Source organism: Hydrogenophaga sedimenti (assembly GCF_051857515.1).
Taxonomy (GTDB): domain Bacteria; phylum Pseudomonadota; class Gammaproteobacteria; order Burkholderiales; family Burkholderiaceae_C; genus Hydrogenophaga.
On sequence record NZ_JBPZHA010000003.1, the window covers coordinates 1 to 52,082 of the forward strand.

At 67.5% G+C, this 52,082-nt stretch carries 58 protein-coding genes and 1 tRNA gene (1 of these 59 running past the window's edge); 27 read left to right on the top strand and 32 right to left on the bottom strand.

Going from position 1 to position 52,082, the window contains the following annotated elements; genetic code table 11:
• Positions 1 to 171: 171 nt before the first annotated feature.
• Positions 172 to 579, bottom strand: a complete 408-nt coding sequence (locus ACS5NL_RS05050) for a hypothetical protein (RefSeq protein ID WP_439352559.1) — start codon at positions 577 to 579, stop codon at positions 172 to 174.
• A 695-nt stretch (positions 580 to 1,274) separates the two neighbouring features.
• Here ACS5NL_RS05050 and ACS5NL_RS05055 point away from each other — a divergent pair.
• From ACS5NL_RS05055 to ACS5NL_RS05070, 4 genes are all read left to right on the top strand, one after another.
• The gene (locus ACS5NL_RS05055; RefSeq protein WP_439352560.1) at positions 1,275 to 2,084 is read left to right on the top strand and encodes a hypothetical protein; all 810 of its coding nucleotides are present in this window, start codon (positions 1,275 to 1,277) and stop codon (positions 2,082 to 2,084) included.
• Between the two features lie 99 nt (positions 2,085 to 2,183).
• Positions 2,184 to 3,326: a sensor histidine kinase gene (locus ACS5NL_RS05060; protein ID WP_439352561.1), complete on the top strand. Its 1,143-nt coding sequence runs from the start codon at positions 2,184 to 2,186 to the stop codon at positions 3,324 to 3,326.
• Positions 3,323 to 3,706 (top strand): response regulator, encoded by a 384-nt coding sequence (locus ACS5NL_RS05065; RefSeq protein ID WP_439352562.1) that lies wholly within the window; start codon positions 3,323 to 3,325, stop codon positions 3,704 to 3,706. The genes ACS5NL_RS05060 and ACS5NL_RS05065 overlap by 4 nt, the downstream gene beginning before the upstream one ends.
• A gap of 14 nt (positions 3,707 to 3,720) precedes the next feature.
• A complete protein-coding gene (locus tag ACS5NL_RS05070) occupies positions 3,721 to 6,342 on the top strand; it encodes a PAS domain S-box protein (RefSeq protein WP_439352563.1) in 2,622 nt (873 codons plus the stop codon).
• Here the strand turns inward: ACS5NL_RS05070 and hemW are convergent, their stop codons facing one another.
• From hemW to ACS5NL_RS05095, 5 genes are all read right to left on the bottom strand, one after another.
• Positions 6,343 to 7,554, bottom strand: a complete 1,212-nt coding sequence (gene hemW / locus ACS5NL_RS05075) for a radical SAM family heme chaperone HemW (protein ID WP_439352564.1) — start codon at positions 7,552 to 7,554, stop codon at positions 6,343 to 6,345.
• A gap of 85 nt (positions 7,555 to 7,639) precedes the next feature.
• Positions 7,640 to 8,242 carry an RdgB/HAM1 family non-canonical purine NTP pyrophosphatase gene (gene rdgB, locus ACS5NL_RS05080; protein ID WP_439352565.1) on the bottom strand — a complete coding sequence of 201 codons (603 nt, stop codon included), beginning with the start codon at positions 8,240 to 8,242 and terminating at the stop codon, positions 7,640 to 7,642.
• Positions 8,239 to 8,967 carry a ribonuclease PH gene (gene rph, locus ACS5NL_RS05085; RefSeq protein WP_439352566.1) on the bottom strand — a complete coding sequence of 243 codons (729 nt, stop codon included), beginning with the start codon at positions 8,965 to 8,967 and terminating at the stop codon, positions 8,239 to 8,241. The genes rdgB and rph overlap by 4 nt, the downstream gene beginning before the upstream one ends.
• A 9-nt stretch (positions 8,968 to 8,976) precedes the next feature.
• Complete coding sequence (locus tag ACS5NL_RS05090) at positions 8,977 to 9,876, bottom strand: PP2C family protein-serine/threonine phosphatase (protein ID WP_439352567.1); 900 nt, start codon at positions 9,874 to 9,876, stop codon at positions 8,977 to 8,979.
• Positions 9,873 to 10,880, bottom strand: coding sequence for a serine/threonine protein kinase (locus tag ACS5NL_RS05095; RefSeq protein ID WP_439352568.1), 1,008 nt, complete (start codon positions 10,878 to 10,880; stop codon positions 9,873 to 9,875). Before ACS5NL_RS05095 ends, ACS5NL_RS05090 begins: the two co-directional genes overlap by 4 nt.
• Positions 10,881 to 10,941: 61 nt before the next feature.
• Here ACS5NL_RS05095 and ACS5NL_RS05100 point away from each other — a divergent pair, with 61 nt between their 5' ends.
• From ACS5NL_RS05100 to rpoZ, 3 genes are read left to right on the top strand one after another with little or no spacing between them, the layout of a single operon-like run.
• Positions 10,942 to 11,862 carry a YicC/YloC family endoribonuclease gene (locus ACS5NL_RS05100; RefSeq protein WP_439352569.1) on the top strand — a complete coding sequence of 307 codons (921 nt, stop codon included), beginning with the start codon at positions 10,942 to 10,944 and terminating at the stop codon, positions 11,860 to 11,862.
• A gap of 4 nt (positions 11,863 to 11,866) precedes the next feature.
• A complete protein-coding gene (gmk, locus tag ACS5NL_RS05105; RefSeq protein ID WP_439352570.1) occupies positions 11,867 to 12,487 on the top strand; it encodes a guanylate kinase in 621 nt (206 codons plus the stop codon).
• Between the two features lie 29 nt (positions 12,488 to 12,516).
• On the top strand, positions 12,517 to 12,720 hold the full coding sequence (gene rpoZ / locus ACS5NL_RS05110; protein WP_066158523.1) for a DNA-directed RNA polymerase subunit omega: 204 nt from the start codon (positions 12,517 to 12,519) through the stop codon (positions 12,718 to 12,720).
• 73 nt (positions 12,721 to 12,793) lie between these two features.
• Here the strand turns inward: rpoZ and nadA are convergent, their stop codons facing one another.
• Together nadA and nadC are read right to left on the bottom strand one after the other, a co-directional pair.
• A complete protein-coding gene (nadA, locus tag ACS5NL_RS05115) occupies positions 12,794 to 13,897 on the bottom strand; it encodes a quinolinate synthase NadA (protein ID WP_439352571.1) in 1,104 nt (367 codons plus the stop codon).
• An 8-nt stretch (positions 13,898 to 13,905) separates the two neighbouring features.
• Complete coding sequence (nadC, locus tag ACS5NL_RS05120) at positions 13,906 to 14,769, bottom strand: carboxylating nicotinate-nucleotide diphosphorylase (RefSeq protein ID WP_439352572.1); 864 nt, start codon at positions 14,767 to 14,769, stop codon at positions 13,906 to 13,908.
• 81 nt (positions 14,770 to 14,850) lie between these two features.
• On the opposite strand from nadC, the gene panB reads away from it, so the two are divergent.
• The 3 genes from panB to panC are packed head-to-tail and all read left to right on the top strand — an operon-like array spanning position 14,851 to position 17,470.
• Positions 14,851 to 15,741: a 3-methyl-2-oxobutanoate hydroxymethyltransferase gene (gene panB, locus ACS5NL_RS05125; protein ID WP_439352573.1), complete on the top strand. Its 891-nt coding sequence runs from the start codon at positions 14,851 to 14,853 to the stop codon at positions 15,739 to 15,741.
• Complete coding sequence (locus ACS5NL_RS05130) at positions 15,738 to 16,559, top strand: hypothetical protein (RefSeq protein WP_439352574.1); 822 nt, start codon at positions 15,738 to 15,740, stop codon at positions 16,557 to 16,559. Before panB ends, ACS5NL_RS05130 begins: the two co-directional genes overlap by 4 nt.
• Before the next feature lie 44 nt (positions 16,560 to 16,603).
• Positions 16,604 to 17,470 (top strand): pantoate--beta-alanine ligase, encoded by an 867-nt coding sequence (panC, locus tag ACS5NL_RS05135; protein WP_439352575.1) that lies wholly within the window; start codon positions 16,604 to 16,606, stop codon positions 17,468 to 17,470.
• A gap of 123 nt (positions 17,471 to 17,593) precedes the next feature.
• On the opposite strand, the gene ACS5NL_RS05140 is transcribed toward panC, so the two are convergent.
• From ACS5NL_RS05140 to ACS5NL_RS05155, 4 genes are all read right to left on the bottom strand, one after another.
• The gene (locus ACS5NL_RS05140) at positions 17,594 to 18,616 is read right to left on the bottom strand and encodes an NAD(P)H-dependent glycerol-3-phosphate dehydrogenase (protein ID WP_439352576.1); all 1,023 of its coding nucleotides are present in this window, start codon (positions 18,614 to 18,616) and stop codon (positions 17,594 to 17,596) included.
• Between the two features lie 21 nt (positions 18,617 to 18,637).
• Complete coding sequence (gene secB, locus ACS5NL_RS05145; RefSeq protein ID WP_439352577.1) at positions 18,638 to 19,081, bottom strand: protein-export chaperone SecB; 444 nt, start codon at positions 19,079 to 19,081, stop codon at positions 18,638 to 18,640.
• A gap of 96 nt (positions 19,082 to 19,177) precedes the next feature.
• Complete coding sequence (gene grxC / locus ACS5NL_RS05150; protein WP_439352578.1) at positions 19,178 to 19,435, bottom strand: glutaredoxin 3; 258 nt, start codon at positions 19,433 to 19,435, stop codon at positions 19,178 to 19,180.
• Between the two features lie 27 nt (positions 19,436 to 19,462).
• Positions 19,463 to 19,873 (bottom strand): rhodanese-like domain-containing protein, encoded by a 411-nt coding sequence (locus ACS5NL_RS05155; RefSeq protein ID WP_439352959.1) that lies wholly within the window; start codon positions 19,871 to 19,873, stop codon positions 19,463 to 19,465.
• Between the two features lie 111 nt (positions 19,874 to 19,984).
• Between ACS5NL_RS05155 and gpmA the strand changes: the two genes are divergently transcribed.
• From gpmA to ACS5NL_RS05170, 3 genes are all read left to right on the top strand, one after another.
• Positions 19,985 to 20,728 carry a 2,3-diphosphoglycerate-dependent phosphoglycerate mutase gene (gene gpmA / locus ACS5NL_RS05160; RefSeq protein ID WP_439352579.1) on the top strand — a complete coding sequence of 248 codons (744 nt, stop codon included), beginning with the start codon at positions 19,985 to 19,987 and terminating at the stop codon, positions 20,726 to 20,728.
• Between the two features lie 116 nt (positions 20,729 to 20,844).
• Positions 20,845 to 22,326 (top strand): S41 family peptidase, encoded by a 1,482-nt coding sequence (locus tag ACS5NL_RS05165; protein WP_439352960.1) that lies wholly within the window; start codon positions 20,845 to 20,847, stop codon positions 22,324 to 22,326.
• Positions 22,327 to 22,340: 14 nt separating this feature from the next.
• Positions 22,341 to 23,096, top strand: coding sequence for a HesA/MoeB/ThiF family protein (locus ACS5NL_RS05170; protein WP_439352580.1), 756 nt, complete (start codon positions 22,341 to 22,343; stop codon positions 23,094 to 23,096).
• Here ACS5NL_RS05170 and ACS5NL_RS05175 read toward each other — a convergent pair.
• From ACS5NL_RS05175 to ACS5NL_RS05190, 4 genes are all read right to left on the bottom strand, one after another.
• Positions 23,081 to 23,638, bottom strand: coding sequence for a thermonuclease family protein (locus ACS5NL_RS05175; protein ID WP_439352581.1), 558 nt, complete (start codon positions 23,636 to 23,638; stop codon positions 23,081 to 23,083). The genes ACS5NL_RS05170 and ACS5NL_RS05175 overlap by 16 nt on opposite strands.
• 80 nt (positions 23,639 to 23,718) lie before the next feature.
• Positions 23,719 to 24,381: a YitT family protein gene (locus tag ACS5NL_RS05180; RefSeq protein WP_439352582.1), complete on the bottom strand. Its 663-nt coding sequence runs from the start codon at positions 24,379 to 24,381 to the stop codon at positions 23,719 to 23,721.
• 64 nt (positions 24,382 to 24,445) lie between these two features.
• Positions 24,446 to 25,003 carry a hypothetical protein gene (locus ACS5NL_RS05185; protein WP_439352583.1) on the bottom strand — a complete coding sequence of 186 codons (558 nt, stop codon included), beginning with the start codon at positions 25,001 to 25,003 and terminating at the stop codon, positions 24,446 to 24,448.
• 16 nt (positions 25,004 to 25,019) lie between these two features.
• Complete coding sequence (locus ACS5NL_RS05190) at positions 25,020 to 26,234, bottom strand: 6-phosphofructokinase (protein ID WP_439352584.1); 1,215 nt, start codon at positions 26,232 to 26,234, stop codon at positions 25,020 to 25,022.
• Between the two features lie 76 nt (positions 26,235 to 26,310).
• Here ACS5NL_RS05190 and ACS5NL_RS05195 point away from each other — a divergent pair, with 76 nt between their 5' ends.
• The gene (locus ACS5NL_RS05195; RefSeq protein ID WP_439352585.1) at positions 26,311 to 27,372 is read left to right on the top strand and encodes a histone deacetylase family protein; all 1,062 of its coding nucleotides are present in this window, start codon (positions 26,311 to 26,313) and stop codon (positions 27,370 to 27,372) included.
• A 7-nt stretch (positions 27,373 to 27,379) separates the two neighbouring features.
• Here ACS5NL_RS05195 and ACS5NL_RS05200 read toward each other — a convergent pair whose 3' ends face one another.
• Genes ACS5NL_RS05200 through ACS5NL_RS05210 form a run of 3 tightly spaced genes read right to left on the bottom strand, consistent with a single transcriptional unit; the run spans position 27,380 to position 28,960 of the window.
• Entirely contained in the window at positions 27,380 to 27,934 is a 555-nt protein-coding gene (locus ACS5NL_RS05200) for a DUF3455 domain-containing protein (protein ID WP_439352586.1), read from the bottom strand.
• 34 nt (positions 27,935 to 27,968) lie between these two features.
• The gene (locus tag ACS5NL_RS05205) at positions 27,969 to 28,361 is read right to left on the bottom strand and encodes a c-type cytochrome (protein ID WP_439352587.1); all 393 of its coding nucleotides are present in this window, start codon (positions 28,359 to 28,361) and stop codon (positions 27,969 to 27,971) included.
• On the bottom strand, positions 28,361 to 28,960 hold the full coding sequence (locus tag ACS5NL_RS05210; protein WP_439352588.1) for a ferritin-like domain-containing protein: 600 nt from the start codon (positions 28,958 to 28,960) through the stop codon (positions 28,361 to 28,363). Before ACS5NL_RS05210 ends, ACS5NL_RS05205 begins: the two co-directional genes overlap by 1 nt.
• 209 nt (positions 28,961 to 29,169) lie before the next feature.
• Between ACS5NL_RS05210 and ACS5NL_RS05215 the strand changes: the two genes are divergently transcribed.
• From ACS5NL_RS05215 to ACS5NL_RS05235, 5 genes are read left to right on the top strand one after another with little or no spacing between them, the layout of a single operon-like run.
• Positions 29,170 to 30,120, top strand: a complete 951-nt coding sequence (locus tag ACS5NL_RS05215) for a DUF3034 family protein (RefSeq protein ID WP_439352589.1) — start codon at positions 29,170 to 29,172, stop codon at positions 30,118 to 30,120.
• A 38-nt stretch (positions 30,121 to 30,158) separates the two neighbouring features.
• Positions 30,159 to 30,641 carry a group I truncated hemoglobin gene (locus ACS5NL_RS05220; protein ID WP_439352590.1) on the top strand — a complete coding sequence of 161 codons (483 nt, stop codon included), beginning with the start codon at positions 30,159 to 30,161 and terminating at the stop codon, positions 30,639 to 30,641.
• An 11-nt stretch (positions 30,642 to 30,652) separates the two neighbouring features.
• Entirely contained in the window at positions 30,653 to 31,321 is a 669-nt protein-coding gene (locus ACS5NL_RS05225; protein ID WP_439352591.1) for a cupredoxin domain-containing protein, read from the top strand.
• A 17-nt stretch (positions 31,322 to 31,338) separates the two neighbouring features.
• A complete protein-coding gene (locus tag ACS5NL_RS05230) occupies positions 31,339 to 31,905 on the top strand; it encodes a sigma-70 family RNA polymerase sigma factor (RefSeq protein ID WP_439352592.1) in 567 nt (188 codons plus the stop codon).
• Between the two features lie 10 nt (positions 31,906 to 31,915).
• The gene (locus ACS5NL_RS05235) at positions 31,916 to 32,695 is read left to right on the top strand and encodes an anti-sigma factor (RefSeq protein WP_439352593.1); all 780 of its coding nucleotides are present in this window, start codon (positions 31,916 to 31,918) and stop codon (positions 32,693 to 32,695) included.
• 115 nt (positions 32,696 to 32,810) lie between these two features.
• Here the strand turns inward: ACS5NL_RS05235 and queF are convergent, their stop codons facing one another.
• From queF to ACS5NL_RS05255, 4 genes are read right to left on the bottom strand one after another with little or no spacing between them, the layout of a single operon-like run.
• Positions 32,811 to 33,653, bottom strand: coding sequence for an NADPH-dependent 7-cyano-7-deazaguanine reductase QueF (queF, locus tag ACS5NL_RS05240; protein ID WP_439352594.1), 843 nt, complete (start codon positions 33,651 to 33,653; stop codon positions 32,811 to 32,813).
• Positions 33,654 to 33,663: 10 nt separating this feature from the next.
• The gene (locus tag ACS5NL_RS05245; RefSeq protein ID WP_439352595.1) at positions 33,664 to 34,545 is read right to left on the bottom strand and encodes a 2OG-Fe(II) oxygenase; all 882 of its coding nucleotides are present in this window, start codon (positions 34,543 to 34,545) and stop codon (positions 33,664 to 33,666) included.
• Between the two features lie 21 nt (positions 34,546 to 34,566).
• On the bottom strand, positions 34,567 to 35,343 hold the full coding sequence (yaaA, locus tag ACS5NL_RS05250; protein WP_439352596.1) for a peroxide stress protein YaaA: 777 nt from the start codon (positions 35,341 to 35,343) through the stop codon (positions 34,567 to 34,569).
• A 6-nt stretch (positions 35,344 to 35,349) separates the two neighbouring features.
• The gene (locus tag ACS5NL_RS05255) at positions 35,350 to 36,150 is read right to left on the bottom strand and encodes a curli production assembly/transport component CsgG (RefSeq protein ID WP_439352597.1); all 801 of its coding nucleotides are present in this window, start codon (positions 36,148 to 36,150) and stop codon (positions 35,350 to 35,352) included.
• Positions 36,151 to 36,228: 78 nt separating this feature from the next.
• Here ACS5NL_RS05255 and ACS5NL_RS05260 point away from each other — a divergent pair, with 78 nt between their 5' ends.
• A complete protein-coding gene (locus ACS5NL_RS05260) occupies positions 36,229 to 36,942 on the top strand; it encodes a pseudouridine synthase (protein WP_439352598.1) in 714 nt (237 codons plus the stop codon).
• A gap of 3 nt (positions 36,943 to 36,945) precedes the next feature.
• Here the strand turns inward: ACS5NL_RS05260 and ACS5NL_RS05265 are convergent, their stop codons facing one another.
• From ACS5NL_RS05265 to ACS5NL_RS05275, 3 genes are all read right to left on the bottom strand, one after another.
• Positions 36,946 to 37,536: a DUF3501 family protein gene (locus ACS5NL_RS05265; RefSeq protein WP_439352599.1), complete on the bottom strand. Its 591-nt coding sequence runs from the start codon at positions 37,534 to 37,536 to the stop codon at positions 36,946 to 36,948.
• Between the two features lie 9 nt (positions 37,537 to 37,545).
• Positions 37,546 to 38,895, bottom strand: coding sequence for a (Fe-S)-binding protein (locus ACS5NL_RS05270; RefSeq protein WP_439352600.1), 1,350 nt, complete (start codon positions 38,893 to 38,895; stop codon positions 37,546 to 37,548).
• A 114-nt stretch (positions 38,896 to 39,009) separates the two neighbouring features.
• Entirely contained in the window at positions 39,010 to 39,432 is a 423-nt protein-coding gene (locus ACS5NL_RS05275) for a rubrerythrin family protein (protein WP_439352601.1), read from the bottom strand.
• A 252-nt stretch (positions 39,433 to 39,684) separates the two neighbouring features.
• On the opposite strand from ACS5NL_RS05275, the gene ACS5NL_RS05280 reads away from it, so the two are divergent.
• The 4 genes from ACS5NL_RS05280 (at position 39,685) to ACS5NL_RS05295 (ending at position 45,391) form a co-directional block, all read left to right on the top strand.
• Entirely contained in the window at positions 39,685 to 40,296 is a 612-nt protein-coding gene (locus ACS5NL_RS05280; RefSeq protein WP_439352602.1) for a VOC family protein, read from the top strand.
• Positions 40,297 to 40,500: 204 nt separating this feature from the next.
• The gene (locus tag ACS5NL_RS05285) at positions 40,501 to 42,219 is read left to right on the top strand and encodes an FAD-dependent monooxygenase (protein ID WP_439352603.1); all 1,719 of its coding nucleotides are present in this window, start codon (positions 40,501 to 40,503) and stop codon (positions 42,217 to 42,219) included.
• Between the two features lie 18 nt (positions 42,220 to 42,237).
• Entirely contained in the window at positions 42,238 to 42,426 is a 189-nt protein-coding gene (locus tag ACS5NL_RS05290; protein WP_439352604.1) for a DUF2783 domain-containing protein, read from the top strand.
• Positions 42,427 to 42,496: 70 nt separating this feature from the next.
• Entirely contained in the window at positions 42,497 to 45,391 is a 2,895-nt protein-coding gene (locus ACS5NL_RS05295) for a valine--tRNA ligase (RefSeq protein WP_439352605.1), read from the top strand.
• Here ACS5NL_RS05295 and ACS5NL_RS05300 read toward each other — a convergent pair whose 3' ends face one another.
• From ACS5NL_RS05300 to cysM, 4 genes are all read right to left on the bottom strand, one after another.
• A complete protein-coding gene (locus tag ACS5NL_RS05300; protein ID WP_439352606.1) occupies positions 45,392 to 46,444 on the bottom strand; it encodes an NAD(P)-dependent oxidoreductase in 1,053 nt (350 codons plus the stop codon).
• A 52-nt stretch (positions 46,445 to 46,496) separates the two neighbouring features.
• Positions 46,497 to 46,724, bottom strand: coding sequence for a sulfurtransferase TusA family protein (locus ACS5NL_RS05305; RefSeq protein ID WP_439352607.1), 228 nt, complete (start codon positions 46,722 to 46,724; stop codon positions 46,497 to 46,499).
• Between the two features lie 79 nt (positions 46,725 to 46,803).
• Positions 46,804 to 47,331 carry an NUDIX hydrolase gene (locus tag ACS5NL_RS05310; RefSeq protein WP_439352608.1) on the bottom strand — a complete coding sequence of 176 codons (528 nt, stop codon included), beginning with the start codon at positions 47,329 to 47,331 and terminating at the stop codon, positions 46,804 to 46,806.
• 14 nt (positions 47,332 to 47,345) lie between these two features.
• Positions 47,346 to 48,248, bottom strand: a complete 903-nt coding sequence (cysM, locus tag ACS5NL_RS05315) for a cysteine synthase CysM (protein ID WP_439352609.1) — start codon at positions 48,246 to 48,248, stop codon at positions 47,346 to 47,348.
• Between the two features lie 41 nt (positions 48,249 to 48,289).
• Between cysM and ACS5NL_RS05320 the strand changes: the two genes are divergently transcribed.
• Positions 48,290 to 48,376, top strand: a tRNA-Leu gene (locus tag ACS5NL_RS05320).
• Positions 48,377 to 48,379: 3 nt separating this feature from the next.
• On the opposite strand, the gene ACS5NL_RS05325 is transcribed toward ACS5NL_RS05320, so the two are convergent.
• Positions 48,380 to 49,123, bottom strand: coding sequence for a glycoside hydrolase family 24 protein (locus tag ACS5NL_RS05325; RefSeq protein WP_439352610.1), 744 nt, complete (start codon positions 49,121 to 49,123; stop codon positions 48,380 to 48,382).
• 48 nt (positions 49,124 to 49,171) lie between these two features.
• On the opposite strand from ACS5NL_RS05325, the gene ACS5NL_RS05330 reads away from it, so the two are divergent.
• Positions 49,172 to 50,179, top strand: coding sequence for a calcium/sodium antiporter (locus tag ACS5NL_RS05330; protein WP_439352611.1), 1,008 nt, complete (start codon positions 49,172 to 49,174; stop codon positions 50,177 to 50,179).
• On the opposite strand, the gene ACS5NL_RS05335 is transcribed toward ACS5NL_RS05330, so the two are convergent.
• Complete coding sequence (locus ACS5NL_RS05335; protein ID WP_439352612.1) at positions 50,165 to 51,109, bottom strand: SDR family oxidoreductase; 945 nt, start codon at positions 51,107 to 51,109, stop codon at positions 50,165 to 50,167. The genes ACS5NL_RS05330 and ACS5NL_RS05335 overlap by 15 nt on opposite strands.
• A gap of 96 nt (positions 51,110 to 51,205) precedes the next feature.
• On the opposite strand from ACS5NL_RS05335, the gene ACS5NL_RS05340 reads away from it, so the two are divergent.
• A protein-coding gene (locus tag ACS5NL_RS05340) for a CDP-6-deoxy-delta-3,4-glucoseen reductase (RefSeq protein WP_439352613.1) crosses the window boundary here: on the top strand, positions 51,206 to 52,082 show its 5' portion. 152 nt of this gene lie beyond the right edge of the window; only the first 877 of its 1,029 coding nucleotides appear in the window; the start codon lies at positions 51,206 to 51,208; its stop codon lies off the right edge, out of view.

Genomic DNA, 52,082 nt, shown 5'->3' on the forward strand with positions numbered 1-52,082 from the left:
GAACCCATCGGCTACATCCCGCCGGCCGAGGCTGAGGCAAACTACTGGCGGCAACTCGCCAATCAGGCCGCAACAACGGCCTGACTTAAACCAACCAGCCTCCACGATTCCCGGGGCGGTTCACAATAGTTTCCCCCGTCACATCAAAGAGCACGATAAGTCCGGGCTCGTTCATGGCAACGTGAGCTGAGAAAGCAACTCGTAGGTGACATCGGTATTGGTGGCAGAGGTCACCGCTAGGCGGGCGGCTTGGTAGCCAATAACTGCGTCCTTATCCAGGTCGTACTGCAATTGCTGCGTGAACGCAGGACGGACCATGTCGTTGCTGTACTCGCGGTAGAGGATGGAGATAGTCTTGCCAGACCTTCCCGTGTACACAAGCTCTTTTCGGAACTCATTGTTCTGCGTGCCAGACGGCTCGTTTTTGACTGTGCACGTTAGCCCCTCGACAATCTTGCGTTTGATGGTCGAGTCGTCGGGACTGCGCCAGAGTAGCCACAGCACTCCCGCCTTGGTGAGCTTGTACATGACCACGATTTCGTCTTCATCGTTGAGCTTTCCTCTTTCGTACTCCAGCACGGAAGATCGGAACTCGCCAAAGTATCGCGATCCTTCACCATCAAGGTGCGTGACAACGTAACGTCCTGATCCAAGGTCTATGCGGTACTGATCTTCTCCGCTGTCACTCGACCAAGTCACTGCAGATGACCCGCTGACTGTCACGTAGTCCTTTACGTTGAAAGACCGCAAGCTGACCATTGGCATCCCCACGGCCGCTGTGACTTTGGTCCCCAATGCCGGCACGTGGAACGTGCTTGGTAGGGCCCCTGCGACTTGGAGACCCAGCAGAGACGCTGTTGTGTATCGGTCTGGTGCGGTGCCGCGATGGCGTGCACAACCAGACAAGGCGACCGTTGCCGCGAATAGCCCTAAGCAATCTCGTCTACGCATGTATTCCTCCTCTTGAAGGAATCATAGTCTCGACTGAAGCCCCAGCTGGGTCCGATGGTCCCAAGTCCCGATCGCCGTGGTTTCTCCAATACGTAGAAGCGTTGGCCCCGACGGAACTAGCAAGGCGTTCATCCCAATAGCCAACCCATCGCGCTACCCATCACTCCTTCAGCGACGTAGTGCAGTCAAATGACACCACATGAACCAAGAACTGAATGAATCACGTTGAAGGCCAAGCCTGCCGTGGCACCGAAAGACACCAGATGGCGCCCAACATAAGTGGTCACCGTCTCCGCAAGGGCACCAGAAACAAAGCGACTCCCATGTCGCTTTTTTTGTTTCCGGCCTTGCTTCTCACATCATTTCAGGAGGAAAACCAGATGAAAAAATCGGTCGCCTTGCTGCTCATCGCGGCATCGTCGGGGTTCATGGCACACGCCCAGACCATCGGAAGCGTCGTGAGCGGCAGCCTGGAAATGATGGACACCAGCAATTCCTCGGTCTATGCCAAGGTCCCGCTTCCCGAAGGCAGCTGGGAGTTGTTCGACTCGGCCACCAGAACCAGCAACGGCGGCGGCCGGGGCGAGCTGCGCGATGTCCGCCTGATGCAGTTCTCCGGCGAGCCCGGCAGCCAGAAGCTGCTCCATGCCATCGAGATCACGATGAAGGTCAACAGTCTCAAACTGAACTGGCTGGATGAACCCTGCAAAGTCGATCCGGTTCTGGCGAAGAATGATTTCGGCACCAGCATGTTCAAACAGAAGTGCCTGACCCTGCGCTCCGAGCTTTTCCTCCAGAACAACAACAAGACGACCCTCAAGGCCCTGGAGATGCTGGCCGGCCGCAAGGTCACCCACGACTACAACGCACTGGTACTGACCTACTCCCGGTACGGGGACTTCGGCCAGTTCCTGGTCGTGCGGGAGTACTTTTTTCCGTCGGCCTACGGCCTCGAGAATCCCAAGGTCGCCATCGCGAACGATTCGCCCTGGCATCCTGTCCGGTTCGCGGAGGTTCCGCAACGCAAGGCGTTCGCAGACGCGGTGTTCGCATACGGTGAAAAGACCGCCCCGGCCTTTGACCTGGCCTACATGCGGAAAGACCCGCCGGCGGTGCCGGCCTTCAAGCCCTGAGCACTGCCCCGGGGGGCCTGCCGATTCAAGCGGCCCGGTGAGTTGCCGATATGCGGAATACAAGGTCGATCCGGCACTTTTGCCGGCGGCCGTCCGCACATGCCCACCGCCTCCACCAATGCTCCGAACCCGCTGCTGGTCCTGCTGGACTTCGTGGCGAGCCCGTTGCTGCTGTTCAACGCGGAAGGCGGGGTGGTCTTCGCCAACCAGGCGGCCAAGGCCATGCGCTGCCGGCCCAGCCTGCTGCTGGGCAGCGACCCCAACGTGCGCGCACTGGCCAAGGACATCGCGGCCGGAAAAATCACGGCCAGCACCGAACTGAGGATCGAGGCGATGTCCGACGACGGCATTGCCCGTCTGGTCTGCCGCAGTGCCCCCAAGCCGATCGCCGGCCTGGTGGCGATGGCGGTGTCGGCCGCTGAAGTCGAGCAGCCCGACACCGGCGAGCGCACGCCCGACCCGGCCGACCAGCGCCTGTCGCTGCAGCAGATCATGGAGCTGCTCAAGGCCGACCTGCTGCCGCCGATCCAGCAGGTGCTCGACCAGCCCGCCGCCCCCGTCGGCCTGTCCGCCGGCCTGGAGCAGTTGCGCGAGCGGCTGGAGCGGCTGGTCGATCTGGTCAACGTCTTCGGCGAGGACGTGCTGATCGGCGAAGAGCGCATGATCGTGCCCGACCTCGTCCGCGGCATCTGCCAGGAGCTCACCCCGATGGCGCAGGCCAAGGGCGTCTCTTTTGTGATCGAGGGTGTGCGGGACGACCTGCCGCCGGTCTATGGCAGCCGCCGCCTGATGCGGCGCGCCCTGCGCGAGTGCCTGCACAACGCGCTCGAACACGCCCGCGAAGGCGTGCGCACTAGCGAGACCGTCGCCGTCGGGGTGAACTTCCGCGGCTCGGGCCAGTACCTGCTGGTCAACATCCACAACATCGGCACGCTCTCGGCCGCCGCGCTCTCGCGCCACGCTGCCGCGATCTTCCGTCCCTCGTCCGAAGGCGCGCCCACCGAGGTCGACGCCAGGGAAGGCCTGCACATCGGCCTGCCCCTGACACAACGCATCCTGCAGATGCACGGTGGCCAGTTGCGCATCGAGCAGGACAGCGCCCAGGAGCTGGATGTGATGCTGGAGCTGCCCACCGGCGCCCCCCTTCGCAGCACGCAACACCTTGACATGCTGCAGGCGCAGATCTACGCCGAAGACCTGTCGAAACTGATGGCCAGAACCCGCAAACGGAGCCCTGCATGACCACCCGCATCCTCATCGTCGATGACCAGCCCGACATCCGCAAGCTCATCCGCCTCACATTGCAGCACCTGGACGACATCGAGGTGCATGAGGCCGACAACGGCGGCGACGGCTGGCGCCTGGCGCAGGACATCAAGCCCGACCTGATGCTGCTGGACGTGATGATGCCCGGCGAGCTCGACGGCTACCAGGTCTGCACCAAGGTCAAGAACGACCCGCTGCTGGCCGGCCAGACCAAGGTGATCCTGCTGACGGCCCGCGCCCAGGTGGAAGACCAGGAACAGGGCCGCAAGGCCGGCAGCGACGCCTACCTGACCAAGGCGTTCAGTCCGCTCAAGCTGCTGGATCTGGTGGACAACATGCTCGGCCGCACGGTCTGAGCGCCACGGCCTGCATGTCCATGCATCGCTTGCGGCCCACGCTCAGGCACTGGCTGTCGGCGCGCTCCCTGCGCACCCAGCTGCTGATGATCACGGTCGGCCTGAGCCTGGCCGGCCTGCTCATCGTGATGCCGCTGTCGTTGCAGCGCCAGCAGCGGCAGACCGAAACCGAAAGCCGCGAGTGGGCCGGTGCGCTGGCCATCCTCGCGGCGCACGCCAGCAGCGTGCCGCTGGCGGAAAACGACTTTGCCACCCTCGATGGCGCCCTGCAGGAAATCGTCGCACTGCCGGGCGTGCAGAGCGTGCAGGTGGTCCGGTCCGGCGGCGTGCCGGTGCTGCTGGTCAAGCGGCTGGACGGGGACCGGATCGTCTCGGTGCGCCAGCGCCACGCGCCACCGAAAGCGCCGCCGTCGGAGGGCCTGGTGGTCGGCGCAGACGAGCTGCTGGCCAGCGCGAGCCTGGAGGCGACCAACCGGGGCAGCGTCGGGCGGGCCGTCGACTTCGCCCAGTTCGAGCGCGACGGCTGGGTCGAAGTGAGTTTCAGCTTTGCCGGGCGCATGGCGGTCGACCGGCGGGAGTGGCTGGTCACCTCCACCGGCACCCTGATGCTGGTGCTGCTCGGCCTGGCCTTGTTCACGCTGTTCCTGCGCCGCACCATCCAGCCGATCCGCGCCCTGGCCGAGTACGCCAGCACCCTGGCGCGATCGCCGGGCGAGACATTGCGCCAGCGCTGGGGAAGCCAGGAGGTGCGCGAGCTGGGCCGGGCGCTGAACTGGTCGTCGCAGGAACTGGCGCGCCGCATCAGCGAGACCCAGCAACGCCTCTCGCGCATGCACGCGATCCTGGACACCGCGGCCGACGCGATCATCGGCGTGGACGCGGAGGGCCGCATCGTCAGCGCCAACCCGGCGGCGGAGCGCATGTTCGGGCTGGAGCTGGCGGTGCTGATGGGCGGCTCGCTGGCCGACTATCTGCAGAACATGGACGCGGCCCGGCTGCGCCAGACCATGGCCGACGGCATGCTGATCCACAGCACGCAAAGCCGCATCGGCCGCGTGGAAATCGACGCCAACCGCCACGGCGGCACGCGCTTCCCGGTCGAGGTGCTGATCGGCGAGATCGCCGACGACCAGGACATCCGCTACACCTGCATCGTGCGCGACCTGACCGACATGAAGCTGGCCGAGGAGTACCTCACGCTCTACGGCCGCGTGCTCGACTGCACGCCCAACGGCATCTCGGTCAGCGACGCGCGGCGCTACCCGCAGCCCATCGTGCACGTCAACCCGGCGTTCACCCGCATCACCGGCTACGCGGCGCGCGAGATCCTGGGCCGCGACGCCAGCCTGCTCGAAGGTCCGCTGACCGACAAGGACGATCTGGCGATGCTCTCGCACACGGTCCAGAACGGCAGCGAGATCAAGGTCACGCTGATGAACTACCGCAAGGACGGTTCGCTGTTCCACAACAAGCTGTCGGTCTCGCCGGTGCGCGACGCCAGCGGCGAAATCACGCACTACATCAATGTGATCGAGGACGTGAGCGCCCAGGTCGAGGTCAAGCAGCGCCTGATCAAACGCACGGCGCGGCTGAACGCCACCTTCGATCTCAGCCCCGACGGCTTCGCGGTGTTCGACGCCAAGCAGGAGCTGATCTCCAGCAATCCGGCCTTCCGCGCGATGGTCGGCGAGGTGCCGGCCTGGAGTTCCCTGGATCGCTTCGATGCCTGGTTCAGCAACCTCTGCGAGGAGCCGGAAGACTACCGTCCGATCGTCGGCTCGCTCCACAACAGCGCCAAGCAAACCATCGTGCTGGCCCGCCCCTCGCGCAAGGTGCTCGAGCGCGTCATCCGCCGCAACCTCGGCGACAGCGGGGAGACCTTTGTCTACTTCCGGGACATCACCCACCAGTTCGAGGTCGACCGCATGAAGAGCGAGTTCCTCGCCACGGCCGCCCACGAACTGCGCACCCCGCTGGCCAGCATCCTGGGTTTCACCGAGCTGATGCTGCACCGCAAGTACACCGAAGAGCGGCAGAAAGACCTGCTGCAGACCGTGCACCGGCAGGGCACGCTGCTCAACAACCTGATCCAGGAACTGCTCGACCTCTCGCGCATCGAGGCGCGCCAGGGCAAGGACTTCCGCATCGTTCCGACGCCGCTGGCCGCCATCGTGCGGGCCTCGGTGCAGGGCATCACCCACCAGGAACTCGGCAGGGAAGTGGCGATGGGCGATCTGCCCGATGTGCAGGCCATGGCGGACGCCAGCAAGATCGAACAGGCGCTCACCAACCTGCTGAGCAATGCGTTCAAGTACTCCCCGCACGGCGGCCAGGTCTCGCTGGACGTGCGCCTGATCGAACACGGTGGCGAGGAGCAGGTCGTGATCGAGGTGCGTGACCAGGGCATCGGCATGACACCGGAGCAGCTCTCGCGGGCCTTCGAGCGGTTCTACCGCGCCGATGCGTCGGGCAACATCCCGGGCACCGGCCTGGGCCTGAACCTGGTCAAGGAAATCGCCGAGATCCACGGTGGCGGCGTCGAACTCGCCAGCCAGCCGGGCGTTGGCACCACGGCCAGCCTGCGGCTCAAGCTGGCCACCGCGATCGCCGACGCCGGCGAAGCCCTGCCCGCCTGATCAGCCGGGCAGGAACAGCGACTGCAGGTCGCTCAGGAAGTCGAAGCCGCGCTCGGTCGGCCGCACCCAGACGCCCTCCTGTGCCAGCCAGCCCTTCTGCAGTCCCTCGCGCAAGGCGGCGTCGATGGCCGAGAGCGGCAACCCGGTGCGCGCGCCGAAGTCGGTCAGGCTGAAGCCTTCGCGCAAGCGCAGCGCATTGAGCATGTACTCGAACGGCAGATCGCGCCGCGCCACCTCTTCCACGCTCACCACCGCGTCGCCCGCCAGCGCCTTGTCCATGTAAAGGCGCGGTTCGCGCGCCCGCACCTGCCGCACCACACGGTGCGCAAAACTCAGCTTGCTGTGCGCGCCGGCACCGATGCCCAGGTAATCACCGAACTGCCAGTAGTTCTGGTTGTGGCGGCTGCGATGGCCACGCCGCGCATAGGCCGAGACCTCGTAACGTTCCAGCCCCGCTTCACCGGTCAGCTCGGTGATGCGGTCGAGCATCGCGTAGGCCTCGTCGTCCTCGGGCACCACCGGCGGGAACTTGGCGAACACCGTGTTGGGCTCGATGGTCAGGTGGTAGATCGAGATGTGCGGCGGCTGGAAGCCCAGCGCGGTGCGGATGTCGGTCTCGCACTGCACCAGTGTCTGCCCCGGCAGCGCATACATGATGTCCAGGTTGAAGGTGTCGAACGCACCCGCGGCCTCTTCCACCGCGGCCAGCGCCTGGGCCCGGTCGTGCACCCGGCCCAGGGCCTTGAGGTGCGCGTCGTGAAAACTCTGCACGCCGATCGACAGCCGCGTCACGCCCGCCTGGCGGAACGCCTTGAAGCGGTCCTTTTCAAAGGTGCCGGGGTTGGCTTCGAGCGTGATCTCGGCGTCGGCGTCGAGCCGCACCAGCGCCCGCACATCGCCCAGCAGCCGGTCGATGGCGTCGGGGGAGAACAGGCTGGGCGTGCCGCCGCCGATGAACACCGTGTGGACTGGCCGGCCCCAGATCAGCGGCAGCGCTGCCTGCAGGTCGGCCCGCAGCGCATCCAGGTACGGCTGCTCGGGCAGCGCCTGGCCCGGCGCCGAGGTCGCGCTCCATTCGTGCGAGTTGAAGTCGCAGTACGGGCACTTCTTCAGGCACCAGGGCAGGTGGATGTAGAGCGACAGCGGCGGCAGGCCCTGCAACTGCAGGGTGCCGGGGCGCATCCAGTGTTGGAGTTGCTCTGAGGAATTCATGGGCAGGGCACCGCCGAACCGGCTTTGCCGGGCGGCAGGTGCCGCCCCCGGGAGGGGGTGACGCCGAAGGCGGCGCGGGGGTGATTCATGTCAACCAACGTTCGCGCATCAACGCCAGCATTTGCTGAGCCGCCTTGCCGCGGTGGCTGTTGGCGTTCTTCACCTCGGTCGGCAGCTGCGCGAAGGTCTTGCCGAAGGGTGGCAGCAGCAGCACCGGGTCGAAACCGAAGCCCCGGTCACCGATGCGCTCCTGCGTGATCAGCCCCGCCGCACGGCCCGTGGCCACCAGCGGCTCCGGGTCGTCGGCGCTGCGCAGCGCCACCAGCGTGCTCACCAGCGCGGCGCGGCGGTCGGTGATGCCCTGCATCTGCTCCAGCAAGGCGCGCACGTTGTTGTCGTCGCTCTTTTCATAGCCGAACTGGGTGGCGTAGAAGGCCGTGTCCACGCCCGGCAGACCGCCAAAGGCCTCGACGCACAGACCCGCATCATCGGCCAGTGCCGGCAGGCCACTGACCTGGGACGCATGCCGCGCCTTGGCCAGCGCGTTCTCGATGAAGGTCTTGTGCGGCTCCGGCGCCTCGGGAATGCCCAGATCCGCCTGGCGCACCAGTTCCACGCCCAGCGGCGCGAACAGCGCCTGCAGTTCGGCCAGCTTGCCCTTGTTGTTCGAGGCGAGGACCAGCTTCATTCGCCGAGCGATTTCTTCTGCGCCACGATCAGCTCGGCAATGCCCTTGTCGGCCAGTGCCAGCAGTGCATCCATTTCCTTGCGCGTGAAGGCCACGCCTTCGGCCGTGCCCTGCACCTCCACGTAGTGGCCGGCGCCGGTCATCACCACGTTCATGTCGGTATCACACGCCGAGTCTTCGACGTACTCCAGATCCAGCAGCGGCTGGCCGTCCAGGATGCCGACCGAGATCGCGGCCACATGGTCCTTGATCGGCGAGGCGGTCAGCTTGCCTTCGGCGATCAGCTTGTTCACCGCGTCCTGCGCAGCGACGAAGGCACCGGTGATGCTGGCGGTGCGCGTGCCGCCATCGGCCTGCAGCACATCGCAGTCGAGCGAAATCGTGCGCTCGCCCAGGGCCTTGAGGTCGAACACCGCGCGCAACGAACGGCCGATCAGGCGCTGGATCTCCTGCGTGCGTCCGCTCTGCTTGCCCTTGGCGGCTTCGCGGCTGCTGCGCGTGTGGGTGGCGCGCGGCAGCATGCCGTATTCGGCCGTGACCCAGCCTTCGCCGCTGCCCTTTTTGTGCGGCGGCACCTTCTCTTCCACCGACGCGGTGCACAGCACCTTGGTGTGGCCGAACTCGATCAGCACCGAGCCTTCGGCGTGCATGGTGTAGCCGCGGGTGATGCGCACAGGGCGCAGCGAATCGTTGGCCCGCTGACCGGGCCGGCTGGAAATGCTCATGGGGAAACCTCAGGAATTGCGTTCAGCGGTACGCCGGATCGCTTCATTGATCTCGGCGATCGAACGTTCGATCGCCTCGTCGTCCATGTCCTCGATCGTCGGATCGGGCACACCGGACTGGATGGTGGACGCGAACACGCCCTCTTCGATCTCCTCGGTGGAGATGCGGGTGGACTGGAATTCGCCCGGCGTCTCCCATTCCATTGCCAGCACCGTCACGTTGTCGCAGCGCGGGCCACCGCGCTTGAGCGCCATCTCGACCAGTTCGGGCACCGCATGCTCCAGCGGCTGGGAAGCCATTTCGGCGGCGATCTCGAAGTCCTTGACCGTGCCCCAGAGGCCGTCCGAGCACAGCAGCACCCGGTCGCCCTGCTGCAGCTGCACCGGGCCGGACAGGTCGAACACCGGCTTGGCCGGCGACCCCAGGCAGGTGAACAGGATGTTGCGGTTGATGTGCGCGGTCGCACGGCCCAGATGTGCCTGCTGCTCCATGTAGGAGTGGTCGCGCGTGCGGGTCAGCAACTCACCGTTGCGGATCAGGTACAGCCGCGAATCGCCGCAGTGCACCCAGTGCATGTTGCCGCGCTCCATCACCGCCGCCACCAGCGTCGTGCGCGGTGTGTCGAGCATGCCTTTCTCGGCGGCGTAGCGGATGATCTGGTGGTGCGCCGCCATCAGGGCGCTGGAGAGGAACTCCGGCACTTCCTTGACCGTGGGATTGGCGGCCTTCTGGAAATACGCCGACAGGGTCTGCAGCGCCAGCTGCGCAGCCATGGCGCCTTCGGGGTGTCCGCCCATGCCGTCGGCCAGCACAAACAGCCCCGACTCGCGCGTGTAGGCGTAGCCCATCCGGTCTTCGTTGCGCTCCCGACCGCCCTGACGGCTGATCTGGTAGACCGAGAACTTCATTTGAACTTGGTCCCGGCCACAGTGGACTTGCGGGGTGACTTCTTGTTGTCGGAGACGATGTTGTCGAACTGCAAGCGCATCTTCTCGGCCACCGTCAGCTTGGTGTAGCTGCGCTCCGTCTCACGGCTGAGTTCCTTCTGCAGAGCAAACACCGATTGCGGGCGCGAGAGCGGATCAAGCGACATGCACCATTCGACCACCTCGATGAGGTTGTCGGAATAGACGCCGCGCAGACGGGAGAGCGCGAGCGACAGACGGTCTTTTTCGAGCCGCTGCGGTGCGTCGTTGGGCGGATAGCCCTGCATGCTGGCGTAGATGCAGGCACCAATGGCGTAGATGTCGGTCCAGGGCCCCATCGACGAATCGCGGCGGTACATCTCGGGCGCGGCAAAGCCGGGCGTGTACATCGGCCGGATGAAGTTGCCTTCCTTGGACAGCACTTCGCGCGCGGCGCCGAAGTCGATCAGCACGGCACGGTTGTCGTCGGTGATGAAGATGTTGGCGGGCTTGATGTCCAGGTGCAGCATCTTGTGCTGGTGCACGATGCGCAGGCCGCGCAGCACCTCGTCGTACAGCGAGCGGATGGTCGACTCGCGGAACACCTTCTGCTTTTTCAGCTCGCGCGCCGTGATGATGAATTCCTGCAGGGACGAGCCCTCCAGGTAGTTCATCACCATGTAGACGGTTTCGTTCTCGCGGAAGAAATTGAGCACGCTCACCACCGACTGGTGCGAGATCTGCGCCAGCGCGCGGCCTTCCTCGAAGAAGCTCTTGAGACCCAGCCGGTAGAGGGAGAGTTTTTCGGGCTGCACCTGCGGCAGCAACTCACCGGGAGCGCGCGTCGCCAGCGACGATGGCAGGTATTCCTTGATGGCGACCTGCTGACCTTCGGTGTCCACCGCGAGGTAAACGACACCGAACCCGCCCGCTGCCAGCTTGCGAACGATCCGGTAACCACCGATGACGGTGTCCGGCGGCAAGGAAGCAGGTTTGACCTTTGACATAATTGGAGGAGAGTCCGGACGCCTTGTTATGGACCATTCACACGGATCGGATCCCAGTCTCATGGCAGTTTACAGCATGACCGGTTACGCGACGGCCCAGCATGGCGGCGGGCCCGCGGACGAGGCCGGACGGGAAACCGGACCGGTTCTGGGCATGGAAATCCGGTCGGTCAACAGCCGGTTTCTCGACCTGACCTTCAAGATGTCGGACGACCTGCGCGGCACCGAGCCGGCGCTGCGCGATCTGCTGGGCGCCCGCCTCAAGCGCGGCAAGGTCGAAATCCGGGCCTGGATCGAGGGCAAATCGGACGGCGGCCTGCGGGCTCCGTCGCCGGCCGAACTCCAGCGCCTGGTCGGCCTGCAGGACAACATCCTGGCCTGGCACCCCAAGGCCGCCCCTTTGTCGGTCGCCGAGCTGCTGCAACTGACGTCCCGCCAGCAGGCGCTGCCCAGCGGCCTGCACGAGAACCTCTTGTCGCTGGCCCAGACGGTGCTTGACGGTTTCGTCGGCGCACGCGAACGCGAAGGCAAGCGCCTGGCCGACATGCTGCTGGACCGCCTCAAGCAGCTGCGCCAGCTCGCCCGCGAGGCGCAACCCCTGATTCCCGAGCTGGTCGCCCAGCAGCGCCAGCGCTTCATCGACCGCTGGAATGAAGCCCTGGGCGCGGGCCAGAGCCTCGGCACGCCCACGCTGTCGGCCGACGCGGTCCAGGAGCGCGCCCTGTCCGAGGCCACGGCCTTTGCGATCCGCATCGACGTGGCCGAAGAGCTGACGCGACTGGACTCCCACCTCGAAGAGATCGAGCGCCTGATCAAGAAGGGCGGCGACGTCGGCAAGCGGCTGGATTTCCTGATCCAGGAACTGCACCGCGAGGCCAACACCCTGGGCTCCAAGTCGTCCAGCCTGGAGCTGACCCGCATCTCGGTGGACATGAAGGTGCTGATCGAACAGATGCGCGAACAGGTCCAGAACCTGGAATGAACTGATGGAATACCCCGGAAACCTGTTTGTCGTCGCGGCCCCCAGCGGGGCCGGCAAGTCCAGCCTGGTCAAGGCGCTGATGGAACTGGACCAGCGCGTCTCGCCCTCGATTTCCCACACCACCCGCCCACCGCGTGGACAGGAAGTGCACGGCCGCGAGTACTACTTTGTCAGCCACGAGACCTTCAACCAGATGGTGGCGCAGGACGCCTTCCTCGAATGGGCCCATGTGCACGGCAACCGATACGGCACCTCCAAGCAGGCCATCGAGCAGCGCATCGCCCAGGGCGTCGACGTGGTGCTGGAGATCGACTTCCAGGGTGCGATCCAGGTCAAACGCATCTTCCCCAACGCCGTGCTGGTCTTCATCCTGCCGCCGAGCTGGGAAGAGCTGCGCTCCCGCCTGGAGCGGCGCGCCGAGGACAGCGCCGAGGTCATCGAAGTGCGGCTCAAGAATGCTGCCCATGAGATGGCACACGCCAAGGAATTCGATTTCGTTATAATCAACGAGTTGTTCGAGCGCGCCTTGTTCGACCTCAAGGCCATTGTCCACTCGCAGCGACTGCGCTACACCGCGCAGCGCATCACCCGCAGCGAGACCTTCCAGGCGCTCAACATCTCCTGATTCCCCTGCTTTCCTACCGAGGCCCGCACATGGCACGCATCACCGTCGAAGACTGTCTGGAAAAAATCCCCAACCGCTTTCAGCTCGTGCTGGCCGCGACCTACCGTGCGCGCATGCTGAGCCAGGGCCACGCCCCGAAGATCGAAAGCAAGAACAAGCCGGGCGTGACCGCCTTGCGCGAGATTGCCGAAGGCAAGGTCGGCCTGGAAATGCTCAAGAAGGTCCCGACCTGATCTTTCTGGTCCGGCCCCGATGAAAAAAGCCCGCTGAGTCAGCGGGCTTTTTCTTTGGTCCGGAGAAAGCCGCTCAGGCCGCGCCGATGTGAGGCACCAGCGCGCCGGCATCCTGACCGGCCTTGTGCGCCGCCGTGAACGCCAGCATGCGGTCGATCGGCTGGCGTGCGCGCGGGATCAAGGCCGGATCGACATGAATCTGGTGCAGGCCCTTTTCCAGCACCTCGGCCACGCCGGCCAGGCCGTTCATGGCCATCCAGGGGCAGTGCGCGCAGCTCTTGCAGGTGGCGCTGTTGCCGGCGGTGGGCGCTTCGATGAACACCTTGCCCGGGTTCTGCTGGCGCAGCATGTGCATCATGCCGTTGTCGGTGGCGACGATGAACTCGGTCGCATCCAGCTCGCGCGCGGCCTTGAGGATGGCCGAGGTCGAACCCACGGCATCGGCCAGCTTCACCACCTCGGCCGGGCTTTCGGGGTGCACCAGCACCTTGGCCTTGGGGTGTTCCTTCTTGAGTGCTTCCAGCTCGAAGGACTTGAACTCGTCGTGCACGATGCACGAGCCGTTCCACATCAGCATGTCGGCGCCGGTTTCGCGCTGGATGTAGCCACCCAGGTGCTTGTCGGGCGCCCAGAGGATCTTGTGGCCCTTGTCCTTGAGCGCTTTCACGATGTCCAGCGCGCAACTGGAGGTGACGAGCCAGTCCGACCGGGCCTTCACGGCGGCGCTGGTGTTGGCATAGACGACCACGGTACGGTCGGGATGCTGGTCGCAGAAGGCGCTGAAGTCGTCGATCGGGCAGCCCAGGTCCAGCGAGCAATTCGCGTCCAGGTCGGGCATCAGCACCGTCTTCTCGGGCGACAGGATCTTGGCCGTTTCGCCCATGAAGCGCACACCCGACACCACCAGGGTGGTCGCCGCATGGTCGCGACCGAAGCGCGCCATTTCCAGAGAATCGCTGACGATGCCGCCCGTTTCGACCGCCAGGTCCTGCAGGTCCGGGTGCACGTAGTAGTGCGAGACCATGACGGCGTTGCGCTCCTTGAGCAGGCGGCGGATGCGCTCCTTGAGCTCGGCGCGCTGCTTCGGGCCGGGCTCGACCGGCACCCTCGCCCAGGCGTGTCTGGTCGGGCAGGCCGGCTGTTCGTATTCGACGTCGATGATGGCGTTGGCGGTCATGTCGGTCCTCAGAGGGTTTCGAAGCGCATGGAAAAGTCGGTGGCCTTGACGTCTTTGGTCAGCGCACCGATGGAAATGCGGTCCACGCCGGTTTCGGCCAGCGAACGCACCGTGGCCAGGTTCACGCCCCCCGAAATCTCCAGGATCGCCCGGCCGGCGTTGCGACGCACTGCTTCCTGCAGCGTCGGAATGTCCATGTTGTCCAGCAACACCATGGTCGCTCCGCAGGCCAGGGCCTCGTCCAGCTGAGCCAGGTGTTCCACCTCGATCTCGACGAAGCGGGCCTGCGGCGCGGTCTCTTGCACCCGTTTGAGCACCGCCGCCACGCCCCCCGCAGCGGCGATGTGGTTTTCCTTGATCAGCACCGCGTCGTAGAGCCCGATGCGGTGGTTCACACCCCCACCGGTCTTGACCGCGTACTTCTGCGCCAGCCGCAGGCCGGGAATGGTCTTGCGGGTATCGACGATGGCGGCGCGGGTGCCCTTGGCGGCGTCGACAAACACGGCCGTCTTGGTGGCGACCGCGGAAAGCAGTTGCAGGAAGTTGAGTGCCGTGCGTTCGGCGGTCAGCAGTGCCTGGGCGTTACCGTCGATGTGCAGCACCACCTGATCGGCGGCGCAATGTCCCCCCTCTTCCACGTGCCAGGTCAGCGTCGCCGACGGGTCACAGGCCAGCACGGCCGCCTCGACCCAGGGCCGGCCGCAGATGACGGCGTTTTCGCGCGCCAGGATGCGCGCGCGAGCGCGGCGATCACCTGGCACAAGCGCAGCGGTCAGGTCCCCGCTGCCAACGTCTTCGGCCAGCGCGCGCGCCACGTCGCCGCGCGCCAGTCCGGCCAGGTCCGCAGCGGTGAATTCGGAGAGGTGTTTCATGGGCAGAAGCATAACGGGTGGGGGAAGGCGGGATGGACTATAGTCCGCCCCAAATCGACCACCCGCTGAGGGGACATCACCATGAGCCAGACCCACGCCCAGGCACCCGCCACCGGCACCCCGTACGGCACGCTGCCGTCCGCTTCTCCGCTGCCTCAGCGCAAACCGGTGAGCCTGCCGCGGCTGCAGGAAATGCGTGACCGTGGCGAGAAGATCACCATGCTCACCGCCTACGACGCGACCTTCGCGGCGGTCGCGGACGCAGCGGGCATCGAATGCATCCTGGTCGGCGATTCGCTGGGCATGGTCTGCCAGGGCCTCTCCAGCACCGTCGGCGTCACGCTGGACACCATGCGCTACCACACCGAAAGCGTGGTGCGAGGCCTGCTACGGGTGCAAGCCACCGCCTGGGTCATCGGCGACCTGCCGTTCGGCAGCTACCACGAGAGCAAGGAACAGGCGCTGCGCAGCGCGGCCGAACTGATGCGGGCCGGCGCCCACATGGTCAAGCTCGAGGGCGGCGGCTGGACAGCCGACACGGTGCGCTTCCTGGTCGAACGCGGTATTCCGGTCTGCGCCCACCTAGGTCTGACGCCACAGACGGTGCATGCCCTTGGCGGTTACCGCGTGCAGGGCCGCGGTGATGCGGCTGCGTTGCAGCTGCGGCAGCACGCCATCGAACTGCAGGACGCCGGCGCCACCATGCTGGTGCTGGAGATGGTGCCGGCCGCGCTGTCGGCCGAAATCACGCAGGAACTCAAGACCTGCCACACCATCGGCATCGGCGCCGGCAAGGGCACGGCCGGCCAGGTGCTGGTGATGCACGACATGCTGGGCATCAACCTGGGCAAGAACCCGAAGTTCGTGCGCAACTTCATGGACGGTGCGGCCAGCGTGCGCGACGCCATGGCCGCCTACGTCGCCGCTGTCAAGGACGGCAGCTTCCCGGACGACCAACTGCACGCCTGGTGAAGCTGCGCCGGTCACAGCGACTGCTGCGCACGCGGGACGAAGCGGTCAACGAACTGCGCGGCGACCTGCAGACGCACTCCTGGCCGCGCGCGCAGATGACCCTGCTGGTCTCGCTGACCGGAGGGGCCGGGCTGCTGGCCTCGTTCCTGATGCTGCATGCGGGCGTCGAACGCATGGCGCTGCGCTACCCGCTGGCGCTGACCGCGGCCTATGGCGCCTTCCTGCTGCTGCTCTGGCTCTGGCTGCGCACCAAGGCGGACGACTGGACCGATGTCCCCGACGCAGGCCTGGACTTGCCGATTCCTTCGGGGCGCGGCGCCGGGTCCTGGACCTCGGGCGGGGGCGGCAACTTCGGTGGTGGAGGCGCGAGCGCAAACTTTGACCCGCCGGTGCCACTGCAGGCGTTTGCCCCCGGCCGGTCCGCCTCCGTGTCCAGCGATGTCGGCGGCGGCCTCTCGGACGGGCTGGCCGACGGGCTCGATTCCATCGGCGACGCGGCCGACGCCGACGAGCTCGTGATTCCCCTGCTGGTGATCGCGCTGGCCGTGGGCCTGGCGCTGTCGTCCTTCTATGTGATCTACAGCGCCCCGACGCTGTTTGCCGAGCTGCTGCTCGATGGTGCGCTGTCGGCCTCGCTCTACAAGCGCCTGCGCGGCATCGAGCGGCGCCACTGGGTGTCGACCGCGCTGCGCCGCACCGCCCTGCCGTTCGTCCTCACCGCGCTGTTCCTGGCCGCCGTCGGCTGGAGCCTGCAGGCGGCTGCACCAGGCGCCCGCTCGGTCGGCGAAGCCATCCACCAGGTCTCTGTCAACCCCTGAGGGCTGGCGATAATCCCCTGACCGATCCAACCTTGCTTTCCCGCATGAAGCTCGTCCACACCATCGCCGATCTGCGCGCCGCACTGGCGCCCCACCAGTCGCCCGCCTTCGTGCCCACGATGGGCAACCTGCACGACGGGCACCTCGATCTGGTGCGCCAGGCCCAGCCGCTGGGCGATGTGACCGTGTCCAGCATCTTCGTCAACCGCCTGCAGTTTGCGCCGCACGAAGACTTCGACACCTACCCGCGCACCCTGCAGGCCGACTGCGCGCGACTGGAGCAGGCCGGCTGCGACATCGTGTTTGCACCCTCGGAAAAAGAGCTCTATCCCGAGCCGCAGGTCTACAAGGTGCAACCGCCTTCGGACCTGGCCGACATCCTCGAAGGCCATTTCCGACCCGGGTTCTTCATCGGGGTCTGCACCGTGGTGATGAAGCTGTTCCAGTGCGTGTTCTCCGACGCCAAGGGACCCCGCTACGCCCTGTTCGGCAAGAAGGACTACCAGCAGCAGATGGTGCTGCGCCGCATGGTGCAGCAGTTCGCGATGCCGATCGAGATCATCGCGGGCGAGACGCAGCGCGCCGCCGACGGCCTGGCGCTGAGTTCGCGCAACGGCTACCTGAGCGAGGCCGAGCGTGCCGAAGCGGTGCAGCTGTCGCTGGCGCTGCGCGCTCTGGCCCGTGACGCGCTGGCCGCCGCCGGATCTCTGCCGGACAAGCGCGAAGCGCTGGAAGCCAACGCCATGCGTGCACTGGCGCTGCGCGGCTGGGGTCCGGACTACCTGACCGTGCGCCGCCGCGCCGACCTGCAGCCGCCGCGCGCCGAAGACGCGCTGACGCCGCAGTCGCTGGTGGTGCTGGGCGCGGCGCGCCTGGGCGGCACGCGCCTCATCGACAATTTCGAGATCTGACCCACCCCCGCGCCGGGCTTCGCCCGTCACCCCCTCAAGGGGGCGATGCGAGCGGCCCGGCGAAGCAGGTTCCGCCGCATCCTGCGGAGAACAATCGTGCGCGCCGGACGCTGCCTTCGACGGCTAGAGACTCTCTTCTTTGGGATCGCGGCCCATCAGGGCGGCCACCGCTTGCGCGGGTGCCAGGCGTCCGTCCAGCAGGGCCACCACGCCTTCGCTGATCGGCATGTCCACGCCGAGCAGGCGGGCGCGCTGCACCACGGTGCGGGCACTGTAGACCCCTTCGGCCACGTGGCCCAGTGAATCGACCGCCTGCGACAGGCTCAGGCCCTGCGCCAGCAACTGGCCGACCTTGCGGTTGCGCGAGAGGTCGCCGGTGGCGGTCAGCACCAGATCGCCCAGGCCGGACAGACCCATGAAGGTTTCGGCGCGGGCGCCCAGCGCCAGCCCCAGCCGGGTCATCTCCGCCAGACCGCGCGTGATCAGCGCGGCGCGGGCGTTCAGGCCCAGCGCCAGGCCGTCGCACAGGCCGGTGGCGATCGCCAGCACGTTCTTCACCGCACCACCCACCTCGACCCCGATGGCGTCTTCGTTGGCGTAGACGCGCAGCGTCGGCCCGTGGAACGCCGCCACGAGCGCTTCGCGCACGCTGGCATGCGCGCTGGCCGCCACCAGGGCCGTCGGCTGGCCACGCGCGACTTCCAGCGCAAAGCTCGGGCCGCTGAGCACGCCCGCCTTCAGCGCCGGCGCCACGGCAGCCTGGATCTCGTGTCCGAGCAAACCGGTGGTGGCCCCTTCACCCAGCGGAGCTTCGAAACCCTTGCACAGCCAGGCCACCGGCGCGGTGTGCGAGGCCAGTCGCTGGAGCATGCCGCGCAGCCCCGCCATGGGCGTGGCCACCACCACCAGGTCGGCCCGCGCCAGCACTTCGGCCGGCCAGGACGCCTCGTCCCCGGACAACTGCAGGCCTGGCGGCAAGGCAGCGCCGGACAGATAGCGGGTGTTTTCTCGCGTGGCGCGCATGGCCGCCACCTGTGCACCGTCGCGCGCCCACAGGGTCACCCGGTGGGGTTCACCGGGCAGGCGGGCAGCGGCAATGGCCAGCGCGGTGCCCCAGGCACCGGCGCCGAGAACGACGATATCCATCGTCGGCGAACGCGTCGGGGCTTACTGCGTAACAGCGCCGGCGGCCTGCGCCTGCTGCTGTTCGTACATGGCCTGGAAGTTGATTTCGGCCAGGTGCACCGGGGGGAAACCGGCGCGCTGGATCAGGTCGGCCACATTGCCGCGCAGGTACGGGTAGACGATCTGCGGGCAGGCGATGCCCATGATCGGACCCATCTGGTCTTCGGGCAGGTGGCGGATCTCGAAGATGCCGGCCTGCTTGGCTTCGACCAGGAACACGGTCTTGTCCTGGATCTTGGTCTGCACCGTGGCGGTCACGGCGATTTCGTACACACCGTCCGCGACCGGAGCGGCTTCCACACCCAGCTGGATGTCGACCGAGGGCTGCTCCTGTTCCAGCAGGATGGCCGGGGAATTGGGCTGCTCCAGGGACGCCTCCTTGAGATAGACGCGCTGGATCTGGAAGATGGGGTCTTGGTCGGCCATAAGAGCTTTCGGATGGAATCGGGAATGAACAGGGCCCGCCCGGGGGGTGTCCCGCAGCGGGCCCAACGAAGGATTATCTCAGCAGCGCCAGCGCGCTCAAGCCTGCAGCAGCGGCACCAGACCGCCTTGGCGGTCCAGCGCGTGCAGGTCGTCGCAACCACCGACGTGGGTCTCGCCAACAAAGATCTGCGGCACGCTGGTGCGGCCGGTGATCTTCGCCATCTGCGCCCGCAGATCGGGCTTGCCGTCGACCACGATTTCTTCGTAGTCGGTCACGCCGCGCTGCTGCAGCAAGGCCTTGGCACGACTGCAGTAGGGGCAATAGTCGCTGGAATAGATCTTCACGTGTGCCATGTCGGGTTCCTGCTCAGCACCGGCCGCTCAGGCCTTCTCCACCGGCAGGCTGGCCGCGCGCCAGGCGCCCATGCCGCCCGTCAGCGATCGGGCGTTTTCATAGCCCAGGCCCTTGGCGATCGCGACGGCGCGCTTGGAGCGCGCGCCGGATGCACAGACCAGCACCAGCGGCAGGGTCTTGTTCTTGACCGTGCCTGCCAGCTTGGCTTCCAGCTCGCCCAGCGGCACGTTCTTCGCGCCGGTCACGTGCCCCGCCGCGAATTCTTCGGCGCTGCACACATCCACCACCACCGCCTTCTCGCGGTTGATCAGCTGCACCGCTTCAGCGGGATTCACCCCGGCCGCGCCGCCGCCGGTCGTCAGGGTCGGCCACAGCAACATCCCGCCCGAGGCCAGGGCCACGGCAAACAGCATCCAGTTGTCCAGAAAAAAACTCACAAAGCGCCTTTCAGATCGGTCAAGCATGGGATTTTAGAATGTGGGGCTGTCCGGCGATGGCCGACGGCCCCCGAATGCCCCTTTTCCCCTGACCCAACGCCCTCTTTGCCCATGTACAAGCTCGTCCTGATCCGCCACGGCGAATCCACCTGGAACCTCGAAAACCGCTTCACCGGCTGGACCGACGTGGAACTGACCCCCACCGGGGTGTCGCAGGCCATGTCCGCCGGCAAGCTGCTCAAGGCCGAAGGCTACGAATTCGACGTGGCCTACACCTCGGTGCTCAAGCGCGCCATCCACACCCTGAACTACTGCCTGGACGAGATGGACCGCAGCTGGCTGCCGGTGATCAAGGACTGGCGCCTGAACGAGCGCCACTACGGCGGCCTGCAGGGCCTGAACAAGGGCGACATGGCCAAGCAGTACGGCGACGAGCAGGTGCTGATCTGGCGCCGCAGCTACGACACCCCGCCGCCGGCCCTCGAAGCCAATGATCCGCGCGGCCAGCGCCAGGACCTGCGGTACGCCAAGCTCCAGCCCGAGCAGGTGCCGCTGACCGAGTGCCTCAAGGACACGGTGGCCCGCGTGCTGCCAATGTGGAACGAGGTGCTGGCCCCGGCCATCCAGGGTGGCCAGCGCATCGTGATCGCCGCCCACGGCAATTCGATCCGCGCCCTGGTCAAGTACCTGGACAACATCGGCGACAACGACATCGTGGGCGTGAACATCCCCAACGGCATTCCGCTGGTCTACGAACTGGATGCCGATCTCAAGCCGATCAAGTCGTATTACCTCGGCGACGCCGAGGCCGCCGCCAAGGCCGCGGCCGCCGTCGCCGCTCAGGGCAAACGCTGAGCCGCCGGTAAGGAACCGAATCGCGGGGCCATGCTCCAAGGTGTATATTGGCCCGCAGGCCCGTGGCAGAACGCCCGGGCCAGCGCATTTTTCGGGGTATTTGGATGGGCAAGCAAGTGAATCAGAAGCTGAAAATCGCCGGCTGGGTGGCCGCGGGTGCCTTGGCGGGCTCGCTGACCACGGTGCAGCTTCAGGCGGTGGCGCGCGGTGCGCTCGCTCCCCTGCCGCTGGAAGAGCTGCAGCAGCTCGCCGCAGTGTTCGGCATGGTCAAGACCGACTATGTCGAGCCGGTGGACGAGAAGAAGCTCATTTCCGAGGCGATTTCGGGCATGGTCTCCAGCCTCGACCCGCACTCCCAGTACTTCGACAAGAAGTCGTTCAAGGAATTCCGCGAGGGCACCAGTGGCCGTTTCGTCGGTGTGGGCATTGAAATCACGATGGAAGACGGCCTGGTCAAGGTCGTCTCCCCGATCGAGGATTCGCCCGCCTTCCGCGCCGGCCTGAAGTCGGGCGACCTGATCACCAAGATCGACGACACCGCCGTCAAGGGCCTGTCGATCAACGACGCGGTCAAGCTCATGCGCGGCGAGCCGCGCACCAAGGTGCTGCTGAGCATCTTCCGCAAGGACGAGAACCGCAGCTTCCCGGTCACGATCACCCGCGAAGAGATCAAGACGCAGAGCGTGAAGGCCAAGATGGTCGAGCCCGGCTACGCCTGGGTCCGCGTCTCGCAGTTCCAGGACCGCACGGTCGAGGACTTCGCCAAGAAGGTCGAAGACCTCTACAAGGCCGACCCGAAGATCAAGGGTCTGGTGCTGGACCTGCGCAATGATCCGGGCGGCCTGCTGGACGCGGCCGTGGCCCTGTCGGCGGCCTTCCTGCCCGAGAACGTCACCGTCGTCTCGACCAACGGCCAGCTGGCCGACAGCAAGTTCACCTACACCGCAGCACCACAGCACTACCTGCGCCGTGGCGGCCCGGATCCGGTGGCCCGCCTGAGCAAGGTGACCAATGGCGCTCTCAAGAACGTGCCACTGGTGGTGCTGGTCAACGAAGGCTCGGCATCGGCCAGCGAGATCGTGGCCGGCGCCCTGCAGGACCACAAGCGCGGCATCATCCTGGGCAGCCAGACCTTCGGCAAGGGCTCGGTGCAGACCGTGCGCCCGCTCGGCCCCGACACCGGCCTGAAGCTCACCACAGCCCGCTACTACACGCCGGGCGGCAAGTCGATCCAGGCCAAGGGCATCGTGCCCGACGTGATGGTCGACGAGACGCCCGAAGGCAACCTGTTTGCCGCGCTGCGCACCCGCGAAGCCGATCTGACCAAGCACCTGACCAACGGCAACGAAGCCAAGCCGGGTGATGCGCCCATGACCGACGCCCAGCGCGCGGCCGAACAGCAGCGCGACAAGGACCGCGAGGAGGCCCGCAAGCGCCTGGAAGAAGAGTCGAAGAAGAACCCGGGCCAGCGGCTGGTGCCCGAGTTCGGCAGCGACAAGGACTTCCAGCTGCAGCAGGCGATCAACAAGCTCAAGGGCCGTCCGGTGCTGGTCAGCAAGACCCAGACCGAGCGCCCCGAAGAGAAGAAAGAAAACTGATCCCGGCCTGCGCCTTGGACGACCAGCAGCTCCTGCGCTATTCGCGCCACATCCTGCTCAACGAGCTCGGCATCGAGGGGCAGGAGAAGCTGCTGGCTTCGCACGCGCTGGTGATCGGCGCCGGTGGCCTCGGCTCACCGGTGGCGCTCTACCTGGGCAGTGCCGGCGTCGGCCGCATCACGGTGGTCGACCACGATGAGGTCGATGCCACCAACCTGCAGCGCCAGATCGCACACAACCTCGACCGGCTGGGCACACCCAAGGCCGAGTCGGTGCGCCACGCGATCGCCGCCATCAACCCCGACCCGCAGGTCACGGCCCTGGTGCAGCGCGCCGACGACGCGCTGCTGGACCAGCTGCTGCCCGGTGTGGATGTGGTGATCGACTGCTGCGACAACTTCGCCACCCGTCACATGGTCAACCGCGCCTGCGTGCGCCACGGCGTGCCGCTGGTCTCGGGCGCGGCGATCCGCATGGACGGTCAGCTGGCGGTCTACGACCCGCGCGACGAGGCCTCGCCGTGTTACGCCTGTGTCTTCCCCGAAGACGCCGGCGTGGAAGAAACGCGCTGCGCCACCATGGGCGTGTTCGCACCGCTGGTCGGCATCGTCGGCACCATGCAGGCGGCCGAAGCGCTCAAGATCCTCAGCGGACTGGGCTCGCGCCTGACCGGCCAGCTGCTGATGATCGACGGCCGCGACCTGGCCTTCAACACCATCGCCCTGCCCCGCCAGCCGCACTGCGCGGTCTGCGCTCAGCGCGGCGGCTGATCCTTCGCCTCCGGTCGCTCCGGCATCGGGCACGGACCGTTCCGCTTTCGGAACGCCCTCGGCTCCTCGACCACCGCCGCCGCGAAGATGCCCTTGCGCTCCTTGCGTGCCAGGGTCTCCTCGATGGCAAACGGCCCGTCGCTGTGCCGCCAGTGGTAGGACCAGGCGAAGCCCTCCCGCACCAGCCAGGCCGCGACGTCGTCATCGCGCACCGTGAGCCGCACCAGCGCCCGGCCATAGTCGTCGCGGCGCCGCTCGGTCACCGTCACCGTCTGCTCCAGCACCCGCCGCGCCAGCGCCTCCCGCGCGGCCAGGCCACCTTCCTGACAGCTCTCCGGCGCATCCACACCATCCAGTCGCAGCTTGCGGTAGGTCCCACCCGCCAGCGGCTTGACCCACAAGGTATCGCCATCCGACACCCGCGTCACCCGCGCGTCGTAGGCCTCGTCAAACCGGGGAAAGAAGGGAGCAGGAGCAGACTGCGCGAGCGCAGCCGAAGCGCCCAACAGCAGAAGCAGCGGCGCGAGAAAAGTCCAGAGCATCCGTGGAACCGGCTCCGCCGGGCCACAGGGTGCGTCCCCCCTCCGGGGGGAAGCCGCAAAGCGGCGCAGGGGGGTCATCTCTACACCGCCATGTACCGGCCCGGCCGGTGGTTGATCGCCAGCGTCATGTTCAGCACCACCGCACCCAGCACCGACCAGGCGATCTGCGCCGGCGCGCGCAGCGCGAACGCGGTCAGCACGATGGCGCAGTCCAGCCCCATCTGCAGGTGGCCGGCGCGCCAGCCGAATTTCTCCTGCAGGTACAGCACCAGCACGTTGAAACCGCCCAGGCTGGCCCGGTGGCGGAACAGCATCAGCATGCCCGCCCCCACCAGCAGACCACCCGCCACGGCCGCGAACCCGGGTTCCAGCGCACCGATCGAAATCCACCGTGGGATCAGGAGGGCCCAGAGCGAGAGCAGTCCGACGGCCATGAAGGTCTTGACGGCGAACGGCGCGCCCATGCGGCGCCAGGCCAGCCAGTAGAACGGCAGGTTGATCACGAAGAACCAGAGGCTGAAGCTCACCCCGGTGGCGTAGTGCAGCAGGAACGCCAGGCCGGCGGTCCCGCCGCTGAGCAGACCGACATGGCCGAACAGCACCACACCCAGCCCCACGAACAGGGTGCCGGTCAGCAGCGCCTGCAGGTCTTCGTGGGGCCGGTGGCGGGAGGGAGCGGCCCCGGCCGGGCGCGGCGGCGCGGCGGCGGAAGCAGAAGGCATGGCGGGAGACGGGGAGCTCATGGTGATCGTGAAAACAAAAGGCGCCCAGTGTCGCGCAGCGGGTGGGACGCCCGCTTGACGCAGGTCAGCGCCGTCCCCAGTTCTCGGGCGGTTCCAGGTGTTGGCCCAGATCCACCACCGGCACCGGATCGAGGATGGCATCGGCCCGCTGGGCCAGCAGCGATCGCTCCAGCGCCGCCACCGAGGCCTTCGCCCGCGGGTCGGTCACCCAGGCCCGCTCGTCGCGCTCCAGCCGCAGCGCATGCTCCCGGCGCAGCAGCGCCCTGGGTTGCTGCACCTGCAACCGGTAGAAGCGCCGCATCTGGTAGTGCAGCTGCAAGGTGTCGTCGTCCAGCGGCCAGTGGTCGTGCAGCAGGTAGGAGCCGTACATGGCGCCCAGCGCCGCGCTGGCCAGGATCTGGAAGCGCCCGTCCAGCAGCACAAAGCTGTTCGACTCCTCGTACGGGCAGTCGTAGGAGGTGATCAGCAGAAAGCCGTGGCGGCAGCGGTACTGCGCCTCCACCACGTAGCCCGGCAACTGCGTGCCGGTCGGCCGGCCCTCGAAGCGCAGCGCCGAGGTTTCCGGCCAGGTGTCGTATTCGCCGGGATGGGGGTCGAGCGAGAAGCCCTGGATCAGCTGCATGGACGCCGGCGATCCCTCAGCGGTGGAGCACCTTGGGCACCGGGTTGAAGCGCAGGCGGAAAGCGTCGGGCATGTCCGAGCCCAGCAGCGGCCGCAGGTAGAGGCGGAAGGCGTCGGTCACGTCGGTGCCGCTGGCGGTGATGAACTCGTCTTCCATCACCCGCGTCTTGCCGGCCACGGCCTCCAGCGGCAGCAGCTCGTAGTCGGCCGAGTAGAAGCCGGTGCGCTTGATCGCCACCGAGCCGTCCACGCTGCCCCACATCGCGAACTGCACCGCCTTCTCGCCCACCTCGCGCGCCTCGCGCTGGTCGACGTCGCTGACGCAGCCGATGAAGCTGCGCTGCAGGTAGCCGAAGGTGTCGCCGCGCACGCGCTTGATGCCCAGGTTGCGCTTGATCTCTTCGCACAGCAGGTCGGCCAGCGCGCCGCTGCCCGAGAGCTGCACGTTGCCGTGCGCGTCCTTCTCGATGTCTTTCGCCAGTTGCGTGATGATGGGCTGGCCCGAGGCGTCGTGGATGCCTTCGCTGACCGCGATCACACAGCGGCCATGGCGTTCGTACATGGCCTTCACGTCGGCCAGGAACTTCGGGATCTCGAACACGCGCTCGGGCACATAGATCAGGTGCGGGCCGTCGTCCGGAAACTTCTTGCCCAGCGCCGACGCGGCGGTGAGAAAGCCGGCGTGCCGCCCCATCACCACCCCCACGTACACGCCCGGCAAGGCCGCGTTGTCGAGGTTCGCACCCGCAAAGGCCTGCGCCACGAAGCGCGCCGCCGAGGGGAAGCCCGGCGTGTGGTCGTTGCCCACCAGATCGTTGTCGATGGTCTTGGGAATGTGGATGCTGCGCAGCGGGTAGCCGGCCTTGTGCGCCTCTTCGCTGACGATGCGCACCGTGTCGGAAGAGTCGTTGCCGCCGATGTAGAAGAAGTGCTCGATCTCGTGCGCTTTCAGCACCTTGAAGATTTCCTGGCAGTACTTCAGGTCGGGCTTGTCGCGCGTGGAGCCCAGCGCCGAGGCCGGCGTGCGGGCCACGGCTTCGAGGTTGTGGCTGGTCTCCTGCGTGAGGTCGACGAAGTTCTCGTCCACGATGCCGCGCACACCGTGGCGCGCACCGTAGATGCGCTGCACGTTCTGGAAGCGCCGCGCCTCCAGCGCCACGCCCACCAGCGACTGGTTGATCACGGCGGTGGGACCGCCACCCTGGGCAACGAGGATTTTTCCGGATGACATGTGGACCTCTGCGAATCGGTGCAAGTGTGCCCGCGCAATATAGCCTTCGGCGCCGCAGAGTGCGACACTGGCGTTCATGAAAACCTTTCACAACCCTGAACATGCGCGGCACCAGGGACGCGAAGAGATGTTTCGTGGCCGCATGGTGCCTTGCCATGAGGTGCCGGCCCGGCTGGACTACGTGCTGGCCGAGCTCAAACGGCGCTCGCAGGGCGGGCTGTTTCTGCCCGCCGTGAGCGACGCCGATCTGGACGCCGCGATCGGCCGTGTGCACGACGCGCGCTACACCCAGTTCCTCGCGGGAGCGTGGGACGAGTGGGTCGCGATGGACCCGGCGAATGCCCAGCGCGACGCCCTGCCCTCGGTCTGGCCGCTGGGCAACCGGCACGCCTTCCGCACCGACGTGCTGCCGCAGAACTTCGCGGCGCGGCTGGGTCTGTTTTCCTACGACTCGGGCTCGCCGCTGATGGCCGGCACCTGGGTCGCTGCTCGTGCCGGTGCGGCCTGCGCGGTGGCCGCGGCGCGCGAGGTGCATGGTGGCGTGCGGGCGGCGTTCGCGCTGACGCGGCCGCCGGGCCACCACGCCGGGCCGGACTTCTTCGGCGGCTACTGCTTTCTCAACAACGGCGCCATCGCGGCACAGGCGCTGCGCGACCTGGGCCATGCGAAGGTCGCCGTGCTGGACATCGACTACCACCACGGCAACGGCACCCAGACCATCTTCTACGAGCGGTCCGACGTGTTCACGGTCTCGATCCACGGCGACCCGGCGACCGAGTACCCGTTTTTCCTGGGCCACGCCGACGAGCGCGGCGCGGGCGCCGGCGAGGGCTTCAACCTCAACCTGACGCTGCCGCGCGGCACCGGCTTCCCGGCCTGGTGCGAAGCGCTGGACCGGGCCATCGAGGCGGTGGAGGACTACGGCGCCGACGCGCTGGTCGTGCCCATGGGCATGGACACCTTCAAGGGCGACCCGATCTCCGGCTTCACACTGGAGAGCGGCGACTACGACACCGTCGGCCGCCTGCTGGCCGCCGCCAGCCTGCCCACCGTGTTCACCTTCGAAGGCGGCTACGCGGTGGACGAGGTCGGCGTCAACGCCGTCAACCTGCTCGAAGCCTACTGCCGCTCGATCTGATCGCCGGTCACACCGGCCTCCAGAAGATGTAGTCCGCGCTGTAGCTCACCACGCGCTTGCTACCCATGGTGGCCGCGTCGCAGGGTGCGGCCGGCGCCACGCCACCGCGGGTCGCCACGCGCTGGATGTGGCTCACGCCCTGCGCCATGCCGCTGCCCATGGCCGGGTTGGCCTTGACCAGCTGCAGCGGGATGTTGGCGCCGCCGTTGGGCGCGACCGCCAGTTGCGCGCCCGTGAGCTTCGAGCCGTCATTGAGTTCCCAGGTGGCCGGCGGGCCGTAGTACTTGCCCAGCCGTTCGCCCCGGCGGCCCTTCAGGCCGGCATCGGGGCCAACGAAGACCCACTCGTACTGGCCGGCCATGTCTTTCTTGGCGCGGCATTCGTAGGTGATGTCACCCGCCGCGGCGGTTTCAAAAGCGACGCGGTGGCCGGCCGGCACCTGCACGGCGGCGGGCAGGTCGGTCTGCGAAAACGGTGCCATCGACGGGCCGCTGGCGCAGGCGCCGAGCGTAAGGGCGACGGCGCCGCCCAGGGCGGTGGTGAGGGACAGGCGGGAAGACATGGATCTGCTCCAGTGAAAAGAAAGAAGAAGGCACTCAGCGGGCCGGCTGGCCCGTGGCGAGCGATTGCAGGAAGGCCACGACGTCGCGCCGGTCGTCGGCCTCGGCCAGGCGGTAGCCCATGGCCTGGCCCGGCACCAGCGCTTCGGGGTCGGTGAGCCAGGCCATCAGCTTCCCGGGCGTCCACACATGGGTCGCGCGGGACAGGGCGGGCGAATAGGCGAAGTCCGCCTGCTTGCCCGCCACGCGACCGACCACCGTGCCCAGCGCCGGGCCGACGCGGTTCTCGTCCAGGCTGTGGCAGCCGCCGCAGCGCGACTCGAACAGCTGGCGACCGCGCGGGACGTCGGCGGTCTGGGCCAGCGCCACCGGCAGCACACCCGCCAGCAGCGACAGCCCCAGGCCGGCACGGAGCAAGGCCGCGCGCATCAGGCACCGAAGCTCAGGGCGCCACCGGGCAGCGGACGGCCCAGCGCGCTGGTCAGCACGGTGAAGTGCATGGTTTCGTCGGCCGCCAGCCGCGCGGCCACCTTGGCCAGGTCCTTGTTGCCCAGCGAGGGGATCACGCCGAGGTAGGCGTTGGTGGCGCCCAGCTCCAGCCGCGCGGCCAGGTCCAGCACATCGGCCTGGTTGCGCAGGGTGTCGGCCTTGAGCGCCTTGGCGTAGTCGTCCAGTTTCTTCTCGGCGACCGGCGTGCCGCCCAGTTTCTGGATGGTGGCGATCAGCGCGTCGCGGTGCGCCTTGTGGTGGCCCTGGAAGCTCACGGCCACGTCGAGCACCGGCTTCTGCAGCAGGCCGCTGCCGGCGCCGAGCTGGTAGGCGTTGATGGCCTCGTGCTCCAGGCCGAGCGCGACGTTGAGGATGGACACGTCCTTGGCGACATCGCCGGACATGCCCTGCGCCAGCGCGTCCTTGCCGGCCAGCAGCGCGACGGCCACCGCAGACAGGGCACCGCTGCGCTGCATGAAGCTGCGGCGGGAAGCGGGCGGGCCAACGAGTTCGGAAGCGGGAACAAACAGGTTCGACATGGTGGGGTCCTTGGTGGGTTATGGGAACTGAGCCGGTCACGCCATCGCGGCACCGACGTTCCAGATACGCGGCCCGACCGGCCCGCGGATTCAGATGGCCCCACAAAGTCCAGGGACATGCACGCCGCTGAATCCGGATCGCGAGCGGCTGCGTAAAGGATGTGTCGGGTCGCTGCGCCCGGCACCGATCCACCCCACCAGGCCCCAACATGCCCCACGCACCACTCCTCCACCGACACCGCATCCCGACCGCGGCCCTGCTCGCCCTGGGCACCGCCGCCCTGCTGGCCCATGCGCCCGCCCACGCCGACACCGGCAAGTTGCTGCTCACCGGCGGCGTGAGCACCATCGACGGTGCGGCCGGCGGCGGCCTCTCACCCTGGGCCCTGATCGGCAGCCAGGCCACGGCCGGCGAGACCGGCGTCTCGACCTACCTCAGCCACGCCCGCACGCAGGACTACCGCCTCAACGCCTACGGCGTCGCGGTCGGCCTGAACGACCGGATCGAACTGTCCGCCGGCCACCAGGACTTCGACACCGGCATCACCGGCACGCTGCTGGGCCTGCCCGGCCTGCATCTCAAGCAGGACATCCTGGGCGCCAAGCTGCGCGTGGCGGGCGACGCCGTGCTCGACAGCGACTCGCTGATGCCCCAGATCGCGGTCGGCGTGCAGGCCAAGCGCCTGGGCTCCTCCGGACTCGACGCCACGCTGAAGGCGCTGGGCGCCAAACGCACCGGCACCGACTTCTATGTCTCCGCCACCAAGCTGTTCCTCGCCCAGGGCCTGCTGGTCAACGGCACGCTGCGCGCCACCAAGGCCAACCAGGGCGGCCTGCTTGGCCACGGTGCCACGCTCGGCGGTGCGGACAACGGCTACGAACTGATGCCCGAACTCTCGGTCGCCTGGCTGCTGCGCAAGGACGTGGCCGTCGGCGTCGAAGTGCGCGCCATGCCCGACAAGCTGAACAAGGCGGGCGCCGCCGCCGGTCTGGGCAACGGCCTGCGCGCCGGCAGCTGGAAAGACCTCTTCATCGCCTGGGCGCCCAACAAAAACGTCTCGCTCACCCTGGCCTATGTCGACCTCGGCACCGTGGTCCCCGCCACCACGAAAAACAAGAAGCAGACCGGCGCCTACCTCTCGGCCCAGCTCGCCTTCTGATTGCCTTCCGACCGCCCCCACCTCTTCACGGATCTGCCATGAAACAGCTCATCACCCTCTGCGCCCTCTCGCTGCTGGCCCTGACCGGCGGCCCCGCCTTCGCCCAGTCCATGGACAAGGCCGCGGCCATCACCCCCGCCTCGGCCTACCCGGTCGCGCCCGCCGCCGGTCTCTTCGACGCCTTCGGCGGCCAGACCGGCATCCGCACCCTGATGAACGACTTCGTCACCCGCCTCAAGGCCGACCCGCGCCTGGCCGAAGCGTTCAAGGAAGCCAACGCCGCCAACCTGTCCAGCCAGCTGGCCGACCAGGTCTGCCAGCTCGCCGGTGGGCCCTGCGTCTACAACGGCCCCTCGATGAAGGAAGCCCACAGCAGCATGGACGTCACCCGAGCCGACTTCAACGCGCTGGTCGAAGTGCTGCAGGTCAGCATGGACGCCCGCGGGATTCCGTTTACCCGTCAGAATCAGCTCCTCGCCTTGCTGGCCCCGATGCACCGCGACGTGATCAACGTCCGCTAACAGGAGACTCCATGCGCCCCGCCACCCTTCTGGCCGCCTGCCTGCTGGCAGGCCTTTCCGCGGCGCAGGCCGCCACGGTGCAGGTCACCGTGCTGGCCCGCGACGGCAAGCCCCTGCCCGATGCGGTGGTGATCCTCGAACCGGCGGCGGGCCAGCCCGTCCCGGCGTCGCAACCGGTGAGCCACACCATCACGCAGGAGAAGATGCAGTTCGAACCGGCCCTCAGCCTGGTGCCGATGGGTTCGCGCATCCGCTTCGCCAACCTCGACCGCTGGGACCACCACGTCAAGGGCGGCGCGCCAGGCCTGCTGGCCGCCGGCACCACGGCCTTCGAGTTCCGTCTCGCCGGCCGCACCCAGGGACAGCCGACCCCCAGCAACGAAGTCCTGCTCGACAAGACCGGCCCGATCCAGCTGGGCTGTCACCTGCACGGCTCGATGCGCGGCTTCGTCTACGTCTCGCCCACCCCCTGGGCCGCCAAGACCTCGGCCGACGGTGTGGCGGTCATGCCGCAGGTGCCCGAAGGCGCCATGCAGCTGCGCGTCTGGCACGCCGACCAGCTGGTCGACCAGGCCAACGTGGCGGTGCAGGTGCAGCCGGTCACCAGCGTGAGCGTGCCCACGCTGATCCAGCCGCGCAAGCCGCGCCGCGTCCAGTTCGACTCGGGCAACCAGTACTGACGCCACCATCGCCCCCCATGGACGCTGACCAGACCCTGATTACCTTGCTGGACGAGATCGCACTGCGCGACGAGACCGCCCTCAAGTCGCTCTACGACCTCACCAGCGGCAAGCTCTACGGGCTGGCGCTGCGGGTGCTGGGCAAACACGAGTGGGCCGAAGACGCGCTGCAGGAGACCTTCCTGCAGGTCTGGCGCACGGCCGCCGACTACCGCGCCTCGCTGAGCCCGCCGATGGCCTGGCTGGGCCTGATCGTGCGCAGCCGCTCGCTGGACCTGCTGCGCCGGCGCAAGGTCGACCGCGAACACCTGCGCGACGACATCGACGACGGCCACGCCGACACCCTCAAAAGCGACACCCCCGACCCGATGGACACCAGCCTGGCGAGCCAGCAGGCCTGGGCCCTGCACCAGTGCCTGACGCGGCTGGAGAACAAGCAGCGCGAGGTGGTGAGCCTGGCCTACCTGCGCGACCTCAGCCATGGCGAACTGGCCGAGCAGCTGCGGCTGCCGCTGGGCACGGTCAAGACCTGGATCCGGCGTGGCCTGGACCAGTTGCGCATCTGCATGGCGCGCTTCGCGTAAAGGGACGGACATGGACATCCACCGCCACCCCGAACTGCTCGACCGCCTCGCCGCCGCCCATGCCCTCGGCACCTTGCGTGGCGGCGCCCGCCGCCGCTTCGAGACCCTGGCGCGCGAACGGGCCCCGGTGCGCGCGGCCGCCCTGATCTGGCAGAGCCGCGTGGCCAGCATGACCGAGCTGGAACAGCCGGTCGAGCCGTCGCCCGTGGTCTGGACACGGATCCAGAACCTGGTGCGGGCCGAGCGCGAACAGGCCGCGATGCTCGCCGCGGCGCAGGCGGCGTCCGCGACACCCGCCGGCGGCTGGTGGCGCAACCTCGCGCTCTGGCGCGGCGCCGCCGGCGCGGGGGCGCTGGCGACCGTGCTCGCCGTGGTCACCACGGTGGGGCTGCGCGACCGGCTGGGTGCGCAGATCAACGAGCTGCAGGCGAAGCTGTCGGCGCAGCCGCAGATCGAATACGTGGCGGTGCTGAACGACGACCAGGCCAGCGCCTCGATGCTGGTGACCTTCGATCCGAAGAACCGCCAGCTGACGCTGCAGCGCGTGGGCGGCTACCAGGAAGCGTCGGACAAGTCGCTGCAGCTCTGGGCCCTGCCGCCGGGCAGCAAGCCGCGTTCGCTGGGCGTGCTCACGCCCGAGAAACTGCTGCAGCTGGCGGCCGGCGAAGCGGATGTGCGCGCGGTGCCGGCGCTGGCGGTGAGCCTGGAGCCCAAGGGCGGCGTGCCCAGCGAGACCGGCCCGACCGGACCGGTGCTGTTCAAGGGCGCGCTGATCCAGAAGATGTTGTGAGTGGGGCCCACCCCTGCCGCGCTGCGCGCGACCCCCTCAAGGGGGCGGCACTGGCCGTCCGGCAAAGCCGGCCCGGCGGTGCCCTTGTGGAGATGGCTTCGCGCCTGGACCGGCGCTACTGCCTGGCAGTCCGCGTGTTGGCGGGCGGCAGCTGCGGGTGGCTGCTGCGCCAGGGGTTGATGTCCAGCCCGCCGCGGCGCGTGTAGCGCGCATAGACCATCAGCTTGGCCGGCTTGCAGCGGGCCATGATGTCCATGTAGATGCGCTCGACACACTGCTCGTGGAACTCGTTGTGGTTGCGGAAGCTCACGATGTACTGCAGCAGCCCTGCCTGGTCGATCTGCGGGCCGCTGTAGCGGATCTGCACGCTGCCCCAGTCGGGCTGCCCGGTCACCAGGCAGTTGCTCTTGAGCAGGTCACTGACCAGCACCTCTTCCACCGGCTTCTCGCCCAAGGCGGCGGTGAGGAACTCCGGGTGCGGCTGGTAGGTGTCGCACTCGACGTCCAGCCGGTCGATCGACACGCCTTCGAGTTCCTTCACCGGCTCGCACTCGAACAGCGGCGGCGTCAGCAGCCGCACGCCCGCGGCCGACTTGACGGTCTCGCCGTCCCAGATCGCGCGGCTCACGTCGTCGCGGATGCGGTCGCGCACCGCATCGGCACTGTCCAGGCGCGTGTTGTTGAAGCTGTTGAGATAGAGCTTGAAGGACTTGCTCTCGACGATGTGCGTGCTCTCGCAGGGCACGGTGATGTGCGCGATCGCGACCTGCGGCTTGCCTTTCAGGTTGAGCCAGCTCAGCTCGAACGCGGTCCAGAGGTCGGCGCCGAGAAAGGGCACGCTGCCACGGATGCCGATCTCGCTGCGCTTGGGTTCGCGCGCCAGCGGGAACAGCAGCGAGGGGTCGTACTGGTCGGCATAACTCGCGGTCTTGCCGAGGGGGGACTGGTCGGGGGTCATGCGTTGGGCCTTACTCGAACACGCGCTCGCGCATCCATTTGGTCGCCACCCACTTCTCGCCTTCGAGCACCGGCGCGCCGCCGTGCAGGCTCATGGTGCCGGGGTGCGGCCGGTTGTAGGAAAAAAACACCGCGTTGCCGCGCACCGGCGCGACCTCCAGACCGATGTCCGGAAAGGTCGTGCCGCCGCCGCGCGCGGGCTCGTTGAGGTACATCACCACCGTGCCGACGCGCTGTCCGCCGCGCTTGAGGATGGTCGGCGTGCCCGGCTCCTCGGGATCGAAGTAGTCGTAGTGCGGCTTGTATTCGGCACCCACCTGGTAGTTGAGCACCTGGATGCCTTCGCCGTTTTCCACCGGCCAGCCCACCAGCCGCGCGATGCGCGCCTCGATGCGCTGGATCAGCGCGCTCTCGCCGCGGCCGAAGAACATGCCGTTGCTGGTGCGGTCGGGGTTGAGCTCTTCACCGCCCGTGGCGGTCTGCACCGTGAGCGAACGCGCCAGCCGGGGCTTGGCGGCCGCGATCAGGGCCTCGCATTCTTCGTCGCTGAGCAGGCCACCGAGCACCACCACGCGCGGCTGCGACACCGACACGATCACGTCGACCATGCGGTCGCCCGCGTCCAGCCGGCGCGGCGAACCGCTGAGCACGATCTCGGGCACGCGCGCGGTCCCGTGCTCCTGCGCCAGCGCATGCGCCGGTGCGGGCGCGGCCACCCGGCCCGCCCCCAGCTGCTTGAGGTGCTCGCGCAGCGTCTGCTCCAGCGCCACCTCGGCCACCTCCGGCCTCCAGCCGGCCTTGACCATGGCTTCGAGCACGGCCTCGGGCATGCAGCCTGCGCTCGACTGCTCGATGATCCATTGGCGCAGTTCGGGGGTGACGGTCTGGGTCATGATCGTTTCCTCTCTCGGCGGTCAGGTGGTCTTGTCGCGGCGGAACACCAGCCGGTCGGCCTCGCTGGCGGCCGGCGCAAAACGGTAGCCCTCCAGGTCGAAACCCTTGAGCTGCTCGGGCGTCACCGCGCGCTGCTGCAGCGCGTAGCGCACCATCAGGCCACGCGCGCGCTTGGCGAAGAAGCTGACGATCTGGTGCTTCTCACCCTTCTTCTCTTCGAACACGCAGCTGACCACGCGCGGCTTCAATGCCTTGCGGTCGACCGCCTTGAAATACTCCTCGCTCGCGAGGTTGACCAGCACCGGGCTCTTGTCGGCGCGCGCGCGGCGGTTGAGGTAGTCGGCGATCTGGGTGTCCCAGAAGCGGTAGAGGTTGGAACCCTTGGCGGTCTGCAGGCGCGTGCCCATCTCCAGCCGGTAGGGCTGCATGCGGTCCAGCGGCCGCAGCACGCCGTAGAGGCCGCTGAGGATGCACAGGTGCTGCTGCAGCCAGTCGAGCTCTTCTTCGTTCAGCGTCCTGGCTTGAAGCCCGCCGTAGACGTCGCCGTCGAAGGCGAGCACCGCCTGCCTGGAATTCTTCGCGGTGAACTTGGGCGACCAGGCCTGGTAGCGCGCCACGTTCAGCCCCGCCAGCGGGTCCGACAGGTCCATCAGGTCCGCCACCTGTTGCGGCGTCTTCTCGCGCAACACCGCGATCAGCTCGCTCGCCTGCTCCACGAACAGCGGCTGCGTGAAGGTCTTGACGTGGGCCGGCGTCTCGTAGTCGAGCGCCTTGGCGGGAGAAATGACGAACAGCATGGCGGATCAGCCGGATTTCTTCTTGGTCGGCACTGGCTCGGGCAACGGCTTCTCGGCCAGGCGCTGCACCTCGTCGACCAGGTGGTTGTGCGCATCGAGGAAGGCCGCCGAAATCACCTTGGCCTCGTTGGTGTTGCTCCAGCCCAGGCCGCCCGCGCCGCCCGCCTTGCCGATCACCAGCCCGCCGATGCCCAGATCGGTGCTGCGCGCGGCGCCGGTCGAGGCCGAGAGCTGCTCGGTGGTTTCGTTGTCGGTCAGCAGCAGCACCACCTGCGCCTCCTTGAGCTTGACGTTTTCGGCCGCACCGGCGATCACGTTCAGCCCCGGGATCTGCGCCAGGATGCCGCCGATCTGCCGGCCCGCGTCCTGCTCGGAGAAGGTCAGGCTGGGCACCAGCGTGTACTGCGCGACGATGCCGCGGCCCTTCTTCACCGTGGTGTCGTCCTGCCGCAGGATGCCGGCCTCCTTGAGGTCCTGTTCCTTGACGGTGGCGTTCAGGCCCGAGTGGCGGTCGACGATGCGGAAGCACCCGCTCTGCTGCATCAGCACCCGCACCAGCGGCAGCGGCGAATCGGGCAGGCCATTGCGGCCGATGCCGACGTAGCCGTTGGGGTTCTCCATCAGCGACACCACCGCGACCGGCGCGGTGCAGGTCTTGAGTTCCTTGGCGGCGTTGTGCGCGCCGTCCGGCCCGGCCGAGCCCTGCACGACGGACCCGCCCTGCCCCAGTTCGACCCCCTGCTTGCCACAGGCGGCCAGCAACAGCGAAGCGGTGAGCGCGGCAAGAGGCAGGAGACGTCGGAGCATGGTGGAATTTCGGAGCATGGGAGCAAAAACTGAGTGTACCCGCGGCCTCCGGGCCAGGAGGGCGCGGACAATCGCCCGATGCTGCGCATCCTCCACCGCGACGAGCACCTGATCGCGATTCACAAGCCGCCCGGCCTGCTGGTGCACCGCACCGGGCTGGACGCGGGCGAGACGCGCTTTGCCGTGCAGCTGCTGCGCGACCAGATCGGCCAGCCGGTCTGGCCGGTGCACCGGCTCGACAAGGGCACCAGCGGCGTGCTGCTGTTCGCGCTCGACGCCGCCACCGCCAGCCAGCTCGGCCGCGCCTTCGAGTCCGGCCAGGGCCTGCAGAAGACCTACCACGCGATCGTGCGCGGCTGGCCGGCCGACCAGGGCCTGATCGACCACCCGCTCAGGCGCATGCCCGACGACATGCGGACCGAGCGCGAAGAAGTGCAGGACGCGCAGACGCGCTTTGTCACGCTGGAGCGCTACGAACTGCCGATCCCGCAGGGCAGCTTCCCGACCACGCGCGGCGCCCTGGTCGAGCTGCAGCCCCTGACCGGCCGGCGCCACCAGCTGCGGCGCCACCTGAAGCACATCGCCCACCCGATCATCGGCGACGCGACGCACGGCAAGGGGCCGCTGAACCGGGCGGTGGCCGACTTCCTGGGGGTGCAGCGGCTGTGGCTGCATGCGAGCGCGCTGAGCGTGCAGCACCCTGCAACCGGGCAGGCGCTCACCGTGCAGGCCGGGTTCGACGCCGAATGGTCCCGCTGGCCACCAGCCATCGTCGCGCCGGCCGCTGGCTGAGCCTTACTTCAAGTCCCCCGCCAGACTCGCCAGCGTCTCCAGCGCAATCTGCACGTGCGCCGGGTAGTGCGTGTGGTCACAGCCGAGCTTGGCGGCGGCGCCGGCCTTGAGGGCGGCGACCATGGCCGGCGTGAACTCGAAGCGCACGAAGTGCACCGCGCTGGTCTTCTCTTCGGTCTCGCGGTCCAGGTCTTCGTCGGCGATGGCGTAGACGCGCTGGTAGCCCTCGACCTCGACGAACAGGCGGTCTTCCACACCGATCAGCCGCGCGAGCTCGCGCTTGCGCTCGTTCACGTCGGTGTACTCGATCATCATCGTGGCCTTCCAGTTGCCGCCGTCGGGCACCAGCGGCGCATAGGCTTCGATCTCCTGCTGGATGCCTTCTTCCTCGAAGATCTTTTCGATGCGCAGCATCTCCTGGATCTGGTAGCGGATCGTGGTCTCGCTCTCGAACTGGATGTTCAGGTGTTCACCGAGCTGCACGCTGCGTTGCTTGCGGTGCGCGATGACCTCGGGCTGGTGGAACTTGCGCCACTTGCTGTAGGCCTCCAGGCTCATGAGGCTGTCGGGGGTGATGTGTCCGGTCAGTTGCATGGTGTGTCTCTATTTCAGCCCGTACGCGCGGGCAATGAGGCTCAGCGGGTGCTGCAGCGGCGGCGCCCCGAGGCCGTTGACCTCGAAGCCCTGCGCGATGTGGTGGCCGCCCAGCGGGCAGTCGGAGCTGATGACGTCGGGCTTCGCGCCGTCCTTCATGGTGGCCATGGCCTTGAAGACCGGCTTGCCGATTTTCATCGCCTGCTGGTGCGTGCCTTTCTTGACGCCGAAGGTGCCGGCGTGGCCCGAGCAGCGTTCGATGGTGTTGACCGTCGTCTCCGGCACCATCTTGAGCATCTCTTCGGTCTTGCGGCCGATGTTCTGCACCCGGCCGTGGCAGGGGATCTGGTAACTCACATTGCCCAGCTTCTGTGGGAACTCGGTCTTGAGCAGGCCGTCGCGCTTGCGCGCCATCAGGTACTCGAACGGGTCCCACACGTGTTCCTTGACCAGCTGCGTGTCGGCGTCGCCGGGGAACATCAGCGGAATCTCCTGCTTGAACATCAGCGCACAGCTGGGCACCGCAGCCAGGATGGCAAAGCCGTCGCGCGCGTACTTCGCCAGCACCGGGATGTTGGCCTCCTTGGCGGCCTGCACCGAATCGAGATCGCCCAGCTCCAGCTTGGGCATGCCGCAGCACTGTTCCTTCTCGACGATGGTGTACGGGATGCCGTTGTGGTCGAGGATCTTCAGCAGGTCCAGACCGATACCGGGTTCGTTGTAGTTGATGTAGCAGGTCGAGAAGATCGCGACCTTGCCCGGTGTCTTCTCGCCGTCGACCACCTGGGTCGCCGTCGACTGCGGCGCAGACCAGCGGAAGCGCTTGTTCGCCAGCTCGGGCAGCCAGGCGTCCTTGTCCACACCCATCACGTTTTCCATCACGCCCCGCGCGAACTTCGTCTTGTTCACCGCGTTGACGGCCTGGACCACGATCGGGATGCCGGCGAAGCTGCCGTGCAGGTCGGTCGAGGCCAGCAGCTTCTCGCTGGTCTTGACCTCGCCCTTCCTGAACTTGATCGCCTTGGCCCGCAGCATGGTGTGCGGGAAATCGAGGTTCCACTCGTGCGGCGGCGTGTACGGACACTTGGTCATGTAGCAGAGGTCGCACATGTAGCACTGGTCGACCACCTTCCAGTAGTCGGCCTTGGCGACGCCATCGACCTCCAGCGACTCGCTGCTGTCGACCAGATCGAACAGCGTCGGGAACGAACCGCACAGGCTCACGCAGCGCCGGCAACCGTGGCAGATGTCGAAGATCCGCTCCAGCTCGACGAAACACTTCTCTTCGTCGTAGAAATCCGGGCTTTTCCAGTCCAGCGGATGGCGCGTCGGCGCCTGCAGATTGCCTTCGGTGGCCATGAGCACTCTCCATCGCATGAAGGGCGGTTGTCGAGAGACACCGCGGAACCGGCTCCGCCGGGCCGCAGGTGTCGTCCCCCTCCCAGGGGGAAGCCGCGTCAGCGGCGCAGGGGGTCAGTCCTGAAGCTCGTTCAAAGCCTTCTGGTAGCGGTTGGCGTGCGAGCGCTCCGCCTTGGCCAGGGTCTCGAACCAGTCGGCGACCTCGTCGAAACCTTCGTCGCGCGCCGTCTTGGCCATGCCCGGGTACATGTCGGTGTACTCGTGGGTTTCGCCGGCGACGGCCGAGGCCAGGTTCTGGCGGGTCGATCCGATCGGCAGGCCGGTGGCCGGGTCGCCGGACTGCTCCAGAAACTCCAGGTGTCCGTGCGCGTGGCCGGTCTCACCTTCGGCGGTCGAGCGAAACAGCGCCGCCACGTCGTTCTGGCCCTCCACGTCGGCCTTGTTCGCGAAATACAGGTAGCGGCGGTTGGCCTGCGATTCGCCGGCGAAGGCGTCCTTCAGGCACTGCTCGGTCTTCGAGCCTTTCAATGCGGCCATGGAAATCTCCTTGTCTCGTGGGTGAATGGAACGAACGCCCAGCCTGGGTGTCCGAAGAATGCCGCAGGCTGCGACACGGCCGACCGTACGCCGCTGCCCGGCCTTCGTCAAATTGCCGCAGGCTATGCGCCGCATTGCCGAGGGCTATCGCGCAACCATCCAATGGAAAACCCTCACACCGACCCGGTCCGGAATGCCCGATAACATTTCGGTTTGGTAAATGCATTACGCATTGGACAACAGGAGACTTCCATGAACCACCCCGCCACCCTGCCGCCCCCGGCCCCGGTGCAACAGCTGCACCACTACGCCTACCGGGCGCGCGACGCCGAAGAGACACGGCACTTCTACGAAGACATCCTGGGTCTGCCGCTGTACCACATCATCCAGAGCGACTACGTGCCCAGCACGGGCGAGTACTGCCCGTACACGCACTTCTTCTTCCGCCTGCAGGACGGTTCGTTCATCGCCTTTTTCGACCTGGGCGACGACGTGGCGGCCGAGCCGTCGCCGAACACGCCCAAGTGGGTGAACCACATCAGCTTCCGGGTGAACACGGTGCAGGAGCTGGAGAACACGAAGGCGCGGCTGCAGGCGCACGGGATCGAGGTGCTGGGGGTGACGGACCACCACATTTTCAAGAGCATCTATTTCTTCGACCCGAACGGCATTCGCCTGGAGCTGACGGCGCAGCTGGCGGACGAGTTCGAGATGCTGCAGGAGAGCAAGACGGCGCATGCGCGGCTGGCGGAGTGGAATGTGCGCAAGGAGCAGTGGCGGCGTGAGCGGGCTTCAGGTCAGGCTGCGGCACCGCTGAAGCCGCAGGCCAATGACCGGCCTGAATTTGTCCCTCCTTCAGCGTGATCTTGTTGGCATAGGCCGTGTGGTGCGTCAACAGTTCGCGCACACGGGTCTGGTGGCTCATGGGAGCTGTGTGCCCTGTGTAGCGAAGTAAAGGAGGAGGATCGGGCAAAGCCGATCCGGGGGACATGAGCGGAACAGGGCACACCGCTCCCATGAGCCCGCGAGGTCAATGAGAGAAATCTGAGAAGCACCAGGAGACAACCGATGAACCAGACGAGCTACCAAGAAGCCGCCCACACCAACAGCTACGAATTCACCCAGGGCAGCGGCTACCAACTGCCCGAATACCCCTTTGTCCCCCCGCCCGAACTCGGCGACACAACACCCAGACGACACCCCATCGTCATCGTCGGCGGCGGCATCACCGGCCTCACCCTCGCCTGCTCCCTCGCCAACCTCGGCGTGCCCGCCATCCTGCTCGACGAAGACAACACCGTCGGCGTCAAGGGCGCCTCCTCCCGCGGCATCTGCTACACCCAGAAATCGCTCGAAATCTTCCAGCGCCTAGGGCTGTACGAACGCATCGCCGCCAAAGGCATCCGCTGGAGCGTCGGCCGCACCTTCGCCGGCGACGACGAGGTCTACAGCTTCGACCTGCGCCAGCAGGGCAACTTCCACCTCTCGCAGCAGCCGCCCTTCATCAACATCCAGCAGTTCTACATCGAGGGCTATCTCGTCGAACGCATCGCCGAACTCGGCCACGTCGAGCTGCGCTGGCAGAACCGGCTGGTCGCCTTCGAGCAGAACGCCGACAGCGCCAGCCTCACCGTCGAGACCCCCGCCGGCCGCTACCGCATCGAGGCCGATCACGTCATCGACGCCAGCGGCTCGCACAGCCCGCTGCGCCAGTGGTTGCAGGTGCCGTTCACCAGCAAACGCGGCGACGACCGCTGGTGCATCGCCGACGTGCGCTTCACCAAACGCCCGCCGGTCGAGCGCCACACCTGGGTCGAGGCGCCGTTCAACGAGCACCGCGCGGTCTGGCAGCACCTGATGGCCGACGAGGTCTGGCGCATCGACTACCAGATGGCGCCCGACAGCGACCCGGCCGAGGTCAGCCGCGAGGACGTGGTGCGCGAACGCCTGACGCGCCAGTTCGGCCCGGACACCGAGGTCGAGATCGTCTGGGTCGGGCCCTACGCCTACCGCAGCGAGTGCGTGCACCGCATGCGCGAGGGCCGGGTGTTTTTCATGGGCGATTCGGCCAAGGTCGTCAGCCCGTTCGGCGCGCGCGGCGGCAACACCGGCGTGGCCGACGCGGACAACCTGGCCTGGAAACTGGCCGCCGTGCAACGCGGCCGGGCCCACCCCGCCCTGCTGGAGAGTTACGACGACGAACGGCTGGAGGCGGCACAGCAGAACGTGCTGGTGACCAACCGCACCGCGCGCTTCCTGCGCCCGGCCGACGGCGTCGAGCGCCTGTTCCGCCGCGCGGCCATCGGCCTGGCCAAGCAACACCCGTTCGCCCGCACGCTCATGAACACCGGCCGCATGGCGGTCGCCAACCCCTACAGCCGCTCGCGCGCCTGCAGCTACGCCGAAGGCAGCGCGGCCGGCCAGTCGGTGCAGAACGTTGCCTTGCGCTGGGCCGACGGTTCGGCGGGTTGCGTCAACGACCTGCTGAACTGGGCGAATGGCGATCTGTTGCTGCTGGCCTTCGGGCCACTGAGCCCCGCCGATCTCGGGCGCGTGAAGACACTGACCGGCGGCGCGCCGCTGCGCGCGGTACAGGTACCGGCGGGTCGCGACCGCGCCCAGGCGGCCGAACACGTGCGCGACCCCGACGGCCACCTGCGCACCGCCTGCCAGCTATCCGGCCCCGGCTGGGCCCTGGTCCGGCCCGACGGCTACCTGGCCGCCACCGGCGAGCGCATCGACGGTCGCCTGGTCGCCACCCTCGAACGCTCGCTCGGCCTGCGCTGAAGCCCTCTGGAGAACCGAATGAACACCGCCCCGAACTTCCAGGACGCCGACGGCTTCTACGAGCGCCTGCTCGACGCCCACCAGGGCCTGAGCCGCGAACAGTCCGAACTGCTCAACGCCCGCCTGATCCTGCTGCTGGCCAACCAGATCGGCGACACCCGGGTGCTGGGCAGCTGCATCGCCGCGGCCCGGGACACCCTCGAATAAAATCGGGGACTTCCCGAGCACTCCCTGACGGCGCCCTGCGGGGCGCCGTTGCACTTTTTGCGCCCCCACCATGTCCGACACCCTGCAGCAACCCGGTCTGAACAGCCTGTCCAAGTCCTTCGAGCCGGCCGCGCTCGAAGCCCACTGGGGCCCCGAATGGGAGAAGCGCGGCTACGGCGTCGCCGGCTTCCGCGGCACCTCGACCCCCAGCGCCGAAGCGGCGGCACAGGGCAAGAACTTTGCGATCCAGCTGCCGCCGCCCAACGTGACCGGCACGCTGCACATGGGCCACGCGTTCAACCAGACCATCATGGACTCGCTGACGCGCTACCACCGCATGAGCGGCTTCAACACCGCTTGGGTGCCCGGCACCGACCACGCCGGCATCGCCACCCAGATCGTGGTCGAGCGCCAGCTGCAGGAACAGAAGCTCAGCCGCCACGACCTGGGCCGCAAGAACTTCGTCGCCAAGGTCTGGGAGTGGAAGGAACAGAGCGGCAACACCATCACCACGCAGATGCGCCGCATGGGCGACAGCGTGGACTGGACGCGCGAGTACTTCACCATGGACGACAAGCTCTCGACCGTGGTGACCGAGACCTTCGTGAAGCTCTACCAGCAGGGCCTGATCTACCGCGGCAAGCGCCTGGTGAACTGGGACCCGGTGCTGATGTCGGCCGTGTCCGACCTCGAAGTGGAAAGCGAAGAGGAAGACGGCTCGCTCTGGCACATCGCCTACCCGCTGGTCAACGGCAGCGGCCACCTGACCGTGGCCACCACCCGCCCGGAAACCCTGCTGGGTGACGTGGCGGTGATGGTGCACCCCGAGGACGAGCGCTACAGCGCCCTGATCGGCCAGTACGTGAAGCTGCCGCTGTGCGACCGCGAGATCCCGGTGATCGCCGACGAGTACGTGGACCGCGCCTTCGGCACCGGCGTGGTCAAGGTCACGCCCGCCCACGACGCGAACGACTATGCGGTCGGCCAGCGCCACCAGCTGCCCATCATCGGCGTGCTGCACCTCAACGCCACCATCAACGACAACGCGCCCGAGAAGTACCGCGGCCTGGACCGTTTCGTGGCGCGCAAGCAGGTCGTGGCCGACCTCGAAGCCGCCAGCCTGCTGGTCGAAGTGAAGAAACACAAGCTGATGGTGCCGCGCTGCGCCCGCACCGGCCAGGTGGTGGAACCCATGCTGACCGACCAGTGGTTCGTCGCCATGACGAGCAAGGGCAACGAGCACAACACCAGCGGCACCTCCATCGCCGACAAGGCGATTGCCGCCGTGCAGACGGGCCAGGTGAAGTTCGTGCCCGAGAACTGGGTCAACACCTACAACCAGTGGATGAACAACATCCAGGACTGGTGCATCAGCCGCCAACTCTGGTGGGGCCACCAGATCCCGGCCTGGTACGACGAGCAGGGTCAGGTCTACGTGGCGCGCAACGAAGCCGAGGCGCAGGCCCTGGCCGGCGCCGGCAAGACGCTCACGCGCGACCCCGACGTGCTCGACACCTGGTACTCCTCGGCCCTCGTGCCCTTCAGCACCATGGGCTGGCCGAACCAGAGCGACGCCGCCACCGACGACTACAGCCTCTACCTGCCCAGCAGCGTGCTGGTCACGGGCTACGACATCATCTTCTTCTGGGTCGCCCGGATGATCATGATGACGACGCACTTCACTGGCCGCGTGCCCTTCAAGGACGTCTACATCCACGGCCTGGTGCGCGACGCGCAGGGCCAGAAGATGAGCAAGTCCGAGGGCAACGTGCTCGACCCGGTGGACCTGATCGACGGCATCTCGCTCACGCCCCTGCTCGAAAAACGCACCACCGGCCTGCGCAAGCCCGAGACCGCGCCCAAGGTGCGCAAGCAGACGGAGAAGGAGTTCCCCGAAGGCATCCCGGCCTACGGCGCCGACGCGCTGCGCTTCACCTTCGCCGCGCTGGCCTCGCTGGGCCGCAGCATCAACTTCGACAGCAAGCGCTGCGAGGGCTACCGCAACTTCTGCAACAAGCTCTGGAACGCGACCAAGTTCGTGCTGATGAACTGCGAAGGCCAGGACTGCGGCCTGATGGAGCACACCAAGGCCGACTGTGCCGTGGGCGGCTCTGCCCACGGCTACATGAGCTTCAGCCAGGCCGACCGCTGGATCGTTTCCAAGCTGCAGCGCGTCGAGGCCGAGGTGGCCCAGGGATTCGCCGAGTACCGGCTGGACAACGTGGCCAACACGGTCTACGACTTCGTCTGGAACGAGTTCTGCGACTGGTACCTGGAAATCGCCAAGGTGCAGATCAACACCGGCAACGAAGCCCAGCAGCGCGCCACCCGCCGCACCCTGATCCGCACGCTGGAGACCATCCTGCGCCTGGCGCACCCGATCATCCCGTTCATCACCGAAGAGCTGTGGCAGAAGGTGGCGCCCGTCGCCGGCCGTGGCGGCGAGTCGGTGAGCGTGGCGGCCTACCCGGTCAGCCAGCCCGAGCGCATCGACGAGACCGCCGAAGCACAGGTGGCCAAGCTCAAGGGCCTGGTCGACACCTGCCGCACGCTGCGCGGCGAACTCAATGTGTCGCCCAGCACGCGCCTGCCGCTCTACGTGGTCGGCAACACCGCCTTCATGCGCGAGAACGCCGCGGCCCTGCAGGGCCTGGCCAAGCTCAGCGAAGTGAAGGTGTTCGACGACGAGGCCGCCTGGGCCACGGCCGCGCAGGCCGCACCGGTGGCGGTGGTCGGCGAAGCCCGCCTGTGCCTGTTCATGGAGATCGACGTCGCGGCCGAAAAGGCCCGTCTGTCCAAGGAAGCCACGCGACTGGAAGGCGAGATCGCCAAGGCCAACGCCAAGCTGGGCAACGAAGCCTTCGTGGCCAAGGCGCCGGCGGCGGTGCTGGAGCAGGAAAAGAAGCGGGTGGCCGATTTCGGCGCCACGCTGGCCAAGGTGCGCGAGCAGCTGGCCCGGCTCTGATCAGCCGCGGGGCTTGTCCTTCGGGTCGATCTCGCCCCACTGCGAGGGCGTGTCGACCGCCGGCCACTCGGGGTCCTGCACGCTGTCCAGTGCGTCCAGCACCGAGAAGTCGCTGACCTGCGCCTGTCCGCGCACCACCGGCGGCGACAGGGTTTCATGGATGCGGTGCGCCACGTACCAGCTTGCGCGCAGCTTGGCCTCCCGCGTGTGCGAACCCAGGCGCGGCGTGAGGTGCAGGTTGGGCACGTTGTGCAGCGGCGTGCCCGGCGCGGCGAATTCCGGCGGTGCGCCGTCGATCAGGCAGGCATCGATGCGCCCGTCGATCATGGCCAGCGCCAGCGCTTCCGGATCGAACAGGGCACTGCGGCTGACACTCACCCAGAGCTGGCTGGGTTTGCAATGGTTGAGCAGGCGCTCATTGATCCAGCCCTTGAAGCGCGTGGCATAGACCATCTGCAGCGACACTGCGTCCGAGCGCGCCAGCAGTTCGTTGATCGGGATGTATTCGATGCCCAGCTTCTCCCACACCGGTGCCGCGTGGTGCACAGCCGGGTCGTAGCCCAGCAGCCGCACCCCCAGCCCCTTGAGCATGGGTGCCAGCGTGTGGGCCACCGGCGCCAGGCCGATCAGCCCCACCGTGCTGCCATAGAGCTCGCGACCCATGCGCACCTGCGCCAGCTTGCGGCCCAGCAACGCACTGACCATGCCGCGCCGGTACAGCATCAGCAACCCGTAGAGCACATATTCGGCGTTGGAGCGCACCGTGGCGCTGCGTGCCTGGATCACGCGCACCTGCCGCTGCGCGCACGCCGCGAGATCGGTGTTCTCGCTGGAAATCTGCATGCGCGCGACCACCCGCATCAGTGGTGCGAAGTCGAGGAACTCCTTGGAGACCACCACATGGGACGGCAGCACCAGCGCACGGGTCTTGTAGACCTGCTTGCGCAGTGCGATGGGGTCGTCGGCCAGGTCGGGACGAAACGTGACGTCGTGGCGCTCCTGCAGCCAGCTCAGCGCTTCGGGAACCAGCGGATCAAGGAGCAGGACTTCCATATTCGGGGTGGCAGCGGCGATTGCGGCGCGCCGCAACCTCCGGTGTCGCAGGTCAGCGGCGCTTGAGCACCGTGATGAAATCGGTGCCCACGGTTTGTTGTTCCACCAGCTCGTTGCCGGTCTGTTTGGCGAAGGCCTGGAAATCGCGCACGGAGCCGGCGTCGGTGGCGATGACCCTGAGCGTCTGCCCGCTGGTCATGTCCGCCAGCGCCTTCTTGGCCTTGAGAATGGGCAAGGGGCAGTTCAGGCCGCGTGCATCGAGTTCTTTGGTGGCGTTCATGTGCAGTTCCTCGGAGTGGCGAATTCTAGGCGGGGCTGCGGAAACCGCGCCATGATGTATCAATTTGTAAACAAATAAGTCACGCGGACGGGATTTCCATGAACTGAGGTTCTATCCCCTGCCCGCGCAACCAGTCGGCCAGCGCCAGCCCGGTGCCGGCGGGCCAGCAGCGGACCTGCTGTGGTTCGAGCAGTTTGTACTCGACCAGCTCGGGAGACAGCACGACCGTGCCTTCGGCCTGCGCGTGGTAGGTGATGAGCACCTGGTTCATGCGCTGGAAATCGTGCACGCCCACCAGCCGCAGCGCGGTCACGGTCAGTCCGGTCTCTTCGGCGATCTCGCGGCGGATGCCCTCTTCGGGTGTTTCACCGGCTTCCATGAATCCGGTGATGAGCGCGAACATGCGGTGCTGCCACGCGGCATTGCGCGCCAGCAGCACCTTGCCGCCCACCTGCACGATGGCCGCCAGCACCGGCGTCGGGTTGTTCCAGTGCGTGAAGTCGCAGGCGGTGCAGCGCAGCCGCTCGCGCGGCCCGCCATCTTCCTGTGCGGTCACCAGGGACAGCGGCGATGCACAACTGGGACAGAACCGGTACTCGCCGCTCATGGCAACACCCGGCCTCAGGCAGGAAAGACGCCGGTCGACAGGTAGCGGTCGCCCCGGTCGCAGACGACGAAAGCGATGGTCGCGTTCTCCACCTGGGCCGCGATCTGCTGCGCCACCCAGCAGGCGCCGGCGGCCGAGATGCCGGCGAAGATGCCTTCCTCGCGGGCCAGGCGGCGGCACATCTCCTCGGCATCCGACTGGCTCACCAGCACCAGTTCGTCCACGCCCGAGGGGTCGTAGATCTTGGGCAGGTACTCCTGCGGCCACTTGCGGATGCCGGGGATGCGCGAGCCTTCGGCCGGCTGCGCACCGATGATGCGGATCGCCGGATTCTTCTCTTTCAGGAAGCGCGAGACGCCGGTGATGGTGCCGGTGGTGCCCATGGCGCTGACGAAGTGCGTGATGCGCCCGCCGGTCTGCTCCCACAGTTCCGGGCCGGTGGTCTCGTAGTGGATGCGCGGGTTGTCGGCATTGGCGAACTGGTCGAGCACGCGGCCCTTGCCCTCTTTCTCCAGCTTGTCGGCCAGGTCGCGCGCGTACTCCATGCCACCGCTCTTGGGCGTGAGGATCAGCTCGGCACCGAAGGCCTTCATGGTCTGCGCGCGTTCGATCGACAGGTCCTCCGGCATGATCAGCACCATGCGGTAGCCCTTGATGGCGGCCGCCATGGCCAGCGCGATGCCGGTGTTGCCCGAGGTCGCCTCGATCAGCGTGTCGCCGGGCCGGATGTCGCCGCGCTCCTCGGCCCGCTTGATCATCGACAGTGCCGGCCGGTCCTTGACGGAACCCGCAGGATTGTTGCCTTCGAGCTTGCCCAGGACCACATTGCCTCTGGCGCGGTTGGCGTCGGTGCCGATGCGCTGCAGCGCCACCAGCGGTGTGTGGCCGATCGCGTCTTCAATCGTCGGATAGTTCATGGTGCTCACTGTGCCATAATTTCGCGCTCTCCAAGGCACCCGCCCGGGTGGCGAAATCGGTAGACGCAGGGGATTCAAAATCCCCCGCCAGAGATGGTGTGTCGGTTCGAGTCCGACCTCGGGCACCAGATTCAGGGCCGCACGGCATTCGCTGTGCGGCCTTTTTCTTTGGGGTCTTTCGGTGCCCCCCTGGCATCGCCCGTGCGCGACAGCTCGTCGTCGAGCAGCATCTTGTAGACCCTGGGCAGTTCGCGGCTCATGCTGTTGTTCTCGATGCCGTACCCCAGGCTGGTCCAGGTGCCCGACAGGCGCCGCAGCACCGCCTGCACCTGGCCCCGCCGCAACTGGTCGGACAGCTTGCCCCAGCGCGGCTCCTGCAGCCAGGCGTGCACCACCATGTCCTGGTACACCGGCGCGAAGCTCAGTTCGGTCGCGTCCAGCGGGTCCTCGCTGCGCCTGGGATGGTGCCGCGCCGCCAGCTCCAGCCAGGTCGAGTACAGCAACTGGTAACGCCCTGCGGCGGTCGAACAGTTGCCCCGGTTCGGCCCGTTGCCGATCGATTCGCAGCGGTTGGGGTGGCGGTCCAGCGTGCCCACGTAGTCGCCGCCGTAGAGCACGTGGTAGGGCCGCAGCACGTTGGACTCGCTGGCGGAGATGGTGCGCATCAGGGCCCGGAGGTAAGGGTCACCGCCCTGCATCACCAGTGGCCGCGTGCCCGGCAGCAGCAGCCAGGGTCGCCACAGCCAGAGCAGGCCGAGCATCACCACCACCGCTGCCAGAGTGAGGGCGATGCGCGAGCGCCATGGCGACGCCCAGAAGCCGGCGGACTCCGCGGATGCCGGTGGCTCGGGGGGAATGGTCGGGGAAGCAGTCACGAAGACATGGACGAAGGCTGACCCGGCGGTCGCCGAGGTACTGACACAATGGCCATTGTCCAACAAGCCGCGCGCTCACGTCCCATGCTCTACGCCATTCCCGCCCTGTTCGCCGGTCTGCTCCTGCTGGTCTGGGGCGCAGAAAGGGCGGTACAAGGCAGCACTTCGCTGGCCGCGCGCAGCGGTCTGCCGCCGATGCTGACGGGCCTGGTGGTGCTGGGCTTCGGTTCGGCCGCCCCGGAGCTGGCGGTGGCGCTGACCGCCGCGACGCAGGGCCACCCCGCGCTGGCGCTGGGCAGCGCCTGGGGCGCCAACATCGTGGCGATGTCGCTGGTGCTGGGTGTGGTGCTCTGGAAGGTGCCGCTGACCGTGCGCTCGCACGGCCTGCGCCGCGAACTGCCCCTGTTGCTGGCGGCGACCGTGCTGACCGCCGCCCTGGTCTGGGACGGTGTGCTCTCGCGCGTCGACGCCGGCCTGCTGCTGCTGGGATTTGTGGCCCTGCTGGTCTGGTCCTGGCGCCTGCAGCAGCGCAGCGGGGACGACGCGCTGGCGCTCGAAACCCGGGCCGAGATGGCGAGCCAGCCCGGCTCGGTGATGGCTGCGCTGCTGTCGGTGCTGGCCGGCACCGGGTCCCTGGTGGGCGGTTCGATGCTGCTGGTCTGGGGGGCGGTCGAGACCGCCGTCTGGCTCGGCGTGAGCGACCTGATCCTGGGACTGGGTGTGGTGGCGCTGGGCACCACGCTGCCCGAGCTGGCGACCTGCATGGTCGCGGCGCGCAAGGGCGAGCACGAGATCGCGCTGGGGCAGATCCTGGGGGCCGGCCTGTTCAACACGCTTGCCGTGGCGGGTCTGGCGGGACTGATCGAGCCGATGGACCTGCCGGTGCAGGTGCTCTGGCGCGACCTGCTGGTGATGGCGGTGCTGGCACTGGGCCTGTACCGGCTGGCCCGCGACGCCGAAGGTCCGGCGCGCCTGGGGCGCCGCGCCGGCCAGGCGCTGGTCGGCGTCTACCTGTTGCACACCGCCGCGCTGCTGATCACCTCAGGACCGGGCTGAACCAGCGGCACCGGAACGCAGGCCCTCCGCCACCGTGGGGTAGCGCAGCTGCAGGCGCAGCTCTTCCTTGAGCCGCCGGTTGTGCAGGCGGCGCGACTCGCTCATGAAACTCAGCAGGACCAGCGGCAACTGGTCACCCGCGGATTCGCGTGCGATGCGCTGCGGGCGCGGCAACTGGTACAGATCGGCCGCGAGGTCGAAGTAGTCGCCCATCTTGAGCTGCGTGTCGTCGACCACATTGAGGTTGCGCTGCGGGCGTCCGCGCCACAGCGACAGCACGCAGGCGCGCGCCAGGTCGTCGGCGTGGATGTGGTTGGTGTACACGTCGTCTTCGGCGCGCAGCACCGGCGTGCCGCGCCGCAACCGGTCCTGCGGTGTGCCACCCGGACGATCGGGCGCGTAGATGCCGGGAATGCGCAGGGCACTGGTGCGCACGCCCAGCGCGCGACCCAGCCAGTGCACCGACGCCTCGGCGTCGACGCGGCGCCAGGCCCGCGGCGTGAGCGGCTGCGTGGGTGCGCATTCGTCGACCCAGCGGCCCTCGCAGTCGCCATAGACCCCGGTGGTGGATCCGTAGACCAATGAGAACGGCGGTGCGCGGCGCGCCAGCGCCTGCACCAGTGTCCGCGTGCGGGCATCGCGCCGCCAGTCGGCCTGTCCTTCGGAGGGCGGAGGCGCCAGATGCAGCACGCGCGTGGCCAGGCCCGCGAGGCGCTGCAGGCTGCGCGGTCGGTCGAGGTCACCGGTCAACGGCGTGATGCCCTGTGCACGCAGGGCCGACGCGCTGTCGGGCGATGAGGTCAGCGCCAGCAGGCGCACCCGCGAACCACCACCGAGCACGCGCGCCGCGCGCTGGCCGACATCACCACAACCGACGATCAGCACGCGCTCGCGGCGAAAGCGTGCGGGAAGAGCACCAAGAAAAGCCATGAGACTGGAATTTGAGAAAATGCCGGGTTGCCCGCGGACACCGGCGGTGTCACGTTCAGCACCCATTCACGCAATCCACTGTAGCCTGATTCCACCATGACCCTCAGCATCACCGTCCAGCCCAGCGGCCGCCAGTTCGGCGCCGAATCCGGCGAAACCATCCTCGCCGCCGGTATCCGCCAGGGCATCGGCCTGCCCTACGGCTGCAAGGACGGCGCCTGCGGCTCCTGCAAGTGCAAGCTGGTCAGCGGCACCGTGACCCACGGCCCGCACCAGGAAAAGGCCCTGAGCGCGGCGGAAGAAGCCGCGGGCTACGTGCTGACCTGCTGCGGCGTCGCACAGGATGACGTGGTGATCGAATCGCGCCAGGTGACCGAAGCAGGCGCCTTCCCGATCAAGAAGATGCCGGTGCGCGTGCTGTCGATGGAGCGCGCCTCGCACGACGTGATCGTGCTCAAGCTGCAGTTGCCCGCCGCCGACACCTTCCAGTACCACGCCGGCCAGTACGTCGAATTCCTGCTGCGCGACGGCGACCGCCGCAGCTACTCGATGGCGAATGCCCCGCACACGCAGGCGGCCGGACCGGTGGTCGAACTGCACATCCGCCACATGCCCGGCGGCAAGTTCACCGATCACGTGTTCGGCGCCATGAAAGAGAAAGACATCCTGCGCGTCGAAGGCCCCTACGGCGGCTTCTTCCTGCGCGAGGACAGCGACAAGCCCATGGTCCTGCTGGCCTCCGGCACGGGCTTCGCGCCCATCAAGGCCATCGTCGAACACATGCGACACAAGGGCATCACGCGCCCGGCCACGCTGTACTGGGGCGGCCGCCGCCCGGCCGACCTCTACCAGGCGGCCTGGATCGAAGAGCAGCTCGCCGCGATGCCCAATCTGCGTTATGTGCCGGTGATTTCGGACGCGCTGCCCGAAGACGCCTGGACCGGCCGCACGGGCTTCGTGCACAAGGCGGTGG

What these genes read in the sequence shown, in the direction of transcription:
- gmk (WP_439352570.1), top strand. Translation starts at nt 11,867, where the DNA reads ATGGAATACCCCGGAAACCTGTTTGTCGTCGCGGCCCCCAGCGGGGCC.
- queF (WP_439352594.1), bottom strand. Translation starts at nt 33,653, where the DNA reads ATGACCCCCGACCAGTCCCCCCTCGGCAAGACCGCGAGTTATGCCGAC.
- ACS5NL_RS05195 (WP_439352585.1), top strand. Translation starts at nt 26,311, where the DNA reads ATGAAAACCTTTCACAACCCTGAACATGCGCGGCACCAGGGACGCGAA.
- yaaA (WP_439352596.1), bottom strand. Translation starts at nt 35,343, where the DNA reads ATGCTGTTCGTCATTTCTCCCGCCAAGGCGCTCGACTACGAGACGCCG.
- ACS5NL_RS05055 (WP_439352560.1), top strand. Translation starts at nt 1,275, where the DNA reads ATGTCGCTTTTTTTGTTTCCGGCCTTGCTTCTCACATCATTTCAGGAG.
- ACS5NL_RS05310 (WP_439352608.1), bottom strand. Translation starts at nt 47,331, where the DNA reads ATGAGCGGCGAGTACCGGTTCTGTCCCAGTTGTGCATCGCCGCTGTCC.
- ACS5NL_RS05210 (WP_439352588.1), bottom strand. Translation starts at nt 28,960, where the DNA reads ATGTCGAACCTGTTTGTTCCCGCTTCCGAACTCGTTGGCCCGCCCGCT.
- ACS5NL_RS05185 (WP_439352583.1), bottom strand. Translation starts at nt 25,003, where the DNA reads ATGCAGCTGATCCAGGGCTTCTCGCTCGACCCCCATCCCGGCGAATAC.
- rdgB (WP_439352565.1), bottom strand. Translation starts at nt 8,242, where the DNA reads ATGAAGCTGGTCCTCGCCTCGAACAACAAGGGCAAGCTGGCCGAACTG.
- rpoZ (WP_066158523.1), top strand. Translation starts at nt 12,517, where the DNA reads ATGGCACGCATCACCGTCGAAGACTGTCTGGAAAAAATCCCCAACCGC.
- ACS5NL_RS05285 (WP_439352603.1), top strand. Translation starts at nt 40,501, where the DNA reads ATGAACCAGACGAGCTACCAAGAAGCCGCCCACACCAACAGCTACGAA.
- ACS5NL_RS05180 (WP_439352582.1), bottom strand. Translation starts at nt 24,381, where the DNA reads ATGAGCTCCCCGTCTCCCGCCATGCCTTCTGCTTCCGCCGCCGCGCCG.
- ACS5NL_RS05300 (WP_439352606.1), bottom strand. Translation starts at nt 46,444, where the DNA reads ATGGAAGTCCTGCTCCTTGATCCGCTGGTTCCCGAAGCGCTGAGCTGG.
- ACS5NL_RS05245 (WP_439352595.1), bottom strand. Translation starts at nt 34,545, where the DNA reads ATGACCCAGACCGTCACCCCCGAACTGCGCCAATGGATCATCGAGCAG.
- ACS5NL_RS05070 (WP_439352563.1), top strand. Translation starts at nt 3,721, where the DNA reads ATGTCCATGCATCGCTTGCGGCCCACGCTCAGGCACTGGCTGTCGGCG.
- ACS5NL_RS05295 (WP_439352605.1), top strand. Translation starts at nt 42,497, where the DNA reads ATGTCCGACACCCTGCAGCAACCCGGTCTGAACAGCCTGTCCAAGTCC.
- panC (WP_439352575.1), top strand. Translation starts at nt 16,604, where the DNA reads ATGAAGCTCGTCCACACCATCGCCGATCTGCGCGCCGCACTGGCGCCC.
- ACS5NL_RS05215 (WP_439352589.1), top strand. Translation starts at nt 29,170, where the DNA reads ATGCCCCACGCACCACTCCTCCACCGACACCGCATCCCGACCGCGGCC.
- panB (WP_439352573.1), top strand. Translation starts at nt 14,851, where the DNA reads ATGAGCCAGACCCACGCCCAGGCACCCGCCACCGGCACCCCGTACGGC.
- ACS5NL_RS05060 (WP_439352561.1), top strand. Translation starts at nt 2,184, where the DNA reads ATGCCCACCGCCTCCACCAATGCTCCGAACCCGCTGCTGGTCCTGCTG.
- ACS5NL_RS05175 (WP_439352581.1), bottom strand. Translation starts at nt 23,638, where the DNA reads ATGCTCTGGACTTTTCTCGCGCCGCTGCTTCTGCTGTTGGGCGCTTCG.
- ACS5NL_RS05280 (WP_439352602.1), top strand. Translation starts at nt 39,685, where the DNA reads ATGAACCACCCCGCCACCCTGCCGCCCCCGGCCCCGGTGCAACAGCTG.
- nadC (WP_439352572.1), bottom strand. Translation starts at nt 14,769, where the DNA reads ATGAAACACCTCTCCGAATTCACCGCTGCGGACCTGGCCGGACTGGCG.
- ACS5NL_RS05205 (WP_439352587.1), bottom strand. Translation starts at nt 28,361, where the DNA reads ATGCGCGCGGCCTTGCTCCGTGCCGGCCTGGGGCTGTCGCTGCTGGCG.
- ACS5NL_RS05305 (WP_439352607.1), bottom strand. Translation starts at nt 46,724, where the DNA reads ATGAACGCCACCAAAGAACTCGATGCACGCGGCCTGAACTGCCCCTTG.
- hemW (WP_439352564.1), bottom strand. Translation starts at nt 7,554, where the DNA reads ATGAATTCCTCAGAGCAACTCCAACACTGGATGCGCCCCGGCACCCTG.
- ACS5NL_RS05270 (WP_439352600.1), bottom strand. Translation starts at nt 38,895, where the DNA reads ATGGCCACCGAAGGCAATCTGCAGGCGCCGACGCGCCATCCGCTGGAC.
- rph (WP_439352566.1), bottom strand. Translation starts at nt 8,967, where the DNA reads ATGAGCATTTCCAGCCGGCCCGGTCAGCGGGCCAACGATTCGCTGCGC.
- ACS5NL_RS05265 (WP_439352599.1), bottom strand. Translation starts at nt 37,536, where the DNA reads ATGCAACTGACCGGACACATCACCCCCGACAGCCTCATGAGCCTGGAG.
- nadA (WP_439352571.1), bottom strand. Translation starts at nt 13,897, where the DNA reads ATGACCGCCAACGCCATCATCGACGTCGAATACGAACAGCCGGCCTGC.
- ACS5NL_RS05140 (WP_439352576.1), bottom strand. Translation starts at nt 18,616, where the DNA reads ATGGATATCGTCGTTCTCGGCGCCGGTGCCTGGGGCACCGCGCTGGCC.
- cysM (WP_439352609.1), bottom strand. Translation starts at nt 48,248, where the DNA reads ATGAACTATCCGACGATTGAAGACGCGATCGGCCACACACCGCTGGTG.
- ACS5NL_RS05090 (WP_439352567.1), bottom strand. Translation starts at nt 9,876, where the DNA reads ATGAAGTTCTCGGTCTACCAGATCAGCCGTCAGGGCGGTCGGGAGCGC.
- ACS5NL_RS05335 (WP_439352612.1), bottom strand. Translation starts at nt 51,109, where the DNA reads ATGGCTTTTCTTGGTGCTCTTCCCGCACGCTTTCGCCGCGAGCGCGTG.
- ACS5NL_RS05225 (WP_439352591.1), top strand. Translation starts at nt 30,653, where the DNA reads ATGCGCCCCGCCACCCTTCTGGCCGCCTGCCTGCTGGCAGGCCTTTCC.
- ACS5NL_RS05330 (WP_439352611.1), top strand. Translation starts at nt 49,172, where the DNA reads ATGGCCATTGTCCAACAAGCCGCGCGCTCACGTCCCATGCTCTACGCC.
- gpmA (WP_439352579.1), top strand. Translation starts at nt 19,985, where the DNA reads ATGTACAAGCTCGTCCTGATCCGCCACGGCGAATCCACCTGGAACCTC.
- ACS5NL_RS05200 (WP_439352586.1), bottom strand. Translation starts at nt 27,934, where the DNA reads ATGTCTTCCCGCCTGTCCCTCACCACCGCCCTGGGCGGCGCCGTCGCC.
- ACS5NL_RS05095 (WP_439352568.1), bottom strand. Translation starts at nt 10,880, where the DNA reads ATGTCAAAGGTCAAACCTGCTTCCTTGCCGCCGGACACCGTCATCGGT.
- ACS5NL_RS05100 (WP_439352569.1), top strand. Translation starts at nt 10,942, where the DNA reads ATGGCAGTTTACAGCATGACCGGTTACGCGACGGCCCAGCATGGCGGC.
- ACS5NL_RS05220 (WP_439352590.1), top strand. Translation starts at nt 30,159, where the DNA reads ATGAAACAGCTCATCACCCTCTGCGCCCTCTCGCTGCTGGCCCTGACC.
- ACS5NL_RS05255 (WP_439352597.1), bottom strand. Translation starts at nt 36,150, where the DNA reads ATGCTCCGACGTCTCCTGCCTCTTGCCGCGCTCACCGCTTCGCTGTTG.
- ACS5NL_RS05190 (WP_439352584.1), bottom strand. Translation starts at nt 26,234, where the DNA reads ATGTCATCCGGAAAAATCCTCGTTGCCCAGGGTGGCGGTCCCACCGCC.
- secB (WP_439352577.1), bottom strand. Translation starts at nt 19,081, where the DNA reads ATGGCCGACCAAGACCCCATCTTCCAGATCCAGCGCGTCTATCTCAAG.
- ACS5NL_RS05275 (WP_439352601.1), bottom strand. Translation starts at nt 39,432, where the DNA reads ATGGCCGCATTGAAAGGCTCGAAGACCGAGCAGTGCCTGAAGGACGCC.
- grxC (WP_439352578.1), bottom strand. Translation starts at nt 19,435, where the DNA reads ATGGCACACGTGAAGATCTATTCCAGCGACTATTGCCCCTACTGCAGT.
- ACS5NL_RS05065 (WP_439352562.1), top strand. Translation starts at nt 3,323, where the DNA reads ATGACCACCCGCATCCTCATCGTCGATGACCAGCCCGACATCCGCAAG.
- ACS5NL_RS05230 (WP_439352592.1), top strand. Translation starts at nt 31,339, where the DNA reads ATGGACGCTGACCAGACCCTGATTACCTTGCTGGACGAGATCGCACTG.
- ACS5NL_RS05235 (WP_439352593.1), top strand. Translation starts at nt 31,916, where the DNA reads ATGGACATCCACCGCCACCCCGAACTGCTCGACCGCCTCGCCGCCGCC.
- ACS5NL_RS05290 (WP_439352604.1), top strand. Translation starts at nt 42,238, where the DNA reads ATGAACACCGCCCCGAACTTCCAGGACGCCGACGGCTTCTACGAGCGC.
- ACS5NL_RS05260 (WP_439352598.1), top strand. Translation starts at nt 36,229, where the DNA reads ATGCTGCGCATCCTCCACCGCGACGAGCACCTGATCGCGATTCACAAG.